This is a genomic window from Bacteroides timonensis, assembly GCF_000513195.1.
In the GTDB taxonomy this organism is placed as follows: Bacteria; Bacteroidota; Bacteroidia; order Bacteroidales; family Bacteroidaceae; genus Bacteroides; species Bacteroides timonensis.
In genome coordinates this window covers 1-42471 of record NZ_CBVI010000040.1, presented here as the reverse complement: position 1 = coordinate 42471, position 42471 = coordinate 1, and the positions used below count along the sequence as shown (strand labels likewise).

Annotated in this window: 32 protein-coding genes; 17 read left to right on the top strand and 15 right to left on the bottom strand. The window is 46.4% G+C overall.

All coding sequences use genetic code 11. The features are described 5' to 3' along the window. Positions 1-196: 196 nt before the first annotated feature. Positions 197-1060: a head GIN domain-containing protein gene (locus BN161_RS09515; protein WP_044265312.1), complete on the bottom strand. Its 864-nt coding sequence runs from the start codon at positions 1058-1060 to the stop codon at positions 197-199. Between the two features lie 294 nt (positions 1061-1354). Between BN161_RS09515 and BN161_RS09510 the strand changes: the two genes are divergently transcribed. The 5 genes from BN161_RS09510 (at position 1355) to BN161_RS09490 (ending at position 6762) form a co-directional block, all read left to right on the top strand. After that, a complete protein-coding gene (locus BN161_RS09510) occupies positions 1355-2059 on the top strand; it encodes a YgjP family zinc-dependent metalloprotease (RefSeq protein WP_044265311.1) in 705 nt (234 codons plus the stop codon). Between the two features lie 433 nt (positions 2060-2492). Next, positions 2493-3374 carry a hypothetical protein gene (locus BN161_RS09505; RefSeq protein WP_044265295.1) on the top strand — a complete coding sequence of 294 codons (882 nt, stop codon included), beginning with the start codon at positions 2493-2495 and terminating at the stop codon, positions 3372-3374. Between the two features lie 18 nt (positions 3375-3392). Then, entirely contained in the window at positions 3393-4655 is a 1263-nt protein-coding gene (locus tag BN161_RS09500) for a DUF6175 family protein (RefSeq protein ID WP_044265293.1), read from the top strand. 11 nt (positions 4656-4666) lie between these two features. Beyond that, entirely contained in the window at positions 4667-5800 is a 1134-nt protein-coding gene (locus BN161_RS09495; RefSeq protein WP_044265291.1) for a hypothetical protein, read from the top strand. Positions 5801-5823: 23 nt separating this feature from the next. Then, positions 5824-6762 (top strand): hypothetical protein, encoded by a 939-nt coding sequence (locus BN161_RS09490; RefSeq protein ID WP_044265310.1) that lies wholly within the window; start codon positions 5824-5826, stop codon positions 6760-6762. 88 nt (positions 6763-6850) lie between these two features. On the opposite strand, the gene BN161_RS09485 is transcribed toward BN161_RS09490, so the two are convergent. Next, on the bottom strand, positions 6851-7249 hold the full coding sequence (locus BN161_RS09485; RefSeq protein ID WP_044265288.1) for a hypothetical protein: 399 nt from the start codon (positions 7247-7249) through the stop codon (positions 6851-6853). Positions 7250-7386: 137 nt separating this feature from the next. Between BN161_RS09485 and BN161_RS09480 the strand changes: the two genes are divergently transcribed. The 3 genes from BN161_RS09480 to BN161_RS09470 all read left to right on the top strand — a co-directional run bounded on the left by BN161_RS09480 (position 7387) and on the right by BN161_RS09470 (position 11823). Further along, positions 7387-8187, top strand: coding sequence for an alpha/beta hydrolase (locus tag BN161_RS09480; RefSeq protein ID WP_044265286.1), 801 nt, complete (start codon positions 7387-7389; stop codon positions 8185-8187). Positions 8188-8200: 13 nt separating this feature from the next. After that, entirely contained in the window at positions 8201-9382 is a 1182-nt protein-coding gene (locus BN161_RS09475; RefSeq protein WP_044265284.1) for an esterase, read from the top strand. Positions 9383-9489: 107 nt separating this feature from the next. Further along, a complete protein-coding gene (locus tag BN161_RS09470) occupies positions 9490-11823 on the top strand; it encodes a glycoside hydrolase family 3 N-terminal domain-containing protein (RefSeq protein WP_044265282.1) in 2334 nt (777 codons plus the stop codon). A gap of 98 nt (positions 11824-11921) precedes the next feature. Here BN161_RS09470 and BN161_RS28040 read toward each other — a convergent pair whose 3' ends face one another. The 12 genes from BN161_RS28040 to BN161_RS09410 form a co-directional block, all read right to left on the bottom strand. Beyond that, the gene (locus BN161_RS28040; protein WP_074435111.1) at positions 11922-12563 is read right to left on the bottom strand and encodes a porin family protein; all 642 of its coding nucleotides are present in this window, start codon (positions 12561-12563) and stop codon (positions 11922-11924) included. A 24-nt stretch (positions 12564-12587) separates the two neighbouring features. Further along, positions 12588-14387 carry a hypothetical protein gene (locus tag BN161_RS09460; protein ID WP_044265280.1) on the bottom strand — a complete coding sequence of 600 codons (1800 nt, stop codon included), beginning with the start codon at positions 14385-14387 and terminating at the stop codon, positions 12588-12590. 18 nt (positions 14388-14405) lie between these two features. Next, a complete protein-coding gene (locus tag BN161_RS09455) occupies positions 14406-16880 on the bottom strand; it encodes a hypothetical protein (protein ID WP_044265277.1) in 2475 nt (824 codons plus the stop codon). 24 nt (positions 16881-16904) lie between these two features. Then, positions 16905-17975, bottom strand: a complete 1071-nt coding sequence (locus BN161_RS09450; protein ID WP_167332512.1) for an Omp28-related outer membrane protein — start codon at positions 17973-17975, stop codon at positions 16905-16907. Positions 17976-18010: 35 nt separating this feature from the next. Then, positions 18011-19747, bottom strand: coding sequence for a DUF6029 family protein (locus BN161_RS09445; protein ID WP_244436459.1), 1737 nt, complete (start codon positions 19745-19747; stop codon positions 18011-18013). A gap of 6 nt (positions 19748-19753) precedes the next feature. Further along, positions 19754-20239 carry a TlpA family protein disulfide reductase gene (locus tag BN161_RS09440; protein WP_044265306.1) on the bottom strand — a complete coding sequence of 162 codons (486 nt, stop codon included), beginning with the start codon at positions 20237-20239 and terminating at the stop codon, positions 19754-19756. Positions 20240-20251: 12 nt separating this feature from the next. Continuing rightward, on the bottom strand, positions 20252-22039 hold the full coding sequence (locus BN161_RS09435) for a S41 family peptidase (RefSeq protein WP_044265273.1): 1788 nt from the start codon (positions 22037-22039) through the stop codon (positions 20252-20254). Positions 22040-22061: 22 nt separating this feature from the next. Then, entirely contained in the window at positions 22062-22937 is an 876-nt protein-coding gene (locus BN161_RS29775; RefSeq protein ID WP_052356220.1) for a hypothetical protein, read from the bottom strand. 23 nt (positions 22938-22960) lie between these two features. After that, positions 22961-24553, bottom strand: a complete 1593-nt coding sequence (locus BN161_RS09425; protein WP_044265270.1) for a RagB/SusD family nutrient uptake outer membrane protein — start codon at positions 24551-24553, stop codon at positions 22961-22963. 21 nt (positions 24554-24574) lie between these two features. Beyond that, positions 24575-28060 carry a TonB-dependent receptor gene (locus BN161_RS09420; protein ID WP_244436458.1) on the bottom strand — a complete coding sequence of 1162 codons (3486 nt, stop codon included), beginning with the start codon at positions 28058-28060 and terminating at the stop codon, positions 24575-24577. Positions 28061-28067: 7 nt separating this feature from the next. After that, entirely contained in the window at positions 28068-29228 is a 1161-nt protein-coding gene (locus BN161_RS28030) for a FecR family protein (protein WP_052356219.1), read from the bottom strand. Positions 29229-29330: 102 nt separating this feature from the next. After that, positions 29331-29903 carry an RNA polymerase sigma factor gene (locus BN161_RS09410; RefSeq protein WP_044265268.1) on the bottom strand — a complete coding sequence of 191 codons (573 nt, stop codon included), beginning with the start codon at positions 29901-29903 and terminating at the stop codon, positions 29331-29333. Between the two features lie 414 nt (positions 29904-30317). On the opposite strand from BN161_RS09410, the gene rimP reads away from it, so the two are divergent. From rimP to BN161_RS09370, 9 genes are all read left to right on the top strand, one after another. Continuing rightward, on the top strand, positions 30318-30785 hold the full coding sequence (gene rimP / locus BN161_RS09405) for a ribosome assembly cofactor RimP (RefSeq protein ID WP_044265267.1): 468 nt from the start codon (positions 30318-30320) through the stop codon (positions 30783-30785). A gap of 4 nt (positions 30786-30789) precedes the next feature. Next, positions 30790-32130 carry a transcription termination factor NusA gene (gene nusA, locus BN161_RS09400; protein WP_044265265.1) on the top strand — a complete coding sequence of 447 codons (1341 nt, stop codon included), beginning with the start codon at positions 30790-30792 and terminating at the stop codon, positions 32128-32130. A 70-nt stretch (positions 32131-32200) separates the two neighbouring features. Continuing rightward, positions 32201-35299, top strand: a complete 3099-nt coding sequence (infB, locus tag BN161_RS09395; protein ID WP_044265262.1) for a translation initiation factor IF-2 — start codon at positions 32201-32203, stop codon at positions 35297-35299. Between the two features lie 160 nt (positions 35300-35459). Then, the gene (locus tag BN161_RS09390; protein WP_044265260.1) at positions 35460-35966 is read left to right on the top strand and encodes a CvpA family protein; all 507 of its coding nucleotides are present in this window, start codon (positions 35460-35462) and stop codon (positions 35964-35966) included. Further along, positions 35966-37423 carry a Fe-S cluster assembly protein SufB gene (gene sufB, locus BN161_RS09385; protein WP_044265258.1) on the top strand — a complete coding sequence of 486 codons (1458 nt, stop codon included), beginning with the start codon at positions 35966-35968 and terminating at the stop codon, positions 37421-37423. The genes BN161_RS09390 and sufB overlap by 1 nt, the downstream gene beginning before the upstream one ends. Positions 37424-37569: 146 nt before the next feature. Next, entirely contained in the window at positions 37570-38322 is a 753-nt protein-coding gene (gene sufC / locus BN161_RS09380) for a Fe-S cluster assembly ATPase SufC (RefSeq protein WP_007210912.1), read from the top strand. Between the two features lie 74 nt (positions 38323-38396). After that, on the top strand, positions 38397-38816 hold the full coding sequence (locus tag BN161_RS28560) for a GxxExxY protein (RefSeq protein ID WP_074435110.1): 420 nt from the start codon (positions 38397-38399) through the stop codon (positions 38814-38816). A gap of 14 nt (positions 38817-38830) precedes the next feature. Beyond that, positions 38831-40174, top strand: coding sequence for a Fe-S cluster assembly protein SufD (sufD, locus tag BN161_RS09375; protein WP_044265298.1), 1344 nt, complete (start codon positions 38831-38833; stop codon positions 40172-40174). 23 nt (positions 40175-40197) lie between these two features. After that, positions 40198-41412 carry an aminotransferase class V-fold PLP-dependent enzyme gene (locus tag BN161_RS09370; protein ID WP_044265256.1) on the top strand — a complete coding sequence of 405 codons (1215 nt, stop codon included), beginning with the start codon at positions 40198-40200 and terminating at the stop codon, positions 41410-41412. Positions 41413-41439: 27 nt separating this feature from the next. Here the strand turns inward: BN161_RS09370 and BN161_RS09365 are convergent. Then, positions 41440-42471 (bottom strand): CNNM domain-containing protein (locus BN161_RS09365; protein ID WP_074435112.1); only part of this gene is annotated, 1032 nt, incomplete at its 5' end.

Genomic DNA, 42471 nt, shown 5'->3' with positions numbered 1-42471 from the left:
CCCTCCCGGGAGGTTCCCCTATTTTTTTGTGTTTTAGGGAAGCCTTTTGGAAAATTAATTCATAACTCGAAAAAACCGAATCATCTCCGTTTGAAATCTCCATTGGATAAAAACAACGAAGGGCTTCCTCCCGGAACCCCTTTCGCTTGAATTTTGTGTTAAACTATCCTTTTTATAGTAGTCATAAGAGAGAATCTTAAAGTTTGTACAGACTCTTTTTCGGGTAATCCAGTTCCGGATTTCCTTTGTATCCTATCTTTCCGCTGCCGCTGGTGCGTGCTTTCAGGAATTCGGTTGCGAAACATTTGATGCTGCCCGAGCCTGCTACACTGGCGGTAACGCGTTGAGCCTCGTAACCTTCTGTAAGCAAATCGCCTGATCCGGCTACGCTGTAAGTAGCTGTTTGGGTTGTACCGGTAATAGTTGCCGAGCCTGATCCGGCCACACTTGCTTCCGTGCCCGTAGCTGTTACATTTCTTAATACCATGTCACCCGATCCTGCAACGGATACTTTCAGGTTGTTACAAGTAATATTATCAGCATTGATATCGCCCGATCCTGCTACAGATACTTTCATATCATTGCATTTGATGCCACTGCCTTTAATATCTCCTGAACCGGCAACATTGATTGATAAATTGTCATTAGTCTGGAGACCGTTTTTCAGGAATATATCTCCTGAACCGGCAACAGAAATCCCATTCAGAGTTTCGGCGGATACACGTACTTCGAGTTTCTTGTAAGACACATTGACGTCCTTCTTGAAACCTATATATAAGGTGTTGTCCTTTACTTTAATATCCAGCAAGTCAACAATGTTGTCCGAGGTGTAGACTTCTACTTCGGGGCGTCCCGACTTCTGAGTAAACGTAACATCAGGGCTACCGGCTACACTGATCTTTTTGAAGTTATCTACCTTGATGTCCTTTGTTACGTATTTGTTGCTGGCTATCACTTTTTTACTACCCCAGTTACCTGAACTGTAGTTCTTGCTTTGTGAGCACGCTGTTGTACTAAGGATTAAACAGATGCATGTAAGGAGGCTTGCTAACTTTCTCATAACTTTTTTAGTTTTATAATTATTCATTGTATATTATTCCTGTTTATCTATTAGACGTAAGTTACTTAAAAAAGGTTGCATACTTTTTTCTCTTTTTTAGAAACTCTTTTGGCAACGTCCGGTTACATTCTATAGGTCAATATTCATGCCAGTTTTATAAAGTGTTGATAATTAGCATGTATTCTTTTAGGGCAGGTGTTCATTTTCGGACACTTGTCCGTTTTTGGGTACCCAGTCATTTGTATATTCGAACGATATTTCGTTTATTTGTCTGTTTATTCATTGGGAGGCTTTATTGTTTTGGAAAATATATTGGAAGATAATGAACTTGGACGCTTTCTCATTAAAGTGAATACCCGTGCGCGGCGTTTGACTTTTCGTACGCGGGAAGATGCTATCTATGTAACCATTCCGCCGGGAACTACACTTAAAGAGATAAAGAATGCGATAGAAGAACTGCGTCCCCGTTTGCGGGTGGCCCGGAAAAAACATACTCGTCCTCTGATAGACTTAAATTTTCGGATTGATACGGAGTTTTTCAAATTAAGTCTTGTAAGCGGACAGCGCGAACGTTTCCTTTCACGCTCCGAGTTGGGAGAGATGCAGATTATCTGTCCGCCGGGAGCCGATTTTGCTGATGCGGAATTACAAGTATGGTTACGTAAAGTTATCGAGGAGGCTCTGCGTCGTAATGCAAAGATCATTCTTCCACCCCGTCTGTATATGCTTTCACAGAAACACAATCTGCCTTACCAAAGTGTAAAAATCAATTCCAGCAGTGGACGCTGGGGGAGTTGTTCGGCACGGCGCACAATCAACCTGTCTTACTATCTGGTTTTGTTGCCGAAACATCTGATAGACTATGTACTTCTGCACGAATTGTCTCATACTCGTGAGATGAATCACGGAGAGCGTTTCTGGGCACTTCTCGATGAATTGACGGAAGGAAAAGCCCAAGCTTTGCGGAAAGAATTGAGGCAATATCGCACGGAGTTTTAACCACTTGAAGTCGTGCCACATATTGCTACTGTACACTTACCGCGGCTTATCAACTCACTTACCACGGCTTACCAGCTCACTTACTGCGGCTTACCATAACTTACCGACTCACTTATCACGACTTGGATTACCCTTAAACCGTATCTGAGCCGTACTTGCTCCGTACCAACTCCGTAGTTCCTTCGGTCAGAGGTACCTTTAAGTGGAGAATGTACGGAGCAAGTACGGTGCAGATACGGTTCGGGTACGATGCAGACATGATTCTGATACAATCAGTACACGGTATAGGGGCTGTCACTGTTTTCCGTGATTGTATTTCTTTTTTGAGTTAATAAACGTAAACGCTCTTGCGGTTTGATAACAAATGTTTATTTTTGAAAAATTAAAGTAAGATGTAAGTTCAGAAGTTTAAATTATATAATTCAAGAAGTTTATGAAAAAGATTGTACTCTTAGTGTTTTGTGTGGTATATTCACTTACCGGTTATAGCCAGAACTTTGATGAGCCGAAGGGAAAGCCTACGGTATTCATTGACTATTTCAAACGCTCCAGCGATGCGCCGTTTTCGTGGGTAGAGGGCTTGCGTAATACGGTGATTGAGGGTATACAGAAGATGGAACGTGTGATTCTGATTGATGTGGATGCACAGGATGCCTTGCGTATTGAATCGCAACGTCGCTCATCTGCTAATATCTCTTCGGGTGACGATAATGAAATGGACCGCCTCTCAGTGATGGAAGAATTGGGGGCGCAGTTCATCATTACAGGTCAGGTATCTTCTATGACTGCTGCTTATAAGACAAGAGATGGAAAAGGATATTATGATGGCTCAGTATCTTATACACTGAAAGTTATCAATCCGAAGAACGGTACATTGATCGGTACAAAGACGTTCCAGCACAGTGGACTGACCGGAGGAACCGGTGGCAATAAGGAAGAAGCCATTGCCAACACTATCAAAAGTGCGGTATACAGCATGCGCGATTTTGTGGATGAATACTTCAAAATGGAAGGAACTATCCTTGAAGTAAATAGCGAGAAGAAAGGCAAGGCAGAGGAAGTGTACATTAACCTCGGCTCCATGAATGGTGTGAAAGAAGCCCAGAAATTTACTGTTTATGCCATACGTGAAGTTGCCGGACGCGAAGCCAAGAAGGAAATCGGCCGTTTGACCGTGAAGGCGGTTGAAGGAGATGATATCTCTTTGTGTAAGGTGCAGAAGGGTGGTGAAGAAATCATGAAAGCCATCCGTGATGAGCAACCGATAAAGATCGTTTCCCGCGAACAGACATTGATGGGCGGGATTTTCAACTAATAAAACCATACAGTTATTATGAAGCATTGTTTTATGTTTCTTTTGGGAATATTTCTATCCGCCACTCTTTGCGGACAGAATTATTCCAGTGAAGTGGTCTTTCTGCAACAGCAGGGAAACACATTGACTGTCCGTGCCTTGGGTATCAGTGAGAAGAAGAAAGAGGCGGCAAATATGGCATTGAAGTCTGCCTTCTATACCTTATTCTACACGGGGGTGGATGGAGTCAATAAAGGAAATCCGATGATTTCTACTGCAAAACCTGACTATGACCGCCGCTTTTTTGATGAAAACCGTTATTCTGTGTTTGTTAAGGACTATACGATTACGGAGGGACCGGAAAAACAAGGTAAGCAATACCGCTGCACGGTGGAAATGACTATTCTGTTCGATGCTTTGCAGAAAGATCTGAACCGGAATAAGGTGCAGACTAATCTTGGTATGGCAGTGGGCACTCCCAACAGTCAGGTAAGTTTGCCTACGGTGACGGTGGTTCCTTATACCAGAGAAGGTGAAGATATACGTGCTATCCTGGATCACAATCAGATGTTGAGTTATGCCGTGAGCAAGATGACCAGTGAGTTCAGTTCACGCGGATATAAGACGAAAGATTTCCTTGCCCAACTGAAACGGGCGAAACGGAATGACGTGCTGACAGCTGGTACTCAGTCTGATGCCGTAACTAAGATGATTCAGAATATGGGTGCGGATATCATTGTGACTGCCAAAGTGCTGACAACCACTGATACAAGACGTCAAAGCGAAGTGTCGCTGGAGCTGACGGCAACTGAATTTCAGACGGCAGGCAATCTGGCAAGCGCCACTTTCCAAAGTGGTAAGTATGTCACTACAGATACCATTAAGTTGACGGACTATGCTCTTAAAAAGGTAAAAGATGAGTTTTTTACCAAGTTGCAGGCTTCTTTCAATGACATTGTGAAGAACGGTCGTGAGATGGCTATCCAAATGGTACTGGCGAAATCCATCACCGACTGGGACTTTGACCAGCCGTTGCCCGATGGAAGCGCAAGTTTTAAGACCGTATTGGAAGACTGGTTGCAGGTTCACGCCTTGAATGGTGTTTACGATATGAGCCGCAGCAACGACAAGGTGATCGATATGTCCGTACAAGTGCCAATTTGGGATGAAGCGCAGGGACGCGCTTATACCATTTCCCGCTTCAGTACCGAACTGAAGAACTTCCTCGATGAGAAATTAGGGGGAGAATATGTTGCCTCTGTAGTAACAATGGGGCAAGGGTTGACTGTAACCATTAAATAAATCTGCATTTTATGAAGAAGAATAGATTTCTATGGGCTTTACTGTTGCTCGTTTCGCTGGGTGCGGCGGCGCAGGATAACATTCATTTTGTGGCGGGTACGCCCACGCAGAAGGGATTAAGCCAGAAGAACATGGATGCACTGAAACTGAAAGTGGAGCAAATTATTGCCCGCAATAATGCCGGAACTGCTTCACTTTACAATGCGTTCGTCATTCAGCCCGAACTTGTTCTCGGAGAGACGAAGAAGACGGAAGGATTATTGCGGGATGTGACGTTGGTTACAGGTGAATTTTCATTGACCGCCCGCAATAAGTATGACGACAGTGTATATGGAACAGCCGTTATCGAGGTGCAGGGAGACGCTACCGGAAGTAAGGACGATGCGATTGCTTCGCTTATCTCCGGCATCAAGGTTACCGATCCGGCTTTTGTACGTTTCATCCGCACTACACGTAAGCGTATTGCTGATTTCTACCAGCAGAATTGTCCTGTCATCATTAAGAAAGCGGAGGTGCTGATAGATGCCGGGCTCTTGAATGAAGCTGCGGATTATTTGTCTATAGTTCCCGAAACGGTACCTTGCTACGATGAAGTGTTGGGTATATTGCAAAAGATAGGGAAGCGGGAGCCGCAGGAATCGCCTGTTGCTCCTGAACCGGCTCCCGAAGAACCGGCTTCCCCGGAACCTGCTCCGGAAGTGCAACCTACTCCTGTCGCAGAGCCCGTGACGTCTCCCGAACCGGTTGCCGTGCAGCCTGAGAAGTCTCCTTTGCCCGAATGTAAGATCTCGGTATCCTGCAATGACCTTTCTTTCGAACTGGTGTCTTGTGAAGGCAATGAAACGGCTGAAAGTATTCGTGTCTATGCCCGTTTCACCAATACAGGTGTGACGAATAACAGTGCGACTATTCGTATGACTTCGGCGATTGATCCGGATGGTGCGACTTTTACTAATTTCTCTCAGATAGAGACGAATGGCTGTACTTCCTGGACTTATGGAAACAAGATGCCGAAAGGTGTTAGAATAGGTAAGGTGTTCGAAATCAAAGGTGTCAGTACTCCTTGTGCCACACTTTCGTATGTAGAAATGACGGTGGATAACTGTAAAGTGATTATCCATAATCTGCCCGTTGATTGGAAATAAAGAAAGGAAAACCGCTTATGAAGATGAAAAGAATAGGAATTACGGTTGCCTTGCTTTTCTGCATGGGAGCAGCTTCATTGTTTGCCCAGGCATATAAAGTCGTTGAGAAGAGTGATAAGAAAGCTCCCGTCTGGTATGAGTCTGCGGAGTCCGGTTATATCGTGGCTTCTGCTGAGACTGGTTCGATGGAAGAGTCGCGTCAGCAATGCCTGGAAAGTGTGAAGCGCCAGATTATTCAGGCTGTGGCACAGAATATCGAGTTCTCGGATTCGCATACAGTGAAGCAGACTTCCGGTAACGGTGACCGTATCACGGAGTTTGTCGATCAGTATATGGCCGAAGGTTCTACCCGTGCGGCTTCTTTGCCTTTTATCAAGGGGATCTCACTTTCTAAAGTCGATGGTTCGTATTGGGAGAAACGCCGTGATAAGAAGTCCGGTAAGATAACGTACGCTTATGCGATACGCTATCCCTTCCCTGAAAGTGAACATAAAGCGTTGGTTCGTCAGTTCGAAGAGCAGGATCGTGCGATGGAAGACTTGATAAAGAAGATGGAAGAGCGTATTTCCGATATCTCTTCGGTGGAAGAAATAGACCAGTGCATCACAAAAATGCGTCCCGCCGCAGAATATTTCTTCGATAAGACACGTCGCGAATGGGCGGAAGGTGTTGTTCAGAACTACCGGAAATTGCCAACCTTTATCACTGCCGAAGGAAAGTCGGACGGCAAGGATGCTTATATAGTCTCCTTATTTATAAAAGGAAAGAAGATAACTACGGCTGCTATGCCGAAACTTACTTCTAACTGCGCTTCCCAACTGAAAGCTGTGCCATGTGGCGAAGACATTCTGATAACTTATAATAGCGAAGACTGTCTGGAAGATGAAGAGAACTTTGTGGAACTGACATTTAAGATGCCGGGAAAATCACTGAAGCATAAGTTCTATTTTCAGGTGAAATAAGTTCTCACTACAGGAGTAACACAGAGTCTCACAGAGTTTAATCTATTGAAATAAAACTCTGTGAGACTCTGTGTTACTCTGTGGTGAATTATTTTTGCGCCAGCTGTTTTACTTCCCCATTTTCTTTTTCAAACCGGTAGTTACCACCTTTCTCGCTCAGTTCGAACAGGGATAGTTGATCCGTTGCTTTATCCACAATCAACAATGCGCTCTGTTCGGCAAAACGTTTCACATCCATACTGAATGGTTCTTCGGTTATTTTCTTATTCACCAGCACGCTGTCATTAATCATTAGTGACAGGGAATCTCCGATAAATCCTTTTTCCAGGGTGATGGTGTACGTTTCGATAAAGTTCCGGTCTTCATCTTTCTGCTTCTGCAGGCGCAGGCTCATGTAAACGAAGATGACGACAACGAAAATAACTGCAAAGGCCAGGATGCCGTTGCCTACCATAAACTGTTTGTTAGTGTTCAAGCGGTGTGCCATAATTGTAAGAAATTGAATGCTTGCGCAAATGTAATGATTAAAATTGAACGTACAGACAATCTTTTCAACAATTAAGAAGCTGCTCTTTGAAATTATTTGCCTAATATTGCAGCTACAAACCTTTAAACAAATATGCCATGAAAAGGAAAGTGACACTTCTGTTGCTATTATTCTGTATGTTTACCCTGCATGCACAGGAAGTATATAAAACCGTAAAAGACCTGCCGTATATTGCCAAGTCCGAGACTGACGCTTATCGAAAGGAACGTTGCAAACTGGATGTCTACTATCCGGTGGACAAAAAAGATTTTCCCACTATCGTATGGTTTCATGGTGGTGGTCTGGAAGGCGGTGGAAAGCACATTCCCCAGGAACTGATGAACAGAGGCTTTGCAGTGGTGGCGGTGAACTACCGTTTAAGTCCCAAGGCCAAGAATCCCGCTTATATTGAAGATGCTGCGGCTGCCGTGGCCTGGATATTCAACCATATAGAAGAATACGGCGGCAGTAAAGACAAGATATTTGTTTCCGGACATTCCGCAGGCGGCTACCTTGCACTGATATTGGCTATGGATAAGAAGTACATGGAAGCTTATGGTGCGGATGCCGATAAAGTGGCTGCCTATCTTCCCGTCAGCGGACAGACGGTGACCCATTTCACGATTCGTAAAGAGTGCGGGTTGCCGAACGGTATTCCTATTATAGATGAATATGCCCCGGTGAACCGTGTGCGTAAAGATACCCCTCCTGTCATACTGATTACCGGAGACCGCAATCTGGAAATGGCGGATCGATGGGAAGAGAACGCCTTATTCGCTTCCGTAGCGAAGAATATCGGCAATAAGAAGGTGGCTCTGTATGAGTTGCAAGGCTTCAATCACGGCACAGTACTCGAACCTGCCTGTTTCCTGATTATAAACTATATCCGTGAACATTGATATATACATACTTATGAAAAGATTAACAGCTTTGATCGTCGCCTTGCTGATTGGCGTGACGATGTTTGCACAACAAGCCCTTTGGGGAAGTGCTCCCGTGGTATCTCCCGAGATTCATGGCAACAATACCGTAACCTTCCGCTTCAAAGCACCAAAAGCGGTGAGAGTACAGCTTACAGGAGATTTCCTGCCTGTACAAAAGAATGCTAAGTTTGAGGCTCCCGGAATTGTGGATCTGAAGGAAGGGCAGGAGGGTGTATGGGAATATACTACTCCCGAACCTCTGAAACCGGAGCTTTACAGCTACTCTTTCATAGTAGATGGCTTGCGGATGAACGATCCCGCCAATGTCTACCTGATCCGTGATGTGTCCACCTTAACCAACGTATTTATCATTGGCGGTGATCGTGCCGATTTTTATAAAGTCAATCCGGTGCCTCACGGAACTGTCTCCCGAGAATGGTATGATAGTCCGGCACTTGGCCTGGAACGTCGTATGACGGTCTATACTCCTGCCGGTTATGAAACCGGCGGCAAGCGCTATCCCGTGCTTTACCTCCTTCATGGAATGGGAGGCGATGAAGAAGCATGGATTTCTCTGGGCCGTACTGCACAGATACTGGACAACCTGATTGCACAGGGGAAAGCAAAGCCTATGATTGTAGTAATGCCGAACGGTAATGCTTCACAGGAAGCTGCTCCCGGAGAGTCATCCCGTGGAATGGTTTCCCCGACAATGCAGTTACCCAAGACAATGGAGGGATCTTATGAACAGGCGTTTCCCGAGATCGTGAAGTTCATCGATAAAAACTACCGTACGATAAAGAGTAAATCCGGTCGTGCCATTGCCGGTTTGTCTATGGGTGGTTTCCATTCTTTGCATATTTCCAAGCAATATCCTGATATGTTTAATTATATCGGACTATTTTCTGCTGCCATTATGCCTAATAAAGAGGTATCTTCAGCGATATATGAGAACATGGAAGGAAAACTGAAAGTGCAGTTTGACAAGAACCCCGCCCTTTACTGGATTGCCATCGGTAAGATGGATTTCCTTTACAAAGCCAATGAGGAATACCGTAAACTGCTGGATGAAAAGGGATATAAATATACCTATTACGAATCGGACGAAGGGCATATCTGGAAGAACTGGCGTATTTATCTGACGGAGTTTGTTCCGATGTTGTTCTGGTAAGAGAAATACAGGAAATAACAAAACAATACCTAAAAAGCATCCTGTTATACCCTTGAGGATAACAGGATGTTCTTATCTTTGCCTGCTGAAACCCCAAAAACAATACCATGAATAGAAAATTAATCTTATCCGCAGCCCTCTCCGGGCTGATGTTGACCGCTACGGCGCAAACTACAGTGGCTCCTGCCATCCCAAGAGACGGGAAAATAGAAAAGAAGGTAGAAGCCTTGCTCAAGAAGATGACCCTTGAAGAGAAGATTGGGCAAATGACAGAGCTTACCATTGACGTCATTACCAAACGTGATAATTCGACCCAAGAATTTCAGATAGACGATGCTTTGCTGGATACCGTTATCGGCAAGTACAAGGTCGGCTCTATTCTGAATGTGCCCCAGGGCGTTGCCCAATCCAAAGAGAAGTGGGAAGAAATCATCCGGAAGATACAGGACAAATCGATGAAAGTAATGGGTATTCCTTGTATTTATGGCGTAGACCAGATACACGGAACAACTTATACATTGGGCGGAACTTTCTTCCCCCAGGGCATCAATATGGCAGCTACCTTCAACCGCGAACTGGTGCGTGAAGGTGCCCGCATCTCTGCTTATGAAACTAAGGCCGGAAGTATCCCCTGGACCTATGCTCCGGTGCTCGACCTGGCACGTGATGCCCGCTGGCCCCGCCATTGGGAGAACTACGGTGAAGATTGCTACGTGAATGCCGAAATGGGGCGCGAAGCCGTATTCGGTTTCCAGGGCAGTGATCCTAACCATATAGGAAAGCAACAAGTAGCTGCCTGCATCAAGCATTATATGGGTTACGGTGTCCCTGTTTCCGGTAAAGACCGTACCCCTTCATCCATCACCGTGCAGGATATGCGTGAGAAACATTTCGCTCCGTTCCTCGAAGGTATCAAGGCAGGTGCTTTGTCTGTGATGGTGAACTCTGCCATGAACAACGGGCTTCCTTTTCATGCCAACTACGAACTGCTGACCGAGTGGCTGAAAGAGGACTTGAACTGGGACGGCATGATTGTGACCGACTGGGCGGATATCAATAACCTCTATACCCGCGATAAGATTGCAGGCAGCAAGAAAGAGGCTATCAAGATAGCTATCAATGCCGGTATCGATATGTCGATGGTGCCTTATGAATGGAGTTTCTGTACATACCTGAAAGAGCTGGTGGAAGAAGGCGAGGTGCCGATGAGCCGCATTGACGATGCTGTACGCCGTGTGCTGCGCATGAAGTATCGCTTGGGCTTGTTCGAAACGCCTGCTTATAATCACAAGGATTTCCCCTTGTTCGGAGGTAAAGAGCATGCCGCCGCCGCTTTGCAGGCTGCCGAAGAGTCTTTGGTCTTATTGAAGAATACCGATCACATCTTGCCGTTGCCCAAAGATAAAAAACTGCTGATTACAGGCCCTAATGCCAACTCCATGCGTACGCTCAACGGTGGCTGGTCTTACACTTGGCAAGGACACAGGGCGGATGAATTAGCGGCGGATTATAACACCATTCTTGAATCGTTCACTCAGAAGTTCGGTGCTTCCAATATCATCTATGAGCCGGGTGTCACTTATAAGGAAGGTGGCGCATGGTGGGAAGAAAATGCTCCGGAAATAGATAAAGCCGTAGCTGCCGCCGCCAATGCGGATTATATCATCGCTTGTGTGGGTGAGAACTCCTATTGCGAAACTCCGGGTAACCTGAACAATCTCTTCCTTTCCGAAAGCCAACTCAATCTGGTGAAAGCATTGGCTGCCACCGGAAAACCGGTTATTTTGGTTCTGAACGAAGGCCGTCCGCGCATCGTCAACGAAATAGAACCGTTGGCAAAGGCTGTTGTCAACACCATGCTTCCGGGTAACTATGGGGGCGATGCTTTGGCGAACCTCGTGGCAGGAGACGCCAACTTCAGCGGTAAGATGCCTTATACTTATCCGAAGGAAATCAATTCACTGTTCACTTACGACTACAAGCCATGCGAAGACCTTGAAAAGATGTCGGGTGCTTATGATTACGATGCCGTGATGTCCGTGCAATGGGCATTTGGTTACGGATTGAGCTACACTACCTATGCTTACAGCAACCTCAAAGCGGATAAAACCAACTTTACGGCTGACGATGTACTTACTTTCACCGTTGATGTGAAGAACACCGGTAACTGTATTGGCAAGGAAAGCGTTCTGCTGTTCAGCAGCGATCTGATCGCTTCCCTGACTCCTGATATCCGCCACCTGCGTGCTTTCGAGAAAGTAGAACTGCAACCGGGAGAAACGAAAACCGTTACGCTGAAAGTGAAAGCTTCCGATTTCGCTTTCGTTGGCTATGACGGCAAGTGGGTATTGGAGAAAGGTGATTTTCGTATCCAGATCGGCAATCAGACATTGAATATTACCTGTGCGGATACGAAGAAGTGGAATACACCGAATAAGTAATGGCATTTCCTACGAACCAACAAAAAGGGCTGGCTGCTTCAAAGTGAAACAGCCAGCCCTTTTGGGTTTGCAAGTATGTCAGTCGGATGATTCCGAATTTAGAATCTGTATCCGATGGCAAATGCCAGACTGCGGTTTTTGATGTCTCCATATACGTCCCGCTTTACTTTCGCCAGACCGAGGGCGTAAGAGGCACGGAACAGGAAACGGTCTACTTCGAGGCCTGCGCCTGCCCCCACGCCATAATCCCAACGCTTCTTCGAGAAAGCTTCCTGTTTCTCTATCCCAAGCGTGTTGCCAAAGGCATCGGCGTCATGACTGGATCCTTCTGACTCATACTTCCAGTGGCCGCCGAATCCGTAGGAGGCGTATGGTCCTGCCTGTACAGTCAGGCTGACGTTTTCCAAAATGGGGAACCGGTAGCCCAGCATTACAGGAATCTCTATGTAAGTAGGACTTACTCTCATGGTCATATTCTCTCCGTTCACCTTGCCGGAGAACTGTGCTCCTTTCTGGATAAGTGTCAGGGCGGGTTCTACGTACAGGCTGGCTATCAATGGAATTTCTACATCGGCACTGAACATATAGCCCGGTTTGTATTCCTGCAAGTCTTTTTCGCTACTGTTTAGTCCGCTGTAGGAAGACAGGTTGATACCTGCCTTCACGACAACGGAGACTTGACAGAGCGAATTTGTAGAGAGTGTTAGTAGTAAAGTAAAGATAATAAGTATTCTTCTCATGTTACAAGTCTTTGTTAGGGTCTCTTACTTTTTCTTATGCTTTGCAGCGGTACTCATTGTCACCGCATTGCCCGGACAGCTCAGCACTACCGGAGTACCGTTGACACCGTTGGCATCCACCGGTATCACGACAGCTTTGGCGGCCTCCCCCCAATTGTTCACCTGGAAAGTGAACGTCGCTTCGCTCGATTCGGGCAGCGGAGTGTTGTTCAGTATGAAGAAGCTGGCATACTCCAAATCTGTCCGTCCGTCTGCAAAGTCGTAAGTGTGGCCGTAGTAGAACTTCGCGCAGTTGGCACCTTTTGTCACGGCAATGGTGTAGACAGGACCATAATCACCTGCTTCTGTGTTGGTGATGGTTGCCGTAACAGTAGCGTTTCCGTCGAACTGAATCAGCTTGGTTGAAATGACGAACTTCTGCATCTTGCCGAACTGGTTGTCGCCGTCCACGGGCAGTACGAACAAGTCATACTCGCCCGGATCAAGGTAGTCTATCCTTATTTCTCCGCCTGTGGTGGTGTATCCGGGATCTTCCACGTTGGCCAGCACCAGCTCCAGAGCTTCCGCCTCGTTGATGCTGCCGGCACGGCGGTAGGCGTATGCAGCCTTCGTACATCCGTTCAGCAAGGTGCAGTTCAGGACGATGGTCTGATATTCAGCCATGGCAGTGCTCACCTCCACGCTTGCCTTGCTGTCGAAGGTCAGGGAGGAAGTCTTGTAAGTGGCAGAAACGATCTTTCCTGGAGTGTACACTGTATCACACGCAATGGCAAATACCGTATATTCGGTATTTTCAGCCAAGCGGGCAATGCGGGCACTTACCTTCTCCTGCTTTGCTCCCATCTGATCCAGGAAGGTACTGATGTTGGAAGAGGCATGCATGGTGAACCAGTCGTTCTTGATGAGGAAATCCTCAATGTTTGCTCCATTCATGTCGCTTGTCTTCACGGCACCATAGTAGAATCCGGCGGCATTGCTTCCGTTGGTCACGTCTATGGTGATGGAACTGTAATTGGAAGAAACAGGTGCTATGCTGACTGTTGCGTCAACGCTGTTCAGTACATAGGGACGGGTCACGAAGTCGCGGGTGATGACATTTCCCAGAATTTCGGTGATGACATCGCCTCCCCAGTCGTTTTTACCTATCTTGCTCGGAGCTATAGCCAGGATATACTCTCTGTTGGGTTCCAGATAAGATTGTCCCTGCATGCCGCTTGAGGTGATGGGCACTGCATACTCGTAGGTCGACTTGAAGTCCGCTTCCTGATATTCCTCTTTCAGATAAATCTGGTAGAAGAATCCGTCTGCTTTGTCAGGCACATTCAGAATCTCAGCATTGAATACAATGGCGGTGGGACCTACCTGAACCTCGCTTATCTCAATCAAGTTGGCTTTCAAGGACTGGAAACTCTTACTGAGGGTTTCAGACTTTGCGCTCTGCTTCTCTTTGGTAATGGAAGCGTATGCTTCCATTACATATTTCACACGCTTGTCCATATTGATGTCCAGGTCGATGTGGATAACCGTAGAGTCCGTTTCTGTATCTACCGCTGTCTTGTTCCATACTGCAGCCGGGTCTATCTCATCTAAAGTTCCTTGCGGCAAGGAGTAACGGTAATAGATGGTATCGGCATTCTCCGTCAGAACGGGGATGTCCGAGCCATTGTAACTGTCGATGGATTCACCAAACCGCAAGGTCGGTGTAGGCAGTTCTTCCGGTTGAGGTTCCGGTGGAATGACTTCGTCATCATCGCTACAGCTTGCCATGAAGCTACAGCATATTGCCAGCATTGCCAACAGATAATAGTTCATAAACTTTTTCATATTTGTCTTTTTTTGTGGTTAATTATTCTTCTTCCATATCAGCGGAGCCGACTTCATGTCGAAGTATTGATATTCCGAATACTCCTTGGCTGAGTTGTTTTGCGGAACAATCATCGTCGGACGCTTGCCCTTCATCAGTGTCTTTTTGATTTTAGAAGAAGCCGATTTAGTGGTAGTGCCAACATTCTTGATAGAAATCTTGGCAGCCTTTGTTGACTTCATCTTCGCAACGCGTGCGGCGGCCAGTTGTACAGCGTTTCTTGTAGATGGAGTCTTGAACTGGATGACTGTAAGTTCACCTTCTTTTCCTTCGGCGCCGTAAGGCATGACAACTGCATAATATTGAGTTCCGGCAACGAGGTTGGGTGCTTCGCGGTTCACAATGTCGTCAATGGCACTGATACCTTGGGTCTTCAGTTCATTGTACAGTTGTGCATTCAGTTCGTCTCCACTCATGTTGGTGTATTTGCCTTCTGTATCACCCAGGAACATGTACAGGTAGCTTGATACGTCCGCATTGGTGGTAATGCTGAAGTTGCAGGCATGTGCAGTAATGTCTGTTACGTTGAACTCTACTTTCGGGGTAGCTCCTCCTTCTGATGCAATGGTCTTGAATACCAGTTTGCCGAGTTTGGAGATTTTACCGTTGGCATCTTCTGTAACGTAGTAGTAAGTATATTCAGTATTCGGTTCCATACCAGTCCATTGCCAGTCCCATTCCCGCGGATCGGCTTCTGCCGGGTCGGAGGCCGACCAAGTTTCACCATATTTCTCACTCATGATGAAATCGCGGATCTGCTCTTCTGTTTCGGTTATCATCGGTTTATCACTGTCTGTTTCATGCCAGCGTTGGGAGGTGAGCAGTCTGTGGTGCATCAGACGGGCTTCGGGAGCCATGCGGTAGTGTAATGTTGCCGTAGACTTTGTGGCTTTGATAAAGCTGATGTTGGTATAGACTTCTGTCTGTGCGTCCTTTTGAAGCGGCAAAGTCTTGAATGGTTTTGAAACGCGCACTGTATCCAGCCCTCCGAAGTAGTTCAGGGAAGTGGAAATCAGTACATATTCAGTGTCAGGGTCTACGTCTGCATGATAGAACTCGGTATAATCACCCGTTATAGTTTGATCCGTCTTGGGGCCCATGCCCCAGCCTTCATCATAAAGTGCCAGTGCCAAGTCTACATCTTGCGTGTTGATGCCGCTGCCGTCGCCTTGTATCAGGCGGAAGAAGACTGCACCGCAATTCTTTCCCAAGTGTGCGTCCATCAGGAGAAAGTTCGCACCTATTTCAGGAGTGGTTAATGTATATTCGCCTTTCTCTTTGTCGGGGATATCATTCAGATGGTCGTCCACGCGGGTCAGTTCCTTGCCCGGCATCAGATTCTTGTCCAGTCCCAACGCCAACATGGTGAAGAGGTGATCCGAACCTGCAAATCCGTATTTGATGGACTCTTCAAATGCTTCCGTATGTTCGCCATAATATTGGTCGGTGAAGCGGACAAACTGACGAAGCTTTTCTTGTCCTTGCCCTTTTCCGTATTTGGCATCAAAATAATTGATGAATTTCTCAGTCTGTTCGTAATCCGTTGCAAAACGGCAGAAGTATTCAGCATCTGCATTGGGCTCGTATCTGTATCGGATGGCGATATATTTGGCTTGCCCTTCAGGAATGATAATGCTCACTTTCGGGTCGCCAATCAGCGGATAGGCTGTTGTGCGGAAATCAATGCGGGTCAAGTCACCCTTGGTCTCTACCTCTCCTTCTGCAGTGATACCTACTGAGATGACGGAGTATTCGGCATCGGGTAATAGGGAAGCCTGGAGGTCGGTGTTGTAGTCGATTACCTGCGTTTTGTTGGCACCCTCTATCTTAATTTGGCCACCATACTCTGTGGCTGTGGCAAGTGTCTTCAGATAGCCCGTCTCGTCATCCTGTGCTACGTCCATTATCAGGTTCTCCATATATACGGTTGGCATTACCAGTACATAAGAGTAGTCCACATCTGCACCATTCACTACACGAATCTGTGCGTTGGTTTCCGTGAAGTTATTCACGCGCAGTCCGGCAGACAGAGTGGTGGCAGGTAGTCCGGTATCTTCGGTAGTCTTGAAGTCTTCCGTGTGGACTTTGCCCAGTCCATTTGCTCCGTTGCTCACTACGAAGAGCGTATAGTCTGTGCTCCCAATCAGACCTTGCACTGTGAAATCACCGCTTGTCGCCTTTTCCTGTTTTCCTTTCGTAAACACTTGGCTTGCGGTATGTTCCGAACCTTTCACGTCAACAAGGTAGGCCACGTATTGCGCATCGGCTGCCTCTACATGGAAAGAGACAGAATTGAATGTTGGTGTCAGGTTAGTGACTGTGATGTTGTCTTCTCCTACGGGTTCGGGAGTAGGTTCTTCTTTGTCCTTGTCGCTGCTGCAACTTGTAGCCATCATTCCCATGACCAGCAGGCACGTGAGAAATGACAAAAGCTTGTAATAAGAATGTTTCATAAATCGTTTTGTTTTTTAGTTATATTATTCACTTTCATATTCAAATCCGATGGAAGAGCCTATACGGCAATCCTGCACATTGTTCACGTAGAAATTGGAGCCGTTAGCCTGCTTCTTCAGAATATAGACCACTACCCGGCAATTTTCTTTCTTCCAGGTGGAAGAGAAGTTGACAGAATAGCTTCCGCTGACTTCTTCACCGGAAGCAATGTCCGTGCTTTGTGTGGTATTGCTCTTCACTTCGTCGCCGAAAGCCCTGGTGGCATAGGCGCGAACCATGTTGTTGTGCGTATAGCTGCCGTTTACGCTGGCTTGCGTACCGACAATTCCGTCTTCTACCAGCACAACGCCAATCTTATACTGGTTCCTTTCCAAAAAGCAGGTATTGGTATTGATCGTCAACTGATTGTTCTCCAATTTCGTCTCAATGCTAATACCACACATTGTCGGGTCATTTTCCAAAGATTCTTTTACCGCTCTGCTGATTGCATAGGAACCTCCGGCATTGGTTACGACATCCCGCCAATCCACTACAGAGGTCGGCAGACCGGTAATGTTGAAAGCACTTTCCAGGGCTGCTTCGTTGCCCAACGAATACTCGTCATCTACGTGAATGGCGAGAACCATTAGTCTGTCCGGATAATCCTTGGCAACCGCATTGATGGAATTCACCATTTGGTAGCAATAGGAACACCAGGTACCTGTATAGTCGGCCACCAATATGCGGCGATAGAAGTTGGAGGTGCCTCCCGCTGTATTCCTTACCCGGACGGATACTTCATTGGTCGGAACCATGTTGTCGCCATAGAATGCCTGGAAATTGTAAGTTCCCGGACGTTTGGAAACAAAAATCGGTTCGTCCAGATAAAGGGGAATCTCTTCCGTCACGTTTGCAAATATGCACTGATCTGTTACATCCACGCCATTGTCCGTCACGGTGAACTTCACGCCTTCCGTGTCTTCCAGACTGATGGATGTCTTGTTTGCAGACAATACCAAGCCTTCTTCATTGGGGAAATCCGTATGCTCGCCCACACAGGAGACTATAACTAAAGCCAACACTGAGAATAACAAAGTGACAGCTGCTGTTTTCATATCTTTTATCATTTTATCTTTCTCCACTTTTGTTATTAGAATACATAAGTCAAAGCTAAGTTACCACCTGTGTAGGCCGGTTGATAGCGGCACACGCCTCCGGAACATACATATCCCGCACGGTTGCGGCCATAAGAGAGTGCCGCACGCAGAGAACCATAGGTGTAGCTGACGCCGGCAGAATAGTAATGTACCTTCTCGTTCTTATTGCCGTGGTTGTACATGTCGCTCACGAATACGCTCCATTGGGGAGCATATCCCACTTCAAGCAAAGCTGCCATCCAGTCGCCTCCTTTGGTGTCTTCTTCAGAGTAGAGGTACTGGACTTCTCCACGAAGAGACCATTTGGGGGTGAACTTGTAGGTCACGTCGCCTACGAAGACATTCTGTGCAGTCGTCAGGCGGCTTCCGCCTTTTCCTTCGTCATTGGCAAACTCTTGGATAGAAGCAAAAAATATGGTTTTCAGCTTTTTATTCCAGCTTTTCTCCACGTCGAAAGTGATGTCGCGGTAAAGGAATAAGTCCTCTCCGCGCATGTTGGCCTTTCCTAATGAGTTGAAGAGGGAAACATTACCGTGCAACTTCAGGCCGCGACCGCCACCCAGCCAAGTGCCTTTTTTCACCCGATAGTACACATCGAGTTGTCCGCCTATCTCTCCGTTCACGTAAGGGGTGAAAGGATTCAGTACGGCCAGCATATACGTGTGCTGCGGGCAGAGGGCAGGAAGGTAGTTCAGGGTATTGGCGGTCAGTTGAGTGCCGGTGGTATGGTAGATGTTGTTCTGCATATTGTCCAGACGGCGGAAAGTTCCGCTGACGGAGAGACCGTTGCCTGAATAGTTGGCTTCTGCCAATATGGCATTGCCTGAGCGCAGTTCATACTTGCCGGTTGCCAAGTCTTGGAAGACATCCTTTCCTTTGTAGACATATTCACCTTTCAGCGAAAGGTTGTTCCATTCGTAGGCCAAGCGACCGGAATAGCTCATGAAAGAGGTTTTATCGAGGCGGCAACCATTGGCGGCTGCAAAACCTTCACTAGTATAGAATTGAAAATCGTCCGTACGTTTCTCCATTCTGTTCACTACACTTCCTTCCAATGAAATGTGGTGGCTGCTCAGCCCGATGACATCGGACAAAGAAAGGCTTAGGTCGGCTCCCAGCACTTGCGTGTCCGTATAGCTGCCGAGGGCTTCTTTGCGCATGTAGTCGCGGGGATATCCGTAGAGCACTTTGGCTGCTGCGTACTTTCCTACATTGAACGTGGCACGCACCCCACCAATGGAGTTGTTGAATCCCAGGGCACGGTCTTCCCACGCACGCAGAATTAGGCCGTTGCCAAACTGCTCGTAGAAGTCTCCTACGGTAACGGAGAAGTTCCGGTCAGTCCAGGAAATGTATTTTCCTGCCAGTCCGAATCCCTCCAGTCCGGTTTCATATCCTTGCAGTACTTGCGGATACCATTCTGCCTGAATGCCTGCAGAGAACTTGCCGTTGGTGTAGTCCAGCTTGAGGTAGTTGTTCGAACCATAATTGTCTTTCGGGGCGTTGGCACTGATTTTCTCGTCATCTACATAATAGATGGTATTGGTCTCAAAACTGCCACTGAATTTGCCCCATGATATCTTCTGGGGGGCAGTGGCAGTCTTGGTGCCGATTGCAGCAGAATCTGCCTGTATCTCTGCACCGGCAAGTGTATTGTCGGCTTGCAGAGAACCGTATCCTAGTAAAAATAGCAGGGATACCATATATAACCTATGTCGATTTCCTCTCATATCGGATTACTTCAATTTTTTTAAGACTTCTAATAGCTCAGCTTCGTTTCCGGGCGTATATCCCGTGTGAGCATATACTTGGTTTCCGTTCTTGTCATAGACAAATACCTGCGGCGTGAAGATAACATTCATGGCACGCTTGAAATCCTGGTTCGGGTCGAAGATTAAGGTGAAGTCCTCCCAACCGCGTCCTGTGGACTGAGCCTTGGCACGTGCCAGAGAGCGGGAGTCGTCGATAGAAACTGCCACCATGCGGAAGTCTACTTCGCTCAACCAGTCCTCCAGTGCTTCACTGATGGCATCCAGTTCTTTCATGCAGGGCTTGCAGGTAGTCGACCAGAAAGAGATGATAAAAGGAGTCTTCCCGTTAATCAGGTCTTTCGTATCAAAGGAGTTACCCTTCAAATCCTGCACCTTCACGCTGGGGAAATTCTGAGCCTGAGCTGCACTGAGGCTTACCAAGGCAAAAAGAATAAATATAAGTTTCTTCATAATCATATTGAATTAAAATTTTTTCTTGTTTTTGAGTACAATGGAACCTTTCAGTTCGCGGCTTTCGCCTATCTTCTTGAACAGTACCGGCTGGTCTTTCACCAAAGAGCGTGTACGAGTGAGTGTAGGCCATGTGCCCATGAGGATATGATAAGCCGTAACGTTCACTAAAGGATCCATATCTACATTTCCCCAGTCGCCGTATACAGAGCGACTTTCGTCCAGTTCAAAGTCCGGTCTGAAACCATCGGCATAGTCTTTGCTGCCTTTGGCGTTCAGATTGTAGAAAGTGATGGGTGAGAACTCATACACCCAGCCGTCGAAGTTGTACAGATTGGCATATTCCTCGGCCGAAGAGTTGATGGCCTCCATACCTACATTCTTGCCGTTGGTGGTGGTACCTACCGTGATTACTTCTATACCGTCCAAACCGCGCAAACCGTTGATGACCAACTCGCTGGCAGAAGCTGTGTTGTTGGTGGTCAATACATAGATGCGCTTCATGTTGACCGCAACATCCAGTGCTTGTTCAATCAGTGGATACTCTACCATGGAAGGATTCTCTCCGATATAGAAATAGCCAGCCTCGCCTTTCTTGGTGCGTTCTTCATTAAACTGCATATGGCTGTAGACCTGTCCTTTATAGGCGGAACCTACAATGGCTGTGGCTAAAGTGGCACTTGAATATACGTAACCTCCGTTGTTGTAGCGCAAATCGATAATCAGGTCTGTCAGGCCGATTTCCTTGAACTTGCTGAAGGTGTTCAGAATCTCCTGGTCATGGTTGAGGTCAAACACAGAGTAGGCGAAGTAGCCTATTTTGCGTGTCCGGTCGGGGCTGGTGAACACGTCTGCATAGAGAATGGGGTTGGCATCGTAGGTGGCTGGATATAGAGTGACGTTATTGGCGGTCTCGCTGATGGTATAGGAATTTTCTCCCACCTGTTGGAAGCTTCTTACTTCCAGAGAGATGGAGGAACTTCCAATGTAGCCCAACAGCATATAGAAAGCCTCGTTAATGTTGGCATCTGTCAAGTTCTGTCCGTTCACTTTGGTTATTAGGCTGGCACGTTTCACGCCTGCACGGTCGGCGGGAGAACCTTTATAGACATAGTTTACTATCAGGTAGAGCAAGCCGTAAGTTTGGTCATAGACACCAGCCTGGCAAAGTCCTACTCCGTAGTCGGTGGCATCGCCTGGAGCACGTGTGCGCACTTGTTGCCCTGTAATGTTGGAGTAGTAGATGCGTCCTTCGCTGGTGTTGTAGCCATCGTCTACGTTGGTGCGCATGCTTCCCAAAGCGTTTGTCAGCCATTCATCCGGCTGTTGACCGTAATTCAGTTTGTCTTGCACTTTTTTGAATTCGTCGTTCCACAGATAGTTGGCTGCCATATAGTCTGCCATCCAATAATTCACATCCAGGCCGTCTCCTTTTACTCTCGTCTGGGTCACCGAACAGAGAATCCTCTGTTCGTAACCTTCCACGTTCAGCAGTAGGTAAGCGGTGCGAGTACGTCCTGTTGTGTTGGTTTCGGCTTCCAGTACCACGACAGCACCGCCTTTCTGACCGGATGTCTGTGAAATGGAGAGCCACTCTTCAGTCGCCTCTAGTGTCCAGTTTCCCGGTGTCACGAAAGTCACGTTGTCGCTTCCGCCAAGGTTGCTGAGGGTCATGGCTTCGGTAGAGGTGCTGAAGTCTGTGTCGTCCAGGCTGGCCAATGTCGTAATATCCTCCTCGCAGGAAGACAACACCGTCAGGCAACCTAGGAAAAATAGTTTGAATAAGTTCTTATATTTCATGATTTTTGTTTTTACTAAGGATTTAACGATTCCAAACAAACTCGATAGTTTCCGTGAAGATGCCGCTGCCGTCCGTGTAGGAGAGAAGATAAATCTCACCTTCAGAGAACCGGTCACAAACCATTGGGCAAAAGATGGTATAGGCATTTCCTACATTAGTGAATACTTTCGTGACATCTTCCACATCCTTCCAGTATATATAAAGGTTACCGAGGCCGTTTGCTGCATCCTGATAGCCCATAGCCTGAAGTTCAGGAAGTTCAACTGCATTGAATTTATCGTCCACATAGAACTGGATGCTGGCACCCTCTGTCGGGCAGTACTCAGGTTCCATAATGAAGTAAGGACTGTACAGACGGTACAAATTGTTGCTTCCGTTTTCTGTGACCCCTTCACGCTTTTGCACGGGAACTTCTATTGGCTGCGTGTTACCCACCCAAGCGGATGTGACGAGTGCCGTGCCTGCATCTATCCAGTTGTAGTCGCGCATCACTTTAAAAGTCAGTGAAGGTGCGCCGTAGGTAAAGACCTCACCCTTGGCGATGGTCACTGTAAATTGATGAACTTCGCCCAATGTGATATCGAAAGTCACTTGGAGGTTCTTTACTGACTCTCCAGCTTCAAACTTCAGGGTGGTAGGAACATTGAAGGCATAGTCGGGGTCGGTCACATCGAAGTGAACGGTTGCCGCACTTTCGTGGTTTTCGCGGTAGATGGGGATATTTAGCACTTGCTCGTCTGTCGGTTTGTAAGTGTATGAAGTTTGCATCTCCTGATTGATGTAAGCCTGAACTCCGATGCCGAAAGCTTCTCCGGGTACATGGTTCTCGCTCACATCGCAGGCAACCAACGACAGGGTTGCAATTGCCAAAGCCAATATATAATTGATATGTTTCATATTTTGTCTCATTTTCTTCTTTGTTATTCTTCTACGTCTGCAACCGCAACCGGTTTTGTGGGTGTCGGGTTATTGTCGTCAGATGATATTTGTACATTCTGTTCTTCCTCCGACTGGGGAATGCGGTAGATAAGTACATCGTCACCTGCCGGAATGTTATAAATGATTTCGGGATTAATGTAGCCGCCTCCACGTCTGTCCATGTTCTTGCCCAAGCGGAGTATGTCGAAGTAGGACATGCCTTCGCCCCACAGCTCTATACGGCGTTGGCGATAGACTTCATCTTGGAAAGTTTGGGCAGTGCCGGCAGTACATTCGTAGTTGGCATCCCGGTAATTCTGGATGAATTCCTGTAGGAATTGGCGTCCTTCCGCTAGTCTTCCGCTCATGCCCAAACATTCGGCTTTGATGAGATACATTTCTTCCACACGCATCAGTGGGATGTCGCTGGCATTCAGTGAAGTTCCCACTTCATTGTTGTAAGGCGCAAACTTCACGGATGTATAGGGCGGAAAACCTTTTTGTGCCATGTAGGCAGCCTGTGTGGTATTCAGATTTATAGAAAGCCGATTTTCGTCCAGCCACCAGCCTCTTCGCACATCCGATTTGTTGATGCTGTTGAACAGCTTTTTGTTGACCATGCGGTAAGCGTCGTGCTGTGTATATCCCTCACCGATAAAGGTACAGATATGCGAAGGGAAGTTTGAGATAATCGTATTTACTACATCATCCGTTGTTGCCGTGACAATTCCCCACATCCAGGCGTGGTCTGTTGAAGAGATGAAGGAGGGTATTGCCGCTTCCTCTCTATAATAGGGCGCTCCTGCTCCGGCAATGGCTACCTCTGCGTCACTTAGTGCATCTGTCCATCTTTGCATGGTCAGGAATACGCGTGCTCTCAGTCCGTGTACGGTTGCTTCATCTACAAAGCGTTTGTCCATTCTGTGCGTCGTATTGTTTTCCAGCAAGTTCAGTGCTTGGCCTAAGTCTGAAAGGATTTGGGCATAAACATCTTCAACGGAAGAGCGGGGGACACCCTCGTAGGCAATCTTCTCATCATTGGCTTCAGTCACAATGGGAACGCATGGAAAACTTTCATGCCCTACGTAAGTTTGCTGATAGATTTGTGCCAATACCCAATAGTCAAATGCGCGTGTTGCGTATGCCTGAGCCTGATAAAAGCGAGTGGTCGGAGTTGTACTTTCTCCGTTGGGGACTTGCTTTAGCAACTGGTTGCAAATGTAAATCTGGTTGTAGAGCGTACTCCAGAAGAAGCGGTTGAACCGATGGTCATAAGATATGTCATCAAAGGACAACGGCTCCAAGAACCAGTTGTATAGGTTGGTGGTACTTACCATATCGTAGCCACGCGTATCCATGGAAATCATCATTCCCGGATAGCCGAAGTCGAAGTCACCGTCGAAAATGGCGTTGTTACGATAAAAAGCGGCCATAATGCTGTTGGCTGCCGCAGTCATTGCTTTGTCTGGCTGTTCCTCATTCACGTCATTTTTCTGGTCTTCGGTGATGATTGCCCCTTCAGGATAAGTGTCCAGGTCAGTACAAGCACTGAACAATCCGGCTGTCAAAGTTACTATGTATATATATTTTTTCATGTCTGATGGATTTTTGATTTATTAGAATGTCAAGTTCAGTCCGCCGGAAATGGTACGAATGGGCGAATAAGTGCTTGAGGTAGTCATCGTATAGCTTTGACGGGGGTCTAATCCACGTCGTGCTGTAATCATGGCCACGTTGTCTGCCACGCAGAATAAGCGCAGGCGCTCTATGCCAAACTTTGTCAGCAATTGCTTGGGCAATGTATATCCCATCGTGATGTTGTTTATATTCAGGAAATCGGAACTTATCAGGAAACGGGTAGAAGTACCATTGGTATAGAGGTCCTGAGTATCCACACGCGGAACGTTGGTCACCGTGTTGTTTTCTGTCCACGATTTCAATATGTCTTCATGCCAATTGGTTCCGGCTGTATTGCTCATACCTCCGTGCATCAGTTGCTGATAGCCTGAATCGTAAATGGTTCCTCCCAATTGATAGGAGAAGGAAATGGAAACATCTAAACCTCTGTAGGACAAGCTTGAACCAAAACCGCCGTAAACTTTCGGCATCAGGTTTACAGTGGGCTTACGATTGGTGCTGACTGCAGTCTGCCAGTCTATTGTAGCATATTCTTTTCCCGTATTGTCTTTGGCCAAAAAAAGGGCTTGCCCTTCTTTCGGGTCTACGCCGACATATTCCACCAGGTAGAGACTGTACATGGAAGATCCTTCCTTCAAGATAAAGTTTCCGCTCAGCAACTGACCGTTGAGGTCTTTGTGCAGTTTCAATATTTTGTTATTGATAAAGGAAGCATTGGCAGAGACATCCCATGTGAGTCCGTTCTTCTCTATCAGATTATATTTCAATTCTATCTCAACTCCGGAATTGCGCATGGAACCCACGTTCATGGGAATGGAACCGTAGCCGGCACTGGGCGACACGGGTTTGTTGTAGAGCATATCTTTTGTTTGGCGTGAAAAGTATTCGACCGTACCGTTCAATTTGTTCCTGAACAAGGCAAAGTCAAAACCGATGTTGAAAGCATTGGTCGTTTCCCATGTAATGTTCGGGTTGCCTTTGTAGGAAAGCAGTCCGTCGGAGAAGGAACCATTGCTGCCCTGCATGGCATATTGGTTGACATAAGCATATTCGTTACCGATATTGTCATTTCCTTGTTGACCGAAGGAGGCTTTCAGTTTCAGCATGTCAATCCACTTTACGTCTTGCATGAATTCCTCTTTCGACATCATCCAGGCACCACTGAAAGACCAGAAGTTACCCCAGCGGTGGTCGGGATGGAAGCGTGAAGAACCGTCACGACGGAAGGAAGCGCTGGCATAATAAATCTCGTCGTAATTATAGTTCATGCGCGAGAGGTAGCCCACGGTGGCGTAGGTGTTTGCCGTACCGTTTCCACGGCTGCTGTCGATGGTATTGTCTATAATCGGAATGTTGGGGTTGTACATATTCTGTCCGTAGGCAGACAAACTTTTTTCCTTGAAAGTGTAGCCATCGTATCCAACTAGCACCTCCAAGTTGTGGATGGCGTTGATCGTGGTATTATAGGTTGCTGTGTATTGCTGGTCCAGACCTGCTTGTCGCAATGTGGCCTGATATACATAGCCGCCTACTGATGCGTATTGTCCGTAAAAAGAATTGATGGAACGGGTGTTTTGGGTGTTGTCGACATTCAGACCATAGCGAGCGGTAATCGTCAGGCCCTCCATCGGAGTCAGTGTAGCGTACCAGTTTGCAGAGAAAATATCTGCTTTATAGAATTCTGTATTGTAAAGCAAATCACCTACAGGATTGGCTATAGAAGAGAAGCTTCGGCTGAAGTTAGTGCTTCTGCCGTCGCCGTAATCATAAATTACGCTTCCGTGGTTGTTCTGCTTCAAAGAGCCATCTGCGTTGCGTACATACATCGGGTAGACGGGGGCGATCATGTTTGCCAGCATGAAGGCATTGTTACTCGAAGAGGCAGAGGTCTGTCCGTTCGGGTAGTTGTTGTCATTGTAGGCATAGCTGAGGTTGGCTCCCATTTTCAGGTACTTGTTCAACTCATAGTCGCCACGCATACGCAAGGTGTATCGTTTGAGTCCTGAATTGTCAATCAGACCCAGATCATCTAAATAGCCCATAGACAGATAGTAGCTCAGCTTCTCTCCAGCTCCGGATACATTCAGGTTGTATTCCTGACGGAGGTTGGACTGATAGGTTTCGTCTCTCCAATTGTCGGGCGTATAATAATAGGTGCCATCTGAATATCCCAAAGTTGCATTCGGGTTTAGCTTTCCGTTAGTTCCCACTACCTGTTGTCCGTTGGGAACGGTATATATCCGGTAACCCAGACCGCCAGACTCTGCTGTCGGCAGAATCTTGTTCGCTATCAGGTTCGCTTCATCTCTGTCATATTTTAGATTCAGATGATAGCCGTGATAGATGGCCTCATAAGCTTTCTCTGTGTAGAGGGCCGGGCTTTGGATGACGTCGTAGTTGGGCAATGCATTGGTGTTGATACCCAGCTTCATGTCAAAGTTCACTTGTGCTTTTCCTGATTTTCCTTTCTTTGTAGTGACGATAATGACACCGTTGGCTGCGCGCGAACCGTATAGTGCTGCCGCTGCTGCATCCTTCAGCACGGTCATGGATTCCACGTCGGTCATGTTCAAGGAGGAGATGTCTCCATCGAATGGAATGCCGTCTACTACATATAATGGATCGGAACCGGCATTGATAGAACCTACTCCACGGATGCGTACTTTGGCTGCAGTTCCCGGAGCACCTTCCGAACTCAACGTCTGTACACCGGAAATTTCACCGGACAGGGCATTGGTAAGGTTTGACACTTGCCTTTTCTCCAAAGCATCTTTCTTGATGACGGCGGCCGAACCAGTGAAGGATGACTTCTTGGCTGCACCGTAGGCAATAACCATCACCTCGTCAAGCATCTCATTATCATTTTCCATGATAATTTTCAGTTTTCCATTGGTCTTGAATGTGATATCCTGCGTTTTCATGCCCACAAAGGAAATACGCAGGGTACCGTTTCTGACAGGTAGATTATCCAGTTCAAAGTGTCCGTTAAGGTCTGTAACCGCACCGATGGTAGAGCCCAGCAGCATGACAGATGCACCGATGACTGTCTCTCCCTGATCGTCAATTACGATTCCCGACACTTTCCCCTCTTCCTGACGAACCGGAGCGGCGGGCTTCTGTACGATGGTGTAGATGCCGTTCTTCACTTGATAAGTTAAAGACGTGCCGGACAGCAAGGTGTCTAATATCTCAGTGATATCTTTCTGCTGAAATGACTTGGTCGGGCATTTTATTTTTGCCGCTACATCGGTGTTGTATACCAATTGGATGTTGCTTTTCTTCATAATTTGCAAAAAAGCCTGGTCCAATGTACCTTGTTCAATACGCAGTGTTGTCTTTTGGGCAGATACCTCTGTTGGGAACATCAGAACACTCCCAATAAGCAATGCTATCAGAAGGAACCGTACAATTCCTCTACTGATTCTCTGCCGGAAATCGATTGTCTTACATTGTTTACTATTCATCTTATAACTATTTGGTAATGATTATTTTATTGTTATCTATGCAGAATTTGATGCCAGTGGTGCGTTCGTAACTATTCAGCAAAATGCGCACGTCCTCGTGGCGATACAGGCGTCCGGTAAGGCGGATGTTGCGGATATCGTCTGATGTGAAAACAGGGGTGAAATTGTACCAGCGGGAGAGGGAGAGCATGATATCTTCCAGCCGTTGTCCGTTGAATACGAACATGTGGTCGATCCATGCGGTGTATTGTGACACATCCACTGTCTCGATTCTGGTATTTCCGGTGTCTTCATTGTAAACCATCCGTTGTGACGGTTGCAACTTCACCTCTTTCCCTTCCGTTGGTTGGAAGCCGATGCTGCCTTCCACCAATACGGCTGATAAGGGCGTTTCTGTATAGCCGGTCACGTTGAAGCGGGTTCCGTATACGCGAATACTTCCTCGGTCTGTAGTCACGATGAACGGATAAGTTTTGTCCTTGGCAACGTCGAAGAAAGCTTCTCCTTTGAGGTATATGTGGCGCTCTGTTCCTTCAAATGCCTCAGGGAAGCGAAGCTCTGTCTTGGAGTTCAACCACACCTTTGTCCCATCTGCTAAGTGGAAAGTATATTCACCTCCCAAAGGGACAGTCAGGGTGTTGTAGGCTACCTGCTTTTTGGGTTTTTCCGTGGCGGCTTGTGCCTGAATACCGATGGAATCCAGTAATTGGCCTATTTTATCTGGCGTTTTCTCTGTGATGCCTATCTCGCGGCCATCGGTCAGTGTTAAAGTCGCTTCAACTTTTCCTGGTACGATGGCGGGAGCTTCTGCTATCTGCTTGACAGGCTGAATTTCTTTGTTTTCCGGAGTCAGCAATGATATGGTCAGGAATATCAGTGCAGTGGCTGCCACACCGCTCAACCAGATGGCTGCATTCTGATATATCAACTTGTGGCGTGTCTGCCTTTGCTGCTTGAGGAACCGGTCGGACATCTTCTGCCCGTAGTCCGCCTGCTCTAACTCTATCAGTCGGGAAGCCAATTTCATAGTTTTAACTTCCTCGTAAGTGGCGCGGTTCTTCTTGGAGGCTTGCAACCATGCGCTCAGGCGTGCTTCTTCTTTTTCCGTCAGCTTTTGCTTTAATACTTTAGCAGCAATCAGGCGGGAAACATCTGTATATGATTCCATTTTATTTATATTATTACACTTTTATTAAGTAGACTTGAATAATCTGTTATTGGTATGACACGAGGTGCCGTTTTTAACATTTAGAAAGTGAAAAAAGAAAGGTCATCGGATAAAAACAAGAACTAAAAGTAGCAGGAAGTCCTCTTTCGAGAGTAATGCTGAAAGGCGTTTGATGGCTCTGTATTTTACGGTTTTCACAGAGTTGACTGTCAGTTGGAGTGCATCGGCTATTTCCTGCATGCTTTTCCCGTCGATGGTCATCTCTATGACCTGCTGGCTCTGCGGGGAGAGCTTTTGTATGGCTTGTGCTATCAGGTTGGCACTTTCCGCCTCAATGAGGTGCTGCATGAAGGTCTCATCGGAAGAAATATCCAGATGCTCCGGATTCCTTTCGCTCTTTTCGCTTTGGAAAAAGTAGGCCCATTTATCCAGAATGGTGTTGCGAAGGATGGAATAGAAATAATTGTGTATGGATGTCACCTTACCAATGCTTTTGCGGCGAGTCCACAGCTTGATGTAAGCCTCCTGCAGGAAGTCGTCAATCAGACAGGAATCGTCCACATAGCGGCTGGCAAACACATGGAACAGGGCGGCATTGGTCTTGATGAAACATTGCATGCAAGTCTCGTCCCATGTGGAAATGTCTAAAGGTAATTCGCTATATGTCATTTTCATTCTCTCTGGATGCTTCGGCAATGATAGTCGGCAGTCAAGTGGTTCACTATAGTTTGAATAAAAATCTTTCTGACAAATCACTTCCTGATGTCGTCTCGAAAGGTAACATAATGGGCGTGATGGAGCGGATAAGATATGCTTTTTTGTCTTTATAGTGCTATCCAGTTTGCAAATATACGGCATATTTTTGATGAAACAATACACGGTGTTTCTTTTTTGCTGCATAATTGGCTACGGGTGTGTGAATGCTGATTTTGACGTGTTGCCGTTTGTATATGGCAGTTTGAATTGAATTATTGAACTTTTTTCTCTAATATTTTGTAGTCGAATAGATTATTTATATCTTTGCAACCGCAATGGATGAAAGGTGGAGGGGCAATTAAGCTCCTTTTTTTGTTCTTATATAGTTAATCAATGGTAGAAAAGAAAACTGTTTGTCAGATTGTTGACGAGTGGCTGGACGGAAAAGAGTACTTTCTGGTGGAAGTAGCTATCAGCCCGGACGACAAGATTGTGGTGGAAATTGACCACAAAGAAGGGGTTTGGATTGAAGATTGTGTGGAGTTGAGCCGATACATCGAATCCAAGTTGAACCGAGAGGATGAGGATTATGAGTTGGAGGTAGGTTCTGCCGGTATCGGACAGCCATTTAAAGTGTTGCAACAGTACACCAACCACATCGGAAAAGAAGTGGAAGTGCTGAAAAAAGATGGACGCAAGTTGTGCGGCGTGCTGAAGGCGGCCGATGAACAGCATTTCACTGTAACTGTAGAGAAGAAAGTGAAACCCGAAGGAGCCAAGCGCCCCCAGCTGGTGCAGGAAGACGAAATGCTTGCGTATGATGAAATAAAATATACTAAATACTTAATCAGTTTTAAATAAGACTATGGCCAAGAAAGTAGAAACTATCAGCCTGATAGATACATTTTCGGAATTTAAGGAACTGAAAAATATCGATAGAACCACCATGGTGAGCGTGCTCGAAGAGTCGTTCCGTAGTGTGATCGCGAAGATGTTCGGCACCGATGAGAATTACGACGTAATTGTGAACCCGGACAAGGGCGACTTCGAAATATGGCGCAACCGTGAAGTAGTGGCGGATGAAGACCTGGAAAATCCGAACTTGCAGATTGCATTATCGGAAGCACAGAAAATAGATGCTTCTTATGAAGTGGGCGAGGAAGTGACGGATGAAGTAATCTTCGCGAACTTCGGACGACGTGCCATCCTGAACCTGCGTCAGACGTTGGCCTCTAAAATTTTGGAACTGGAAAAAGACAGTATCTATAATAAATATATTGATAAGGTGGGTAATATCATCAATGCGGAAGTATACCAGATATGGAAGAAGGAAATGCTGCTGCTCGACGATGAAGGAAACGAATTGCTGCTGCCCAAGACGGAACAGATTCCGAGCGATTTCTATCGCAAGGGAGAAACGGCGCGTGCCGTGGTGGCCCGTGTGGACAACAAGAATAACAATCCGAAGATTATCCTTTCCCGTACATCGCCTGTATTCCTGCAGCGTCTGTTCGAGATGGAAGTGCCCGAAATCAATGACGGACTGATTACCATTAAGAAGATTGCCCGTATCCCCGGTGAGCGTGCCAAGATTGCCGTTGAGTCGTACGACGACCGTATCGACCCGGTAGGTGCCTGCGTAGGTGTAAAGGGTAGCCGTATTCATGGCATTGTTCGTGAGTTGCGCAACGAGAATATTGACGTAATCAACTATACGTCCAATATCCAGTTGTTTATTCAGCGTGCCCTCAGCCCCGCGAAGATATCTTCTATTCGTCTGAATGAAGAAGAACGTAAGGCAGAAGTATTTCTGAGGCCTGAAGAGGTTTCGCTGGCTATTGGTAAAGGCGGTTTGAATATCAAACTTGCCAGTATGTTGACCGAGTACACCATTGACGTATTCCGTGAGTTGGATCAGGCTGTTGAGGATGAAGATATCTATCTGGATGAGTTCAGAGACGAAATCGACGGTTGGGTGATTGATGCCATCAAGTCGATTGGTATCGATACTGCGAAGGCCGTGCTGAACGCTCCGCGCGAGTTGTTGATTGAAAAGACCGACTTGGAAGAAGAAACGGTGGACGAGGTATTACGCATTTTAAGTTCGGAGTTTGAAGAAGGCGAACCTGAATTGGATCCGGCACCTGAGGTTATGCCTGAGACAGAGCCCGAGGTTGCCCCTGAGTCAGAGCCCGAGGCAGAATAAAAAGTGTCTGTCGACATCTGTTTCTGTTTGCACTAACTTCTTTCTCCACATTATTCATTAATTTTTTAGTATGACGATAAGGTTAAATAAAGTAACAAGAGATTTGAATGTAGGAATTTCAACGGTCGTTGAGTTCTTGCAGAAGAAAGGATTTGCCGTTGAGGCAAACCCCAACACAAAAATTAACGAGGAGCAATATGCCTTGCTCGTGAAAGAGTTCAGTACAGATAAGAATCTTAGACTTGAATCGGAACGTTTCATTCAGGAACGGCAGAATAAAGACCGTAACAAAGTATCGGTATCTATCGATGGTTACGAGGCTGAGACTACGGAGAAACCGAAAGTTGAAGAAATAAAGACTGTTGTCCCCGAAGATGCACGTCCGAAGTTTAAACCTGTCGGAAAAATAGACTTGGATAAACTGAACCGGAAACCGGTAGTAGAAAAAGTGGAAGAAAAGAAAGTGGAAACATCTGCGCCTGTGGTAAAGGAAGAACCTAAACCGCAGCCCAAACCGGAACCGAAGCCTGAGTTCAGACCGGAACCGAAACCGGAACCCAGACCGGAATTGAAGCCCGAACCGAAGCCGGCTCCGGCTCCCGAACCGGCTCCTGTGGTGAAAGAAGAACCGAAGCCAGCAGTCATTGCAGAAAAACCTGCACCTAAACCCGCTCCGGTAGTAGCGAAAGAAGTAGTGAAAAAAGAAACACCTGCTCCCGTGACACCTGTCCGGGAAGAGGCGAAACCTGCCGTGGCAGAAGAAGCGCCTGCAAAGAGTGGTGAAGCCGAAATCTTCACAATTCACAAGCCGGAGTTTGTTTCTAAGATTAATATCATCGGTCAGATTGATCTGGCGACATTGAACCAGTCTACACGCCCTAAGAAGAAATCCAAAGAGGAGAAACGTAAGGAGCGCGAAGAGAAGGAGAAGATTCGTCAGGATCAGAAGAAGTTGATGAAAGAGGCGATCATCAAAGAAATCCGCCGCGAAGACACCAAAGCGAAGGATGGCAAGGAGAAAGATGCCGATGCCAACGCCAACAAGAAGAAACGTCTCCGCATTAATAATAATAAGGAGAAGGTGGATATCAACAATGCATCCAACTTCCAGCGTGGAGGTGACAACCGTGGTGGTGGAGGTAAAGGACCTCATGCCGGCGGTGGTCAGCAAGGTGCCGGTGGTGGTAATAATCACCAAGGAGGCAACAAGAATAATCGTAACAACAATAACAGGGACCGTTTCAAGAAACCGGTCATCAAGCAGGAGGTTAGCGAGGAAGACGTAGCTAAGCAGGTAAAAGAAACTTTGGCACGCCTCACTTCCAAAGGTAAGAGCAAGACTTCCAAATACCGTAAGGACAAGCGCGATATAGCGAACAGCCGTATGCAGGAGCAGGAAGACCGCGAAATGGCGGACAGCAGAGTGCTGAAGATAACGGAATTCGTGACTGCCAACGAGTTGGCAAGCATGATGGATGTTTCCGTGACGCAGGTCATCGCTACTTGTATGAGTATCGGTATCATGGTGTCTATCAACCAGCGTCTGGATGCTGAAACCATCAATCTGGTGGCGGAAGAGTTCGGATACAAGACTGAATATGTCAGTGCGGAAGTGGCGCAGGCCATCGTAGAGGAGGAGGATTCTGAAGACGATCTGGAACCGCGCGCGCCGATTGTTACCGTCATGGGTCACGTAGACCACGGTAAGACATCATTGCTCGACTATATCCGTAAGGCCAACGTTATTGCCGGTGAAGCCGGTGGTATCACGCAGCACATCGGTGCTTACAACGTGAAACTGGAAGACGGACGTGAGATTACGTTCCTCGATACTCCGGGTCATGAGGCGTTTACCGCTATGCGTGCCCGTGGTGCGAAGGTGACGGACGTGGTTATCATTATTGTCGCTGCCGATGATAACGTGATGCCGCAAACGAAGGAGGCTATCAACCATGCTATGGCTGCCGGTGTACCTATCGTATTCGCAATTAACAAGATTGATAAACCGACTGCCAACGCCGACAAGATTAAGGAGGAACTGGCAAGTATGAACTATCTCGTTGAAGAATGGGGCGGCAAATATCAATCGCAAGATATCTCGGCCAAGAAAGGCTTGGGTGTGAAAGAACTGTTGGAGAAAGTATTGCTGGAAGCAGAAATGCTTGATCTGAAAGCAAACCCGAACCGTAAGGCAACAGGTTCCATTATCGAGTCTTCATTGGATAAGGGACGTGGTTACGTAGCTACCATGCTGGTATCAAACGGTACACTTCAGGTGGGAGACATCGTACTGGCAGGTACAGCGTATGGTAAGGTAAAAGCTATGTTCAACGAACGTAACCAGCGCCTGAAAGAGGCCGGACCGTCTGAACCGGTACTGATTCTGGGATTGAACGGTGCACCTGCTGCAGGTGATACGTTCCACGTAATCGATACGGAACAGGAAGCACGTGAAATCGCTAACAAGCGTGAACAGTTGCAACGTGAACAAGGTCTGCGTACTCAGAAGATGCTTACTTTGGATGAAGTTGGCCGTCGTCTGGCACTGGGTGACTTCCATGAACTGAATGTTATCGTTAAAGGTGACGTGGACGGTTCTGTTGAGGCGTTGAGCGATTCACTGATCAAGCTGTCTACAGAGCAGGTACAGGTAAATGTAATCCACAAAGGCGTTGGAGCTATCTCCGAATCCGATGTTTCATTGGCTGCCGCTTCGGATGCTATCATTATCGGCTTCCAGGTACGTCCGTCGAATGCCGCTGCAAAGATGGCAGAGAACGAAGGTGTGGATATCCGCAAGTACTCAGTGATTTACGACGCTATCGAAGAGGTGAAGGCAGCTATGGAAGGTATGTTGGCACCGACGGTGAAGGAGCAGGTAACTGCAACTATCGAGGTGCGCGAGGTGTTCAATATCACCAAGGTAGGTCTCGTAGCCGGTGCGGTAGTGAAGACCGGAAAGGTGAAACGCAGCGACAAGGCCCGTTTGATCCGCGACGGTATCGTAATCTTTACCGGTTCTATCAATGCTTTGAAACGTTTCAAGGACGACGTGAAGGAAGTAGGTACCAACTTCGAGTGCGGTATCAGCCTGACGAACTGCAACGATATCAAGGTAGGCGATATGATCGAATCTTACGAAGAAATAGAAGTAAAACAGACTTTATAAGATGATAAGATGGTAAGATAATAGAATGATAAGATAATATATGTGCCAATGTGCCAATTGCCCTGCGGCATCGTTTATACGCAGTCAATTGGCACATTGTTGTATCAACTATTATCATTCTATCATCTTGCCATCCTATCATCCTATCATCTTATTATATATGACGATAATAGATATCATCCTATTAGTAGTGATTGGCGCGGGAGCGGTCATCGGTTTTATAAAAGGCTTCATCAAGCAATTGGCATCTATCCTCGGATTGATTGTCGGATTGCTGGCTGCAAAAGCGCTGTATATGTCGGTGGCGGAGAGAGTCTTTTCTAAGATAACGGACTCCATGACGTTTGCACAGATATTGGCGTTTGTCGTAATCTGGATAGTGGTTCCGTTGTTGTTCCTGCTGGTAGCGGCTTTGCTGACGAAGGCGATGGAAGCAGTCTCGCTTGGTTGGCTGAATCGATGGCTGGGTGCCGGACTGGGCGCGTTGAAGTTTCTGCTGCTGGTGAGTCTGCTTATCTGTGTTGTCGAGTTTATCGACTCGGATAATACGATGATTGATAGAACAATGAAGGAGGAATCCGTGTTATATTATCCTATAGAGTCGTTCGCGGGAATGTTTTTCCCGGCTGCAAAAGAAGTTACAGAACAATATATACTTAATACATAATGCAACCCGAAGAACCCAATAAATATGTAAAGGAACTAACGCAGGAGAAGTACAAGTACGGCTTCACCACCGACGTACATACGGAAGTCATTGAGCGTGGGCTGAATGAAGATGTTGTACGGCTGATCTCTGCGAAGAAGAACGAGCCGGAATGGCTGTTGGAGTTCCGTCTGAAAGCATATCGTCACTGGTTGACGATGGAGATGCCAACATGGGCACATCTCCGTATTCCTGAGATAGATTATCAGGCTATTTCCTACTATGCCGATCCGTTGGCGAAGAAGAAAGATGCGCCTAAGAGCATGGACGAAGTAGACCCAGAGTTGATAAAAACCTTCAATAAGCTGGGCATCCCCCTGGAAGAACAGATGGCGTTGAGTGGCATGGCAGTGGATGCCGTGATGGACTCCGTATCTGTGAAAACTACGTTTAAGGAAACGTTGATGGAGAAAGGAATTATTTTCTGTTCTATCAGTGAAGCCGTACGTGAGCATCCGGATTTGGTGCAGAAGTATCTTGGTTCCGTAGTGGGATACCGTGATAACTTCTTTGCCGCACTGAACTCAGCGGTATTCTCCGACGGTTCGTTTGTATATATCCCGAAAGGAGTACGCTGCCCGATGGAGTTATCCACGTATTTCCGTATCAATGCGCGTAATACAGGGCAGTTTGAGCGGACGCTGATTGTGGCGGAGGATGATTCGTATGTTTCCTATCTGGAAGGTTGTACGGCTCCGATGCGCGATGAGAACCAGTTGCACGCTGCTATTGTGGAAATTGTGATACACGAGCGTGCGGAGGTGAAGTACAGTACCGTACAGAACTGGTATCCGGGTGATGCCGAAGGTAAAGGCGGTGTTTATAACTTTGTTACGAAACGTGGTAACTGCAAAGGTGCGAACAGTAAACTTTCTTGGACACAGGTGGAGACAGGATCGGCTATTACGTGGAAATACCCTTCCTGCATTCTGACTGGAGATAACTCTTCGGCTGAATTCTACAGTGTGGCGGTGACGAACAACTACCAACAGGCGGATACGGGTACGAAGATGATTCATCTGGGTAAGAATACCAGCAGTACCATTGTCAGCAAAGGTATCTCTGCCGGACATAGTGAGAACTCTTACCGTGGTCTGGTGCGTGTAGCTCAAAAGGCGGATAATGCGCGTAACTATAGTCAGTGCGATTCTCTGTTGCTGGGTGATAAATGTGGTGCGCATACCTTCCCATATATGGATATCCATAATGAGACGGCGGTTGTGGAGCATGAGGCGACTACCAGCAAGATCAATGAAGACCAGATCTTCTATTGCAACCAGCGTGGTATTTCTACGGAGGATGCAGTAGGGCTGATTGTGAACGGTTATGCTAAGGAAGTGCTTAATAAGCTGCCTATGGAGTTTGCGGTAGAGGCTCAGAAGTTGTTGGCTATTTCGCTGGAAGGCAGCGTGGGGTGATCTACTATTAGACGATTTATTATTTACTATTTTGCTGCACAATCGGCAGATGAATGGTAGATAAGTAAAAGGTCGGTAGTAATAGTGAATAGTGGAGAAGTGACATTAAATAGTAAATTGTAAATAGTCAAATAGTAAATATAAAGATGTTAGAGATAAAAGACCTGCATGCCAGTGTAAATGGCAAAGAGATATTGAAAGGCATCAACCTGTCGGTAAAAGCAGGTGAGGTGCATGCTATTATGGGACCGAACGGTTCCGGAAAGAGTACTCTTTCGGCTGTATTGGTAGGTAATCCTGCCTTTGAGGTGACGAAGGGAAGCGTGACTTTCTGCGGTAAGAACCTGTTGGACTTTTCACCGGAAGACCGTAGTCACGAGGGTATCTTCCTCAGCTTCCAGTATCCGGTAGAAATTCCGGGTGTGAGTATGGTTAACTTTATGCGTGCAGCGGTGAATGAGCAACGTAAATATAATCATTTGCCTGCTCTCAGTGCAAGCGAGTTCCTGAAGTTGATGCGTGAAAAGCGTGCCATTGTGGAACTGGACAATAAACTGGCTAACCGTTCGGTGAATGAAGGTTTCTCCGGTGGAGAGAAGAAGCGGAATGAAATCTTCCAGATGGCGATGCTGGAACCGAAATTAAGTATTCTGGATGAAACGGATTCCGGGCTGGATATCGATGCTTTGCGTATCGTAGCCGAAGGTGTGAACAAGTTGAAAACACCGGAGAACAGTACCATTGTCATCACCCACTACCAACGCTTACTGGATTATATCAAACCTGACGTTGTACATGTGCTTTACAAAGGGCGTATCGTGAAGACTGCGGGACCGGAATTGGCTCTGGAACTGGAAGAGAAGGGGTATGACTGGATTAAGAAGGAGTTAGGAGAGTAATTAATTTTTTAGACGCGGATAACGCGGATGACGCGGATTTATTATTTAGGATATTATGAATTTAACACAAGCGGATAAGACTTAATGCTATAATCAGTGCCTTTTATGATGTATATAATGAACTTGGATATGGGTTTATAGAAAATGTATATCAGAATGCATTATATAGAGAGTTATTAAGACGAAATATTCCTTGTGTTGCACATCCGAAAATAAATGTTTATTATAAAGAAGAGATAGTTGGTTATTATGAAGCTGATATTATTGTATATAATTCAGTTATTTTAGAATTGAAAGCCGTTAATCAATTATCAAAAGAACATGAGTTGCAATTAGTCAATTATCTGAAAGCAACAGATATAGAAGTTGGATTATTATTAAACTTTGGACCAAAGCCGGAAATTAGTCGGAAGGTTTTTTCTCATTATTATAGAGAATGTTTACAGGAAAATAAGAAATCCGCGTCATCCGCGTTATCCGCGTCTAAAAAATGAAATATAAATGTAATATGAATGCAGAACAACAATACATAGACCTTTTCTCCCAGACGGAAGCTATGATATGCCAGCATAGTGCCGAGGCAATGAATGCGCCCCGTGCCACTGCGTTTGCCGACTTTGAACGGCTTGGCTTTCCTACCCGTAAACAGGAGAAATATAAATATACCGATGTCAGCAAGTTCTTTGAACCTGACTATGGGTTGAACCTGAACCGTCTGGATATTCCGGTAAATCCCTATGAAGTATTCAAATGTGATGTACCCAATATGAGTACCTCTCTGTACTTTGTAGTGAACGATGCTTTTTACAATAAAGCGCTACCTGCTTCACATCTGCCCGAAGGAGTAATCTTCGGTAGTTTGAAGGAGATGGCGGCGAAGCATCCGGAATTGGTAAAGAAGTATTATGGCAAGCTGGCAGATACTTCAAAAGACGGAGTGACAGCATTCAACACCGCTTTTGCACAAGACGGCGTGCTGTTGTATATACCTAAGAACGTCGCTTTGGAACGTCCCATTCAGTTGGTAAACATCCTGCGTGGTGACGTGAACTTCCTGGTGAACCGCCGGGTATTGATTGTATTGGAAGATGGCGCACAGGCGCGTATGCTGGTGTGTGATCATGCTATGGATGCCGTGAATTTCCTGGCAACCCAGGTGATAGAAGTATTCGTAGGTGAGAATGCTGTCTTTGACCTTTACGAACTGGAAGAAACGCATACAAGTACCGTACGTATCAGCAATATGTATGTGAAGCAGGAAGCCAACAGCAATGTATTGCTGAATGGCATGACCTTGCATAACGGCACTTCCCGCAACACCACCGAAGTATTGCTGGCAGGTGAAGGTGCCGAAATCAACCTTTGCGGTATGGCCATTGCAGATAAGAATCAGCATGTAGACAACAATACAAGTATCGACCATGCCGTACCTAACTGCACGAGCAATGAACTTTTCAAGTATGTGCTCGATGATCAGTCAGTCGGTGCATTTGCCGGTTTGGTATTAGTGCGCCCGGATGCGCAACATACCAATTCGCAACAAACGAACCGGAACCTTTGCGCTACCCGCGAGGCGCGTATGTATACGCAACCGCAACTGGAAATTTATGCCGATGATGTAAAGTGTAGTCATGGTGCTACCGTTGGTCAGTTGGACGAAAATGCACTCTTCTATATGCGCCAGCGCGGTATTCCGGCACGTGAAGCCCGTTTATTGCTGATGTTCGCCTTCGTGAACGAAGTAATCGATACCATCCGTCTGGATGCATTGAAAGATCGCTTACATCTCTTGGTAGAGAAACGTTTCCGTGGTGAACTGAATAAGTGCCAGGGCTGTGCGATATGCAAGTGAGAATATATTAATACCTAAACAACATGTATGATATTCAAAAGATAAGAGCCGATTTTCCGATACTATCCCGTGAAGTGTACGGCAAACCATTGGTCTATTTGGATAATGGGGCAACGACACAGAAGCCACGTTGTGTAGTGGATGCCATAACGGATGAATATTATTCTGTCAATGCCAATGTGCATCGTGGCGTACACTTTCTGTCGCAACAGGCAACGGAACTGCACGAGGCAAGCCGAGAGACAGTGCGAAAGTTTATCAATGCAGGTTCTATAAATGAAATCGTATTTACACGGGGAACTACGGAAAGCATCAATCTGTTAGCCTCCAGCTTCGGCGAAGCATTCCTGCATCCGGGTGATGAAGTGATTGTTTCCGTAATGGAACATCATAGTAACATTGTTCCCTGGCAACTGCTGGCTGAACGGAAATGCATCAATCTGAAAGTTATTCCGATGAACGATCGCGGCGAACTTCTGATAGATGAATACGAGAAGCTTTTCACTGACCGAACGAAGATTGTGAGCGTAGTACATGTGTCCAATGTTTTGGGTACGGTCAATCCTATCAAGGAAATGATTAAGATTGCCCATAATCATGATGTACCTTTCCTGGTAGATGCGGCACAATCCATTCCTCACATGGCAGTGGACGTGAAAGATCTGGACGCTGATTTCCTTGTATTCTCCGGTCATAAAGTGTATGGGCCTACCGGTGTGGGCGTGCTTTATGGTAAGGAAGAATGGCTGAATAAGTTACCTCCTTATCAAGGCGGCGGTGAGATGATAAAGCATGTATCTTTTGAACATACCACTTTCAACGAACTGCCGTTTAAGTTCGAAGCCGGTACTCCTGACTATATCGGTACTACGGGACTGGCGAAAGCTCTCGATTATGTTTCTGCCATTGGCATGGATAAGATTGCCGCTTATGAGCATGAATTGACGGAATATGCCACACAGCGATTGAAAACAATCCCTGGTATGCGCATCTTTGGTGAAGCTGCTGAGAAAGGGAGTGTCATCTCTTTCCTTGTGGGTGATATTCATCACTTCGATATGGGCACATTGCTCGATCGTCTCGGTATTGCCGTACGTACAGGCCACCATTGCGCCCAACCGCTGATGCAACGCCTCGGCATAGAAGGAACAGTGCGTGCTTCCTTTGGAATCTATAATACAAAAGAAGAAATCGATGTTTTGGTGGCAGGTATCGAACGTGTCAGCAAGATGTTCTAGTTAGTGATTAGGGGTTATCACTAACCTCTAATCACTAATCTTCGTTTCCGCCAGCTTCTTCTGCCACTTATCCCGTGCCAGCTTCTGCATATCCGTTACGGAGTCTTTTTCATCCACAATCTCAAAACCTAAGGCTGTTTCGATAATATCCTCCATTGTGACAATTCCCCAGAAGCAGCCATATTCATCAATCAAGATTGAAATATGCTCTTTCTTTTCAAGCATCTGTTCCCAAACCGTGGAAACAGGACTATTTTCCGGGAAGGAAAGGATAGGGCGGGCCACATCCTTCAGACACATATCGAATCTGTCTTCTGCTAACTTTTCGAGTACAGTCTGCCGCAACACATATCCTGTGATATAATCTTCGCTATCATTATAAATTGGAATACGAGAGTAAAACTTATACTTTCCATCCTGATAGAACTCTTTCAGAGACATACTTTCGGGAGCTGTTGCCACTACAGTACGAGGAGTCATAATGGATTGTGATTTTACTTTATCCAGTTTAATGAGGTTTTGTATCATCTTGTTTTCTTTCACCTGGAAAACTCCTTCTTCTACCCCGATGGAAATCATAGCCGAAACCTCTTCGCGGCTTACGGATAATTCTTGTTTGCCAGAAGAAAACAGACGGGTAATCAGCTCGGACAACCACACCAGGGGATAACAGATAATAATAAGGAAATTAATGATACGGGCTGATGGAAGTGCCAGTGTACGCCAGTAGCAGGCGCCTATCGTTTTAGGAATGATCTCTGAGAGAACGAGGATTAAAATAGTCAGTATGGCGGAGATTACACCGAAGTAAGCTTCTCCGAATATCTTTACTGCTTCGGCACCTACACCTGCAGCACCCACGGTGTGGGCAATGGTGTTCAAGGATAATATGGCAGCAATAGGCCGGTCGATGTCTTGTTTGAACTTCTTTAATAAAATAGCGCTTTTCCCGTGTGTTTTCTCTTTGGTGGAGATGTACGACATTGGGGTAGATAATAAAACTGCTTCCAGGATGGAGCATAAAAATGATAATGATAATGCAATGGTTAAATATAATAA

What these genes read in the sequence shown, in the direction of transcription:
- BN161_RS09515 (WP_044265312.1), bottom strand. Translation starts at nt 1,060, where the DNA reads ATGAGAAAGTTAGCAAGCCTCCTTACATGCATCTGTTTAATCCTTAGT.
- BN161_RS09505 (WP_044265295.1), top strand. Translation starts at nt 2,493, where the DNA reads ATGAAAAAGATTGTACTCTTAGTGTTTTGTGTGGTATATTCACTTACC.
- BN161_RS09500 (WP_044265293.1), top strand. Translation starts at nt 3,393, where the DNA reads ATGAAGCATTGTTTTATGTTTCTTTTGGGAATATTTCTATCCGCCACT.
- BN161_RS09495 (WP_044265291.1), top strand. Translation starts at nt 4,667, where the DNA reads ATGAAGAAGAATAGATTTCTATGGGCTTTACTGTTGCTCGTTTCGCTG.
- BN161_RS09490 (WP_044265310.1), top strand. Translation starts at nt 5,824, where the DNA reads ATGAAAAGAATAGGAATTACGGTTGCCTTGCTTTTCTGCATGGGAGCA.
- BN161_RS09485 (WP_044265288.1), bottom strand. Translation starts at nt 7,249, where the DNA reads ATGGCACACCGCTTGAACACTAACAAACAGTTTATGGTAGGCAACGGC.
- BN161_RS09480 (WP_044265286.1), top strand. Translation starts at nt 7,387, where the DNA reads ATGAAAAGGAAAGTGACACTTCTGTTGCTATTATTCTGTATGTTTACC.
- BN161_RS09475 (WP_044265284.1), top strand. Translation starts at nt 8,201, where the DNA reads ATGAAAAGATTAACAGCTTTGATCGTCGCCTTGCTGATTGGCGTGACG.
- BN161_RS09470 (WP_044265282.1), top strand. Translation starts at nt 9,490, where the DNA reads ATGAATAGAAAATTAATCTTATCCGCAGCCCTCTCCGGGCTGATGTTG.
- BN161_RS28040 (WP_074435111.1), bottom strand. Translation starts at nt 12,563, where the DNA reads ATGAGAAGAATACTTATTATCTTTACTTTACTACTAACACTCTCTACA.
- BN161_RS09460 (WP_044265280.1), bottom strand. Translation starts at nt 14,387, where the DNA reads ATGAAAAAGTTTATGAACTATTATCTGTTGGCAATGCTGGCAATATGC.
- BN161_RS09455 (WP_044265277.1), bottom strand. Translation starts at nt 16,880, where the DNA reads ATGAAACATTCTTATTACAAGCTTTTGTCATTTCTCACGTGCCTGCTG.
- BN161_RS09450 (WP_167332512.1), bottom strand. Translation starts at nt 17,975, where the DNA reads ATGAAAACAGCAGCTGTCACTTTGTTATTCTCAGTGTTGGCTTTAGTT.
- BN161_RS09445 (WP_244436459.1), bottom strand. Translation starts at nt 19,747, where the DNA reads ATGAGAGGAAATCGACATAGGTTATATATGGTATCCCTGCTATTTTTA.
- BN161_RS09440 (WP_044265306.1), bottom strand. Translation starts at nt 20,239, where the DNA reads ATGAAGAAACTTATATTTATTCTTTTTGCCTTGGTAAGCCTCAGTGCA.
- BN161_RS09435 (WP_044265273.1), bottom strand. Translation starts at nt 22,039, where the DNA reads ATGAAATATAAGAACTTATTCAAACTATTTTTCCTAGGTTGCCTGACG.
- BN161_RS29775 (WP_052356220.1), bottom strand. Translation starts at nt 22,937, where the DNA reads ATGAAACATATCAATTATATATTGGCTTTGGCAATTGCAACCCTGTCG.
- BN161_RS09425 (WP_044265270.1), bottom strand. Translation starts at nt 24,553, where the DNA reads ATGAAAAAATATATATACATAGTAACTTTGACAGCCGGATTGTTCAGT.
- BN161_RS09420 (WP_244436458.1), bottom strand. Translation starts at nt 28,060, where the DNA reads ATGAATAGTAAACAATGTAAGACAATCGATTTCCGGCAGAGAATCAGT.
- BN161_RS28030 (WP_052356219.1), bottom strand. Translation starts at nt 29,228, where the DNA reads ATGGAATCATATACAGATGTTTCCCGCCTGATTGCTGCTAAAGTATTA.
- BN161_RS09410 (WP_044265268.1), bottom strand. Translation starts at nt 29,903, where the DNA reads ATGAAAATGACATATAGCGAATTACCTTTAGACATTTCCACATGGGAC.
- rimP (WP_044265267.1), top strand. Translation starts at nt 30,318, where the DNA reads ATGGTAGAAAAGAAAACTGTTTGTCAGATTGTTGACGAGTGGCTGGAC.
- nusA (WP_044265265.1), top strand. Translation starts at nt 30,790, where the DNA reads ATGGCCAAGAAAGTAGAAACTATCAGCCTGATAGATACATTTTCGGAA.
- infB (WP_044265262.1), top strand. Translation starts at nt 32,201, where the DNA reads ATGACGATAAGGTTAAATAAAGTAACAAGAGATTTGAATGTAGGAATT.
- BN161_RS09390 (WP_044265260.1), top strand. Translation starts at nt 35,460, where the DNA reads ATGACGATAATAGATATCATCCTATTAGTAGTGATTGGCGCGGGAGCG.
- sufB (WP_044265258.1), top strand. Translation starts at nt 35,966, where the DNA reads ATGCAACCCGAAGAACCCAATAAATATGTAAAGGAACTAACGCAGGAG.
- sufC (WP_007210912.1), top strand. Translation starts at nt 37,570, where the DNA reads ATGTTAGAGATAAAAGACCTGCATGCCAGTGTAAATGGCAAAGAGATA.
- sufD (WP_044265298.1), top strand. Translation starts at nt 38,831, where the DNA reads ATGAATGCAGAACAACAATACATAGACCTTTTCTCCCAGACGGAAGCT.
- BN161_RS09370 (WP_044265256.1), top strand. Translation starts at nt 40,198, where the DNA reads ATGTATGATATTCAAAAGATAAGAGCCGATTTTCCGATACTATCCCGT.